Annotated in this window: 51 protein-coding genes and 1 riboswitch (2 of these 52 running past the window's edge); of the genes, 23 read left to right on the top strand and 28 right to left on the bottom strand. The window is 71.1% G+C overall.

Going from position 1 to position 56,785, the window contains the following annotated elements; genetic code table 11:
- Positions 1–202 carry the end of an NADPH:quinone reductase gene (locus QFZ64_RS11520; RefSeq protein WP_307064793.1) on the top strand. The gene continues 776 nt to the left of window position 1, outside the view, so 202 of the gene's 978 nt are visible here — the last part of the coding sequence; its start codon lies off the left edge, out of view; its stop codon occupies positions 200–202.
- Positions 203–225: 23 nt separating this feature from the next.
- On the opposite strand, the gene QFZ64_RS11515 is transcribed toward QFZ64_RS11520, so the two are convergent.
- From QFZ64_RS11515 to QFZ64_RS11475, 9 genes are all read right to left on the bottom strand, one after another.
- Positions 226–1,821 (bottom strand): substrate-binding domain-containing protein, encoded by a 1,596-nt coding sequence (locus QFZ64_RS11515; RefSeq protein ID WP_307064792.1) that lies wholly within the window; start codon positions 1,819–1,821, stop codon positions 226–228.
- Between the two features lie 188 nt (positions 1,822–2,009).
- Complete coding sequence (locus QFZ64_RS11510) at positions 2,010–3,968, bottom strand: histidinol-phosphate transaminase (protein WP_307064791.1); 1,959 nt, start codon at positions 3,966–3,968, stop codon at positions 2,010–2,012.
- Between the two features lie 168 nt (positions 3,969–4,136).
- Positions 4,137–5,324: an aldose epimerase family protein gene (locus tag QFZ64_RS11505; protein WP_307064790.1), complete on the bottom strand. Its 1,188-nt coding sequence runs from the start codon at positions 5,322–5,324 to the stop codon at positions 4,137–4,139.
- 58 nt (positions 5,325–5,382) lie between these two features.
- On the bottom strand, positions 5,383–6,627 hold the full coding sequence (gene mmsB, locus QFZ64_RS11500; protein WP_307064789.1) for a multiple monosaccharide ABC transporter permease: 1,245 nt from the start codon (positions 6,625–6,627) through the stop codon (positions 5,383–5,385).
- Positions 6,624–8,183: a multiple monosaccharide ABC transporter ATP-binding protein gene (mmsA, locus tag QFZ64_RS11495; protein ID WP_307064788.1), complete on the bottom strand. Its 1,560-nt coding sequence runs from the start codon at positions 8,181–8,183 to the stop codon at positions 6,624–6,626. The genes mmsB and mmsA overlap by 4 nt, the downstream gene beginning before the upstream one ends.
- A gap of 42 nt (positions 8,184–8,225) precedes the next feature.
- A complete protein-coding gene (chvE, locus tag QFZ64_RS11490; protein ID WP_307064787.1) occupies positions 8,226–9,338 on the bottom strand; it encodes a multiple monosaccharide ABC transporter substrate-binding protein in 1,113 nt (370 codons plus the stop codon).
- 162 nt (positions 9,339–9,500) lie between these two features.
- Positions 9,501–10,469 (bottom strand): hypothetical protein, encoded by a 969-nt coding sequence (locus QFZ64_RS11485; protein WP_307064786.1) that lies wholly within the window; start codon positions 10,467–10,469, stop codon positions 9,501–9,503.
- A 213-nt stretch (positions 10,470–10,682) separates the two neighbouring features.
- On the bottom strand, positions 10,683–11,708 hold the full coding sequence (locus QFZ64_RS11480; RefSeq protein ID WP_307064785.1) for a zinc-binding dehydrogenase: 1,026 nt from the start codon (positions 11,706–11,708) through the stop codon (positions 10,683–10,685).
- Positions 11,705–12,868, bottom strand: a complete 1,164-nt coding sequence (locus QFZ64_RS11475; RefSeq protein WP_307064784.1) for a mandelate racemase/muconate lactonizing enzyme family protein — start codon at positions 12,866–12,868, stop codon at positions 11,705–11,707. The genes QFZ64_RS11480 and QFZ64_RS11475 overlap by 4 nt, the downstream gene beginning before the upstream one ends.
- A 407-nt stretch (positions 12,869–13,275) precedes the next feature.
- On the opposite strand from QFZ64_RS11475, the gene QFZ64_RS11470 reads away from it, so the two are divergent.
- Positions 13,276–14,226: a hypothetical protein gene (locus tag QFZ64_RS11470; RefSeq protein WP_307064783.1), complete on the top strand. Its 951-nt coding sequence runs from the start codon at positions 13,276–13,278 to the stop codon at positions 14,224–14,226.
- 52 nt (positions 14,227–14,278) lie between these two features.
- Here QFZ64_RS11470 and QFZ64_RS11465 read toward each other — a convergent pair whose 3' ends face one another.
- Positions 14,279–14,728 carry a MarR family winged helix-turn-helix transcriptional regulator gene (locus tag QFZ64_RS11465; protein WP_307064782.1) on the bottom strand — a complete coding sequence of 150 codons (450 nt, stop codon included), beginning with the start codon at positions 14,726–14,728 and terminating at the stop codon, positions 14,279–14,281.
- A gap of 117 nt (positions 14,729–14,845) precedes the next feature.
- Here QFZ64_RS11465 and QFZ64_RS11460 point away from each other — a divergent pair, with 117 nt between their 5' ends.
- Complete coding sequence (locus QFZ64_RS11460) at positions 14,846–15,868, top strand: NADP-dependent oxidoreductase (protein WP_307064781.1); 1,023 nt, start codon at positions 14,846–14,848, stop codon at positions 15,866–15,868.
- A gap of 120 nt (positions 15,869–15,988) precedes the next feature.
- On the top strand, positions 15,989–16,813 hold the full coding sequence (locus tag QFZ64_RS11455; RefSeq protein WP_307064780.1) for an EI24 domain-containing protein: 825 nt from the start codon (positions 15,989–15,991) through the stop codon (positions 16,811–16,813).
- A 104-nt stretch (positions 16,814–16,917) separates the two neighbouring features.
- Here QFZ64_RS11455 and QFZ64_RS11450 read toward each other — a convergent pair whose 3' ends face one another.
- Positions 16,918–17,532 (bottom strand): TetR/AcrR family transcriptional regulator, encoded by a 615-nt coding sequence (locus tag QFZ64_RS11450; protein ID WP_307064779.1) that lies wholly within the window; start codon positions 17,530–17,532, stop codon positions 16,918–16,920.
- Positions 17,533–17,655: 123 nt separating this feature from the next.
- On the opposite strand from QFZ64_RS11450, the gene QFZ64_RS11445 reads away from it, so the two are divergent.
- Entirely contained in the window at positions 17,656–20,217 is a 2,562-nt protein-coding gene (locus tag QFZ64_RS11445; RefSeq protein ID WP_307064778.1) for a beta-glucosidase, read from the top strand.
- Between the two features lie 618 nt (positions 20,218–20,835).
- Here the strand turns inward: QFZ64_RS11445 and QFZ64_RS11440 are convergent.
- From QFZ64_RS11440 to QFZ64_RS11430, 3 genes are all read right to left on the bottom strand, one after another.
- A complete protein-coding gene (locus tag QFZ64_RS11440) occupies positions 20,836–21,426 on the bottom strand; it encodes a hypothetical protein (protein WP_307064777.1) in 591 nt (196 codons plus the stop codon).
- Between the two features lie 137 nt (positions 21,427–21,563).
- The gene (locus QFZ64_RS11435; RefSeq protein ID WP_307064776.1) at positions 21,564–22,547 is read right to left on the bottom strand and encodes an aldose epimerase family protein; all 984 of its coding nucleotides are present in this window, start codon (positions 22,545–22,547) and stop codon (positions 21,564–21,566) included.
- Positions 22,548–22,557: 10 nt separating this feature from the next.
- Entirely contained in the window at positions 22,558–23,493 is a 936-nt protein-coding gene (locus QFZ64_RS11430; protein WP_307064775.1) for an SGNH/GDSL hydrolase family protein, read from the bottom strand.
- 338 nt (positions 23,494–23,831) lie between these two features.
- Here QFZ64_RS11430 and QFZ64_RS11425 point away from each other — a divergent pair, with 338 nt between their 5' ends.
- Entirely contained in the window at positions 23,832–24,326 is a 495-nt protein-coding gene (locus QFZ64_RS11425) for a DUF3145 domain-containing protein (protein ID WP_307064774.1), read from the top strand.
- Positions 24,327–24,474: 148 nt separating this feature from the next.
- On the opposite strand, the gene fabF is transcribed toward QFZ64_RS11425, so the two are convergent.
- The 5 genes from fabF to QFZ64_RS11400 all read right to left on the bottom strand — a co-directional run bounded on the left by fabF (position 24,475) and on the right by QFZ64_RS11400 (position 29,524).
- Positions 24,475–25,746 carry a beta-ketoacyl-ACP synthase II gene (gene fabF / locus QFZ64_RS11420; protein WP_307064773.1) on the bottom strand — a complete coding sequence of 424 codons (1,272 nt, stop codon included), beginning with the start codon at positions 25,744–25,746 and terminating at the stop codon, positions 24,475–24,477.
- A 161-nt stretch (positions 25,747–25,907) separates the two neighbouring features.
- Positions 25,908–26,156: an acyl carrier protein gene (locus QFZ64_RS11415; RefSeq protein ID WP_006137596.1), complete on the bottom strand. Its 249-nt coding sequence runs from the start codon at positions 26,154–26,156 to the stop codon at positions 25,908–25,910.
- Positions 26,157–26,220: 64 nt separating this feature from the next.
- Entirely contained in the window at positions 26,221–27,252 is a 1,032-nt protein-coding gene (locus tag QFZ64_RS11410) for a ketoacyl-ACP synthase III (protein ID WP_307064772.1), read from the bottom strand.
- Positions 27,253–27,263: 11 nt separating this feature from the next.
- A complete protein-coding gene (locus QFZ64_RS11405) occupies positions 27,264–28,211 on the bottom strand; it encodes an ACP S-malonyltransferase (RefSeq protein WP_307064771.1) in 948 nt (315 codons plus the stop codon).
- Positions 28,212–28,300: 89 nt separating this feature from the next.
- Positions 28,301–29,524 carry a PucR family transcriptional regulator gene (locus QFZ64_RS11400; RefSeq protein ID WP_373430588.1) on the bottom strand — a complete coding sequence of 408 codons (1,224 nt, stop codon included), beginning with the start codon at positions 29,522–29,524 and terminating at the stop codon, positions 28,301–28,303.
- Positions 29,525–29,764: 240 nt separating this feature from the next.
- On the opposite strand from QFZ64_RS11400, the gene QFZ64_RS11395 reads away from it, so the two are divergent.
- Positions 29,765–30,415, top strand: coding sequence for a pirin family protein (locus QFZ64_RS11395; RefSeq protein ID WP_307071655.1), 651 nt, complete (start codon positions 29,765–29,767; stop codon positions 30,413–30,415).
- A gap of 33 nt (positions 30,416–30,448) precedes the next feature.
- Here the strand turns inward: QFZ64_RS11395 and QFZ64_RS11390 are convergent, their stop codons facing one another.
- Entirely contained in the window at positions 30,449–30,901 is a 453-nt protein-coding gene (locus tag QFZ64_RS11390) for an Lrp/AsnC family transcriptional regulator (protein ID WP_307064770.1), read from the bottom strand.
- 157 nt (positions 30,902–31,058) lie between these two features.
- On the opposite strand from QFZ64_RS11390, the gene QFZ64_RS11385 reads away from it, so the two are divergent.
- The 5 genes from QFZ64_RS11385 to QFZ64_RS11365 all read left to right on the top strand — a co-directional run bounded on the left by QFZ64_RS11385 (position 31,059) and on the right by QFZ64_RS11365 (position 35,392).
- Entirely contained in the window at positions 31,059–32,099 is a 1,041-nt protein-coding gene (locus QFZ64_RS11385; RefSeq protein ID WP_307064769.1) for a DMT family transporter, read from the top strand.
- Between the two features lie 77 nt (positions 32,100–32,176).
- A complete protein-coding gene (locus QFZ64_RS11380; protein ID WP_307064768.1) occupies positions 32,177–32,728 on the top strand; it encodes a hypothetical protein in 552 nt (183 codons plus the stop codon).
- Between the two features lie 45 nt (positions 32,729–32,773).
- The gene (locus QFZ64_RS11375; RefSeq protein WP_307064767.1) at positions 32,774–34,165 is read left to right on the top strand and encodes a sensor histidine kinase; all 1,392 of its coding nucleotides are present in this window, start codon (positions 32,774–32,776) and stop codon (positions 34,163–34,165) included.
- 49 nt (positions 34,166–34,214) lie between these two features.
- Positions 34,215–34,928 (top strand): response regulator transcription factor, encoded by a 714-nt coding sequence (locus QFZ64_RS11370; RefSeq protein WP_307064766.1) that lies wholly within the window; start codon positions 34,215–34,217, stop codon positions 34,926–34,928.
- A gap of 72 nt (positions 34,929–35,000) precedes the next feature.
- Positions 35,001–35,063, top strand: a riboswitch (guanidine-III (ykkC-III) riboswitch).
- A 14-nt stretch (positions 35,064–35,077) separates the two neighbouring features.
- Complete coding sequence (locus QFZ64_RS11365) at positions 35,078–35,392, top strand: multidrug efflux SMR transporter (RefSeq protein WP_307064765.1); 315 nt, start codon at positions 35,078–35,080, stop codon at positions 35,390–35,392.
- A gap of 18 nt (positions 35,393–35,410) precedes the next feature.
- Here the strand turns inward: QFZ64_RS11365 and QFZ64_RS11360 are convergent, their stop codons facing one another.
- Together QFZ64_RS11360 and QFZ64_RS11355 are read right to left on the bottom strand one after the other, a co-directional pair.
- Positions 35,411–36,256 carry a serine hydrolase gene (locus QFZ64_RS11360; RefSeq protein WP_307064764.1) on the bottom strand — a complete coding sequence of 282 codons (846 nt, stop codon included), beginning with the start codon at positions 36,254–36,256 and terminating at the stop codon, positions 35,411–35,413.
- A 73-nt stretch (positions 36,257–36,329) separates the two neighbouring features.
- Positions 36,330–36,833 carry a GNAT family N-acetyltransferase gene (locus QFZ64_RS11355; protein WP_307064763.1) on the bottom strand — a complete coding sequence of 168 codons (504 nt, stop codon included), beginning with the start codon at positions 36,831–36,833 and terminating at the stop codon, positions 36,330–36,332.
- Between the two features lie 117 nt (positions 36,834–36,950).
- On the opposite strand from QFZ64_RS11355, the gene QFZ64_RS11350 reads away from it, so the two are divergent.
- Positions 36,951–37,574 (top strand): MerR family transcriptional regulator, encoded by a 624-nt coding sequence (locus tag QFZ64_RS11350; RefSeq protein WP_373430587.1) that lies wholly within the window; start codon positions 36,951–36,953, stop codon positions 37,572–37,574.
- Here the strand turns inward: QFZ64_RS11350 and QFZ64_RS11345 are convergent.
- From QFZ64_RS11345 to QFZ64_RS11335, 3 genes are all read right to left on the bottom strand, one after another.
- Positions 37,522–38,403: a DUF4429 domain-containing protein gene (locus QFZ64_RS11345; RefSeq protein ID WP_307071653.1), complete on the bottom strand. Its 882-nt coding sequence runs from the start codon at positions 38,401–38,403 to the stop codon at positions 37,522–37,524. The two genes, QFZ64_RS11350 and QFZ64_RS11345, sit on opposite strands and share 53 nt — an antisense overlap.
- A 57-nt stretch (positions 38,404–38,460) precedes the next feature.
- Positions 38,461–39,690, bottom strand: a complete 1,230-nt coding sequence (locus QFZ64_RS11340; protein WP_307064762.1) for an alpha/beta hydrolase — start codon at positions 39,688–39,690, stop codon at positions 38,461–38,463.
- Positions 39,691–39,840: 150 nt separating this feature from the next.
- Positions 39,841–40,497 (bottom strand): TetR family transcriptional regulator, encoded by a 657-nt coding sequence (locus QFZ64_RS11335; protein ID WP_307064761.1) that lies wholly within the window; start codon positions 40,495–40,497, stop codon positions 39,841–39,843.
- Positions 40,498–40,631: 134 nt separating this feature from the next.
- Between QFZ64_RS11335 and QFZ64_RS11330 the strand changes: the two genes are divergently transcribed.
- Together QFZ64_RS11330 and QFZ64_RS11325 are read left to right on the top strand one after the other, a co-directional pair.
- The gene (locus tag QFZ64_RS11330; RefSeq protein ID WP_307064760.1) at positions 40,632–42,254 is read left to right on the top strand and encodes an MFS transporter; all 1,623 of its coding nucleotides are present in this window, start codon (positions 40,632–40,634) and stop codon (positions 42,252–42,254) included.
- A gap of 330 nt (positions 42,255–42,584) precedes the next feature.
- The gene (locus QFZ64_RS11325) at positions 42,585–42,908 is read left to right on the top strand and encodes a small hydrophobic protein (protein WP_307064759.1); all 324 of its coding nucleotides are present in this window, start codon (positions 42,585–42,587) and stop codon (positions 42,906–42,908) included.
- Positions 42,909–43,111: 203 nt separating this feature from the next.
- Here the strand turns inward: QFZ64_RS11325 and QFZ64_RS11320 are convergent, their stop codons facing one another.
- Both QFZ64_RS11320 and aceE read right to left on the bottom strand, forming a co-directional pair.
- The gene (locus QFZ64_RS11320; RefSeq protein ID WP_307064758.1) at positions 43,112–45,490 is read right to left on the bottom strand and encodes an Orn/Lys/Arg decarboxylase N-terminal domain-containing protein; all 2,379 of its coding nucleotides are present in this window, start codon (positions 45,488–45,490) and stop codon (positions 43,112–43,114) included.
- A gap of 233 nt (positions 45,491–45,723) precedes the next feature.
- A complete protein-coding gene (gene aceE, locus QFZ64_RS11315) occupies positions 45,724–48,471 on the bottom strand; it encodes a pyruvate dehydrogenase (acetyl-transferring), homodimeric type (protein WP_307064757.1) in 2,748 nt (915 codons plus the stop codon).
- A gap of 447 nt (positions 48,472–48,918) precedes the next feature.
- Between aceE and QFZ64_RS11310 the strand changes: the two genes are divergently transcribed.
- The 6 genes from QFZ64_RS11310 to QFZ64_RS11285 all read left to right on the top strand — a co-directional run bounded on the left by QFZ64_RS11310 (position 48,919) and on the right by QFZ64_RS11285 (position 53,750).
- Positions 48,919–49,356, top strand: a complete 438-nt coding sequence (locus QFZ64_RS11310; RefSeq protein WP_307064756.1) for a DUF3052 domain-containing protein — start codon at positions 48,919–48,921, stop codon at positions 49,354–49,356.
- 152 nt (positions 49,357–49,508) lie between these two features.
- Positions 49,509–49,967 (top strand): peroxiredoxin, encoded by a 459-nt coding sequence (locus QFZ64_RS11305; RefSeq protein ID WP_307071652.1) that lies wholly within the window; start codon positions 49,509–49,511, stop codon positions 49,965–49,967.
- A gap of 139 nt (positions 49,968–50,106) precedes the next feature.
- Positions 50,107–50,682: a TerD family protein gene (locus QFZ64_RS11300; RefSeq protein WP_307064755.1), complete on the top strand. Its 576-nt coding sequence runs from the start codon at positions 50,107–50,109 to the stop codon at positions 50,680–50,682.
- Between the two features lie 226 nt (positions 50,683–50,908).
- The gene (locus tag QFZ64_RS11295) at positions 50,909–51,487 is read left to right on the top strand and encodes a TerD family protein (protein ID WP_307064754.1); all 579 of its coding nucleotides are present in this window, start codon (positions 50,909–50,911) and stop codon (positions 51,485–51,487) included.
- Positions 51,488–51,715: 228 nt separating this feature from the next.
- Entirely contained in the window at positions 51,716–52,852 is a 1,137-nt protein-coding gene (locus QFZ64_RS11290; RefSeq protein ID WP_307064753.1) for a DUF475 domain-containing protein, read from the top strand.
- A 151-nt stretch (positions 52,853–53,003) separates the two neighbouring features.
- On the top strand, positions 53,004–53,750 hold the full coding sequence (locus QFZ64_RS11285) for a Tellurium resistance (protein WP_307064752.1): 747 nt from the start codon (positions 53,004–53,006) through the stop codon (positions 53,748–53,750).
- 202 nt (positions 53,751–53,952) lie between these two features.
- Here QFZ64_RS11285 and QFZ64_RS11280 read toward each other — a convergent pair whose 3' ends face one another.
- Positions 53,953–54,774, bottom strand: coding sequence for a TerD family protein (locus QFZ64_RS11280; RefSeq protein WP_307064751.1), 822 nt, complete (start codon positions 54,772–54,774; stop codon positions 53,953–53,955).
- Between the two features lie 220 nt (positions 54,775–54,994).
- Here QFZ64_RS11280 and QFZ64_RS11275 point away from each other — a divergent pair, with 220 nt between their 5' ends.
- Entirely contained in the window at positions 54,995–56,167 is a 1,173-nt protein-coding gene (locus QFZ64_RS11275; protein WP_307064750.1) for an HpcH/HpaI aldolase/citrate lyase family protein, read from the top strand.
- Positions 56,168–56,276: 109 nt separating this feature from the next.
- On the top strand, positions 56,277–56,785 hold the beginning of the coding sequence (locus QFZ64_RS11270) for a phosphoribosyltransferase (RefSeq protein WP_307064749.1). Its footprint extends 2,032 nt past the window's final position; the window shows 509 of its 2,541 coding nt (coding positions 1–509); its start codon is at positions 56,277–56,279; its stop codon lies off the right edge, out of view.

The following is a 56,785-nucleotide window of genomic DNA, read 5'->3' as shown; positions in this document are numbered from 1 at the left end:
CAACGTCACGCTGCGGCTGCTCGGCAGCGACGACTTCCCCGCCGAGGCCAGGCGGCAGGCCGCCCGGGACCTCACGGCCGCCGCCGCGGCGGGCGCCCTCACCACCGGCCCCGTCGAGCGGTACGCCCTGGACGACATCGCACACGCCCACGAGCGCGTCGACGCGGGCGGCGGGGTGAGGGTGCTCGTCGATCTGCCGTAGCCGGTACGGCAGATCGACGAGCGCTACGACGGTCTGCACAGCAGTGGCTTCGACAGTTCCGCGCAGGGGCGGTCGCCGTGGGAGCGGATGATGTCCTGGCCGACCTGCTGGGCGAGGTAGCGCAGGAAGCCGGCCGCGAGGGAGTCGGCGGGCGGCTCGCCGTAGGTGTAGGCGTACTCCGTCTGCCAGTACGGGTACGCGCCCTTCTCGACCCCGTCCAGGGTCGCCGGGAACCCGTCGATCCGCACCTGGACGACGCCCGCGTGCCCGGCGGCGCTGCCCACCTCGCTGTGGCCGAGGGCACCGGGGGTGCGGGCCACCGTGTCGAGCAGGACGTCCGTCCCGCCGACTTCGCAGCGGCCCGGCCGGTCGCGCTCCAGGGCGGTGCAGTCGCTCGTGGTCGTCGCCGGGAGCTTCTGGCCGTCGAGGACCTTCCGTTCGAGCGTGGTGCGCGTGCCGGAGTCGGGGTAGCGGCTGACCAGGTGGATCGGGACGTCCTTGCCGTGCACGTCCTTCCAGTTGGTGATCCTCCCGGCGTAGATGTCCCTGATCTGCGCGAGGGTGAGGTCCTGGACGCCGGTGTCCTTGTTGACGACCAGGGTGAACAGCGAGAGCGCGACGGGGCGGGGCAGCAGCCGGGGGTAGCCGGCCGGCTTGGCGCCGTCGCTGAACGTCAGCCGGTTGCCGAGCCCCTTGCCGTCCGCCCCCTTCACCCCCGCGGCCTTGTCGCCCGCGTCCGCCAGGGCGCGCAGCCCGGGGCCGCTGCCGTTGAAGTCGCTGCCCGCGGTGGACAGGTGCGCGCCGGGGCACGTCCTCGCGTACTGCTTCGCCGCCTCCCTGACCACCGGCGCGAACGCGGTCGAGCCGGAGAGGGTGAGCCGGCCGCTCGCGCAGTCCAGCGGCGCCGCGTGCGCCTCGTCGCCCCGGGAGAAGGTGAGCAGCGACTGCACCGCGCCCACCAGGGTCAGCACGACGAGCAGGGCGATCACGGGACGGGAGGCGAAGGGGTGGTACTCGGTCTTCTTGACGGTCCCCCCGCGCACCCCGCCGACGACGCTCGCGACGACCTCCGGCTCCGGGAACGCCTCGCCCGGCACGCCCCGTTCGCGCTCCAGGACCGCCAGCACCTTGTAGTGGTCGCGCCGGTTCAGCTTCACCTTGGGCAGCTCGATCAGACCGTCGGTGACCCCGAAGCCGGGGACGGTGCCCGGGAGGAGGCCGTGGTGGCCGGTGCTCGGGGTGAAGAAGCCGCGCAACTCGTCCCGGCTGAGCTCGGTCACCACCATGCCGACGACACGACGGCCCCGGCACCGTATGCGGATGCCCATGGGGCCCTCGGCCGGCGCGAGGTAGTCGTCCTCCACGACCGGCGCCCAGCCGCTGTTCTCGATGCGCAGCAGGACGAACGACGGATCACGCAGCGGGGCGCCGTCGGTGCCCTGCATCTGCTGGAGGACTCCGGCGTACGGGGAGGCCGCGGCGTCGCCCGCGGTCGTGTCCATCTGGACGCGGTACCCGAGCCGTTTGCGCCCGGCGAGGACGAACTCCCACAGCGCCGCGCCGACGGGAACCGCGAGGCCGAGCACGGCGAACGCGGACTCCCAGGGAAAGCCGTTCACGGCCGACTCCGGAAAGGCAGGAGGGACGATGGGCGGCCATAGTGACCCCGGAAGATCCCCAAGTGCGAGAGTTGTGCGGGAATCACACGGTGAGTTCATCGTCCGGACGCCCCCAACACCCTTGCGTTCACCGGATGTTGGGAGAAGCGGGGAGAAGAGGCGGGTGCGGCGGGCGGCCCTGGTGGAGGTCAGCCCGCCCGATACATCGCGCCGGCCGGCGGCCGGCCCGCCGCCGCATCGGGTGGCGGGTCCGGCTGCGTACGGCCGCGCACCTGCGCCGCGGTCAGGCCGCCCGCCGCCGGCATGCCCCGGCGGGTCTCCACCGGCGGCACGCCGCCCGCCGGAACGGACCGCGGCCCGGGGGGGCCGGGCTGGGGCGGGATGCCCGGGATACCCGGCATGTTCGGCACACCCGGCATCCCCGGTCCCCCCTGGCTTCCCGGTCCACCCGGGCCGCCCGGCCCTCCCGGCCCTCCCGGCATCCCCGGTGTACCCGGCCCTGCGGGCATGCCCGGTGTGCCCTGCATCCCCTGTACCTCCTGCACGCCCTGCACCGGCTGCATCCCCCAGACTTCCGGTACGCCCTGCGGCTCCGGCGCCCCCGGCAGTGCGGCACCGGGTCCCCACCCCGGGGTGAGCGGCGCGGGCGCCTGGGCGGGCCCCACCTGGGCGGCGGCCGGCGGCGCCGACACCGGGGCGGCCGGTACCCCGCCGTAGACCACCCCCGGCAGCGGCTGCGCCGCCGGAGCCGACGGCGTCCCCAGCCCGGCCGCGGCCACCATCGCCCCCAGCCCCGGAACCGCCGAGGCCGCAGGGGCGGGCGTCGGGGCGGGTGCGGAGGCCGGCGCGGGAGCCGACCCCTGCCCCTGCACCTGCCCAGGCCCCTGCGCCTGCTCCGGCGGCATCGCGGACGCCTGTGCCGCCAGCCCCCGCATCCCCGCCCCGTTCGTCTCGCTCACCAGGCGGTCCACCGCCGCCGTCCCCGAGCTGTAGCCACCGGCACCGGGGGTACCGGGGCCCGCCGCGGACGTCCCGGTGCCGTAGAGGACCTGCTCCATCCCGGCCACCAGCCGGCGCACGTCGACTTCGGGGCGCACCACGAGACGCAGGAAGCGGCTGGAGGAGCCGATCTTGTTGCCGCACTCGCGCACCAGGATGCGGTGCCCGGTGAGCAGCCGGTCGCGCACGACCGTGCCCTCCGCGCCCACCGGCAGCCGTACGAAGAGGAAGTTGCCCTGGGACGGGTACACCGTCAGACCGGGGAGCCGGGCGAGCTGCCGGCCCATGTCCACGCGGTCCTGCCGCACCTGCCGCAGGCTCGCCCCGTACTCCGCGCTGTGCTCCTTCAGCATGAACACCACGTGCTCGGCGAAGGAGTTGAGGTTCCACTTCGGCAGCATCGAGCGGATCCTGCCCGCGAGCGCCGGGTTGGCCACCAGGTATCCGAACCGGATGCCGTGCAGCCCGAAGTTCTTGCCGAGGCTGCGCAGCACGATCACGTTGGGCCGAAGCATCGCGTCCTGGACGGTGCTGGGGTCGCCCTCCACGTCGGCGAACTCCAGGAACGACTCGTCGATCACGATGAGGTCGAGGTCGGCCATCGCGTCCATGAAGTCGACCAGCGCCTGCCGGGGCAGGAAGCCGCCGTCGGGGTTGTTCGGGTTGCAGACGACGGCGACCCGGGACCCGCGCTTGCGCAGGAACTCGGCGTACTGGCCGAGGTCGAGGGCGAAACCGCCGGACTCCTGCAACGGGAACATGTCGACCCGCTTGCCCGTCTCCATCGGCTGGTCGGTCCACCGCCCGAAGGTCGGCACGGGTACCGCGAGCGACTCGGTGACCAGCAGGTGGTCGATCCAGGTGATCAGCTCGGTCGAGCCGTTGCCCATCGCCACGCAGCTCGGCGGGAGCCGGAGCAGTTCGCACAGTTCGGCGGTGATGGTGTCGGCGCTGCTCGGGTAGTACGTGAGGATGTCGCGCAGCCGGCCCGCCAGCTCGTCGAACATGGCGGGGGTGGGGAAGTAGGGGTTGCAGGGGATGCAGAAGTCCACCGGCCCGGGGCCGTCGCCGCCCTCGCGCGTCAGCGCGGCCATCGAGGGGCTGTGCGCCGCGGAGCCGCGGAACAACGAGGTGACGTTGTCGGCCATGGAGCCTTCGAACCTCCGTATGGGAACGGGCCGAGACGGGCCCGTCACGTTTGAGCGGCCCGTGCGGGGGAGCACGGGCCGCTCAGTCATACGGATGCGGTGGCGGCCCCGTTCAACGCCTGCGAGCGGTCGGTCCGGCCCGTCGCAGTGCCCTGCCCGGGGTCCCGCTCACCGCCCCGCGCCGAACGAGTGGATCGTCGTCGTGCGGTACGTCTGCCCCGGCCGCAGCACGGTCGAGGGGAACGACGGCTGGTTGGGGGAGTCCGGGAAGTGCTGGGTCTCCAGGGCGAGCGCGTCGCCCTGGCGGTAGGTGCGCCCGGACGTGCCGACGAGCGTGCCGTCGAGGAAGTTGCCGGAGTAGAACTGCACGCCCGGCTGGTCGGTGGCGATCCTCAGCACGCGCCCGGAGGACGGGTCGCGCAGGGTGGCGACGTGCTCGGGCTCGTCGGTGCCCCCCTTGTCGAAGACCCAGTTGTGGTCGTAGCCCTTGGCGGTGACCTGCTGGGGGTGGCCGTCGCGGAGGTCGCGGCCGATCGCTTTGGCCCGCCGGAAGTCGAAGGGGGTGCCGGCGACCCGCGCCAGCTCGCCGGTGGGGATCAGCCCCGGGTCGGTGGGGGTGTACCTGCTCGCGGCCAGGGTGAGCTCGTGGTCCTCGACGGAACCGCTGCCCTCGCCCGCGAGGTTGTAGTACGTGTGGTTGGTGAGGTTGACGACGGTGGCGCGGTCGGTGGTGGCCTCGTAGTCGATGCGCCAGTCGCCGTGCCGGGTCAGTGTGTACGTGACCGTCACCCGCAGCGTGCCGGGGAAGCCCTCCTCGCCGTCGACACTGGTGTAGTGCAGGCGCAGACCGACGTCCGCGCCCCGGGTGAACGGCTCGACGTCCCAGACACGCTTGTCGAAGCCCTTGGCGCCGCCGTGCAGGGTGTTCTCGCCGTCGTTGACGGAGAGCTGGTACTGCTTGCCGTCGAGGGTGAAGCGGCCCTTGGCGATGCGGTTGCCGTAACGGCCGATGGTCGCGCCGAAGAACGTGGTGCCGGTGACGTAGGCGTCCAGGTTGTCGTAGCCGAGGGAGACGTTGGCGTGCCGGCCGTGCCGGTCGGGGATCTCCAGGGACTGGACGATGCCGCCGTAGCTGAGGACCTTCAGCCGGGTCGCGCCGTTCTCAAGGGACCAGCGGTACACCTTGGTGCCGTCGGCCAGCGTGCCGAAGAGCTCCTTCACGGGCTTCCTGCCTCTCGAGGACGACGCCGAGGACGACGCCCGGTTCGACGCCGAGGCGGTGGCGGTTCCGGCGGCCGCGGCGGTGATGCCCGCGGCGGCGGCGGTCGCGAGGATGGTGCGTCTGCTCATGTCCATGGTGCGACTCCTGCCGATGAAGCGGGCCCCGCCGTACCGACGGGGCCCGCGCCGAGGATTACGAACCGGACTTGCGCTTGTTCCACACGTCGAAGCCGACCGCCGCCAGGAGCACCAGGCCCTTGATGACCTGCTGCCAGTCGGTGCCGATACCGACGAGGTTCATACCGTTGTTCAGCACGCCCAGGACCAGACCACCGATGATGGCGCCGAGGACCGTGCCGACGCCGCCGCTCATCGACGCGCCGCCGATGAACGACGCCGCGATCGCCTCCAGTTCGAAGTTGAGGCCGGCCTTGGGCGAGGCCGCGTTGAAGCGGGCGGCGAAGACGAGACCCGCCAGGGCCGCGAGCATGCCCATGTTCAGGAAGACCAGGAAGACGACCTTCTTGTCCTTCACACCCGACAGCTTGGCCGCGGGCAGGTTGCCACCGATCGCGTAGACGTGCCGGCCGATGATGGCGTTGCGCATCAGATAGCCGAAGCCCACCACCAGCACGCCGAGGATGATCAGCACCACCGGTGCGCCCTTGTAGCTGGCGAGCAGCATGGTGACCACCAGGACGGCGGCGACCAGCGCCACCAGCTTGGTCAGGAACAGGTTGGTGGGCAGGACGTCGAGGGCGAACTCCTGCTGGCGCCTGCGGTCGCGGACCTCCTGGTAGATCACGAAGGCGATGACCACGAGACCCAGCAGGACGGTCAGGTTGTGGTAGTTGGTGTCCGGACCGACCTCGGGCAGGAAGCCGTTGGCGGCCTTCTGCAGTCCGTCGGGGAACGGGCCGAGGGTCTGGCCCTTGAGGACGATCTCGGTCAGACCGCGGAACAGCAGCATCCCGGCGAGGGTGACGATGAACGACGGTATGCCGAGATAGGCGATGAAGAACCCTTGCAGCGAGCCCGCGGCGGCGCCCAGGAGCAGGCACAGCACCACGGCCAGCGGCCAGGGCACGTCGTGCCTGACCATGAGCACGGCCGCCGCCGCGCCCACGAACGCCGTCAGGGAGCCGACCGACAGGTCGATGTGACCGGCGATGATCACCAGCATCATGCCGATCGCGAGGATCAGGATGTAGCTGTTCTGCAGCACCAGGTTGGAGACGTTGCGCGGCAGCAGCAGGTCGCCGCCGGTCCACACCTCGAAGAGGACGACGATCAGGCCGAGCGCGATCAGCATGCCGTACTGGCGCATGTTGCGCCGCATGCCGTCCACGAGCAGCTTCAGCAGGCCGTCGCCCGTGCCCGAGCCGCCCTTGCCCGGCGGCGCGGCCGCCGGGGTCTTCTCGGTGACATCCGTGCTCATCGGGTTACCTCTTTGTCCTTCTCGTCCTTCGTCATCCGGCGCATCAGCTCTTCCTGAGTGGCCTCCGCCCGCGGGACCTCGCCGGTCAGCCGCCCGGCGGCCATGGTGTAGATGCGGTCGCACATGCCGAGCAGTTCGGGCAGCTCGGAGGAGATGAAGACGACCGCCTTGCCCTGGGCCGCCAACTGGTCGATGACCGTGTAGATCTCGTACTTCGCGCCGACGTCGATGCCGCGTGTCGGCTCGTCCAGGATCAGCACGTCCGGACCCGCGAAGATCCACTTGCTGAGGACGACCTTCTGCTGGTTGCCGCCGGACAGCTTGCCCACCGGCTCGAACACGGTCGGTGCCTTGATGTTCATCGACGTGCGGAAGCCCTCGGAGACCTGGCGCTCCCCGTGCTCGTCCACCACGCCCCGCTTGGACACCTTCCGCAGGGCGCTGAGGGTGATGTTGCGGTTGATGGTGTCGATGAGGTTGAGGCCGTAGTGCTTGCGGTCCTCGGTGACGTAGGCGATGCCGTGCGCGACCGCCTCGGGGACGGTCTTGGTACGGATCTCCTTGCCGTCCTTGAACACCGTGCCCGCCGCGTACCGGCCGTAGCTGCGGCCGAAGACGTTCATCGCCAGCTCGGTGCGGCCGGCGCCCATCAGCCCCGCGATGCCGACGATCTCCCCGCGGCGCACGTGCAGGGACACGTCGTCGACGACCTTGCGCTGCTGGTCGATCGGATGGTGCACGGTCCAGCCGCGGATCTCGAAGGCCGGTGCGGCGCCCTCCTCCGGCTCGTGCGGGGTGCGCGGGGGGAAGCGGTGGTCGAGGTCGCGGCCGACCATGCCGCTGATGATCCGGTCCTCGGTGGTCTCCGGGGCCTTCACGTCCAGGGTCTCGATGGAGCGTCCGTCGCGCAGGATGGTCACCGAGTCGGCGACCCTGCGGATCTCGTTGAGCTTGTGGGAGATGATGATCGAGGTGATGCCCTGCTTCTTCAACTCCAGTATGAGTTCGAGGAGTTTGCCGCTGTCCTCGTCGTTCAGCGCCGCCGTCGGCTCGTCCAGGATGAGCAGTTTCACCTTCTTGGAGAGCGCCTTGGCGATCTCCACGAGCTGCTGCTTGCCCACGCCGATGTCGGCGACCCGGGTGTCCGGGTGGTCCGACAGGCCGACGCGGCGCAGCAGTTCGGTGCCGTGCCTGAGCGTCTCGCCCCAGCTGATGAGCCCGCGGGTGGCGTGCTCGTTGCCGAGGAAGATGTTCTCCGAGAGGGAGAGGTAGGGCACCAGCGCCAGTTCCTGGTGGATGATGACGATGCCGCGCTGCTCGCTCGCCCGGATGTCCTTGAAGTGGCAGACCTCTCCTTCGAAGAGGATCTCGCCCTCGTAGCTTCCGTGCGGGTGGACGCCGGAGAGCACCTTCATGAGGGTGGACTTTCCGGCGCCGTTCTCGCCGCAGATGGCGTGGACCTCGCCCTGACGCACCTTCAGGGTGACGTCAGAGAGCGCCTTCACACCGGGAAAGGTCTTGACGATCGAGCGCATTTCCAGGACGGGTCCCGCCATGGTCGTGCCTTTCAATCCGTAGGGATCCGTGGGGACGGGCGGTTACTTCAGTTCGTCCGCGGTGTAGTAGCCGCCGCCGACCAGGACCTTCTCGTAGTTGTTCTTGTCGACGCTCACCGGCTGCAGCAGGTAGGCGGGGACGACCTTGACGCCGTTGTTGTACGACTTGGTGTCGTTGACCTCGGGCTTCTTGTCGTGCAGCGAGTCGTCCACCATGTCCGCGGTGATCTTGGCGAGCTTGCGCGAGTCCTTGTAGATCGTCATCGACTGGTCGCCGGCGATGATCGACTTCACCGAGGCGACCTCGGCGTCCTGGCCGGTGACGACCGGCAGCGGCTTGTCCTTGGAGCCGTAGTCGTCCGACTTCAGCGAGGACAGGATGCCGATGGAGATGCCGTCGTACGGGGAGAGCACCGCGTCGACCCGGCGGTTCTTGTAGCTGGAGGTCAGGATGTCGTCCATGCGCTTCTGCGCGGTGCCGCCGTCCCAGCGCAGGGTGGTCACCTGGTTGAGCGCGGTCTGCTTGGACTGGACGACGAGCTGCTTCTTGTCGATGTACGGCTTGAGCACGCTCATCGCGCCGTTGAAGAAGTACCGGGTGTTGTTGTCGTCGTTGGAGCCGGCGAACAGCTCGATGTTGAACGGGCCCTTCTTCGAACCGTCCTTGAGCCCCAGCTTGTCCAGGATGTAGGTGCCCTGGAGCCGGCCGACCTTCTCGTTGTCGAAGGAGGCGTAGTAGTCGACGTTCTTGGTGCCGAGGATCAGACGGTCGTAGGAGATGACCGGGATGTTCGCGTCGGCGGCCTGCTGGAGCACGTTGTTCAGCGACTTGTTGTCGATCGCCGCGATCACCAGTGCCTTGACGCCCTGCGTGATGAGGTTCTCGATCTGCGAGACCTGCTGGTCCGGGTCGTCCTCGCCGTAGACCAGCTTGGTCTTGTAGCCCTTGGCCTGCATCTCCTTGACGACGTACTTGCCGTCGTAGATCCAGCGCTCGGAGGACTTGGTCGGCATCGCGATGCCGACGGTCCCGCCCTTGGTGTCGTCCTTGCTCTCCTTGCTGCCGCCCTCACTGTCCTGGCCGCACGCGGACAGGGTCAGGGCGAGGGTGGCGACCGAGGCGATTGCGGCTACTGCGGCTCTGCGAGTGGTCATGATGAACATCCTTGACGTCAGGCTCAGTTGGGGCGCGGACCGGTCCTCCGGTGCGAATGTGCGAACAGCGTGCGGCGGAGGGCGGTACAGGTCGGGAACGAGGCGAGTGTGTGGGATTCTGCGCGACTGTGTCGTCTTGTGTGAAGAGATTTTTCGGGAACGTTATGCGCTGGTGTCGAACCGTCGGAGCGAACCCGGCATCCGGGACCCGAGGGGCGCCATGTCGGTGTCCGCGCCGTGGCGCGCGAGCAGGTCCAGCGCGAGCCTGCCGCGGCGCACCCGCTCCTTGGCAGTGGCCAGGGTGACCTCCCGCAACTGGTGTCCGTAGGGGTAGATCCCGGGCGCCTTGGACAGCCCGAACTTCAGATAGATCGGGGCGCCGCGGCGGATCAGCTCGGCCACCTCGTACATCCGTACATAACCGCCCAGATCGTCCGGCGCCTCGATGTACATGTCCATCGGGGCGCCGGAGACCCGGCGGATCTCCGTGAGGTGGTCCAGGGTCAGATCGCTGGGCACGTTGATCGAGTCCGCGCCCAGCCGCTCGTGCACCGCGAACGAGGCGGGGTTGACGGGGCCGATGAGCGCCGACACCTTCAGCGTGGTGTCGGCGGGGATGACGCCCTGCGTGCGCGCCCGGTGCAGCGTCCAGAGCACCCCCTCGTCGGCCACCAGCAGGCACTTCACGCCGAGCTCGGTGGCGCGCACGGCGTCCTCCAGGCAGCCGGCCACCGCGTCGTGACCCCGGGCCCGCAGGCCGCCGCCGCGGGAGTCGGTGCGCACCGAGCCGCCGATGTCCCAGGTGCCGCGCGGCCCGGTGAACAGGCACAGCTCGATGTCGCGCGCGGCGGTGGCCTCGACCATCTCGGTGATCTCGGCGTCGGTCAGCATCCACACGCCGCTGCCCTGGCTGATCCGGTGGATCGGCACGTCGAGCCGCGAGGCCTCCTTCAGGACCACGGCGAGCGCCTCCGGGCCCTCGCAGGAGGGCACCTCGGTGCGCCAGCGGCCGCCGTCCGGGAAGGCGTGCGGCGAGGCATCGGCGGGGGAGAGGGCGGGCGCGGCCAGGCCGAGCGCGGCGAGTGCCCGCTCTCCAGGTCGACGGGCCGCCGTAGGGGAAGGGTCGGTCACGGGGTGTCCTTCATGTGCGTCAGGTGCGTGGCGTTGCGTCTGTGCGTGGCGTGCGGGCGGGGCCGGGGTTGTCCCGGGCTGTCTCAGGGACGGTGTTGCGCGGTGCTTTGTTCGGTATGTCGGACGCGGTTCGTGTCTGCGGTCGGGGTCGTGCGCCGGTACGGAGCCGTCAGGTCGCCCGTACCGGCGCACGGGCGCGGCCGGCTACGGGAGTCACGGCCGCAACAGCACCTTGCCCACCTTCGGGTCCCCGGACCCCACCAGTTCGATGGCGCGGGGGAATTCCTCCAGCGGCAGTTCGTGCGAGACCAGGGGCAGCGGATCGAGCAGACCCGCCGCGAAGACCCGGACCGTATGGGCCCACGCCTCGGGCGGTGCCCCGAACACGGTGTGCACCTCCAGTTGTCGTACGACGAGACCGGTCGGGTCGAGCCCGTCGGCGCCCGGGGCCGGGATACCGGTCAGCACCAGCCGCCCGCCGCGCCGCAGCAGGGCGGCGGCGGTGCGCGCGGCGTCGGCGGAGCCGGCGGTCTCGACGACGACGTCGAAGTCGTCCGGGAGCGGTTCGTCCTTGGTACGGAAGCTGGTGGCGCCGAACTCCCGTGACAGCGACTCGCGGTCGCGGCCGGTGCCCACCACCAGCAGCTCCCCGGGCGAGCCAGCCCGCAGGAACTGCACCGCGAACATGCCGAGCGTGCCGGTGCCGACCACCGCGACCCGTTCGCCCGGCCGCGCGTTCGCCTTGAGCGCGGCGGCGGCGACACAAGCGGCGGGCTCCAGCAGGGCGGCGGCCGTCAGATCCGCGTCGTCGGGCAGGACGTGCAACAACCGGGCGGGCAGGGTCAGGGTGGCGGCCATCGCGCCGGGCTGGGTGAACCCGGTCTCCTCGTACCCGGCGGTGCACAGCGTGGTCTCGCCGGCGTGGCAGCGGTCGCACACCTGGCAGTTGCGGAACCCCTCTCCGACGACCCCGCGGCCTACCAGGGACTCCGGCACCCCGGCCCCGACGCCCGCCACGGTGCCGGACCACTCGTGGCCGGGGGTGAGCGGGTAACGCACGTAGTCTGCGGGCCGGTTGCCCTGGTACACCTCGCGGTCGCTGCCGCAGATGCCGACGGCGTGCACCGCGACCAGGGCCTCGCCGGGGCCGGGGTCCCGCGGGGTGTGCGGGACGAGCCGGTGGGCACCGGGGGCCTCGATGACGACGGCGGTACGGCTTCCGCCCGCTTCGGTGCTCACCGGCCGGCCTTGGGCGCGCGCTTCTCCCAGCCCTCGGCCCACAGGTCGAAGCGGGCCTGCTGCTGCGGGAACTCGGCCGCCGCGTCGACGTCCAGCTCGACGCCGAGGCCGGGCGCGTCGGAGAGGTGGAAGCAGCCGTCCTCCGGGTCCACCTGCGGGGCGCCCTTGACCACCTTCTTGATCTCCGCGTCGGCGAAGTCGTTGAAGTGCTCCAGGATCTTGAAGTTCGGGGAGGTGAAGCCGACCTGGAGGGAGGCGGCGGTGAGCACGGACCCGCCCACGTTGTGCGGCGCGAGCAGCATGTAGTGGGTCTCGGCGGTGGCGGCGAGCTTGCGGGTCTCCCAGATGCCGCCGATGTGGCCGACGTCGGGCTGGAGGATGTCGACGGCCTGGCTGTCGAACAGCTCCCGGAACTCGATCCGGTCGTGGATGCGCTCACCGGTGGCCACGGGGATGTCCACCTTCGCGGCGACCTTCTCCAGCGCCTTGAGGTTCTCCGGCGGCACCGGCTCCTCCAGCCAGGCGGGCTTGAAGGGGGCCATCTCCCTGGCGAGACGGACGGCGGTGGCGGGGGAGAACCGTCCGTGCATCTCCAGCATCAGCTCGGCGTCGGGGCCGATGGCGTCGCGCACGGCCTCGATGAGGGAGACGGCGTAGTTCGTCTGCTGCTGGTCCAGCTCGAAGTGGCCGGTGCCGAACGGGTCGATCTTCAGCGCCCGGTAACCGCGCTCCATCACCCCGCGCGCGGCCTTGTGGTACGCCTCCGGGGTGCGCTCGGTGGTGTACCAGCCGTTGGCGTACGCCTTGACCCTGTCGGTGACCTTGCCGCCCAGCAGCTGCCAGACGGGGACGCCGAGGGCCTTGCCCTTGATGTCCCAGCACGCCATCTCGACGACGGCGATGCCGGACATCACGATCTCGCCCGCGCGGCCGTAGTCGCCGTACTTCATGCGGCGCACGAGGTCCTCGACGGCGAACGGGTCCGAGCCGAGGACGTGGTTCGCCTCGGCCTCGCGGAGGTAGCCGAGCAGCGCGTCGGTGTGGCCCAGCATCCGGGTCTCGCCGACTCCGGTGATCCCCTCGTCGGTGTGCACCTGGACGTAGGTCAGGTTGCGCCACGGCGTCCCGACCACGTGTGTGCTGATTCCGGTGATGCGCACGGCTGTCGCCTCTCGATTCGTCTCGCGGCTTGCTTGTCCGGCCCGCTTGTCCGGCTTGCGTGTCCGGCCCGCTTGTTCGGCTTGTTCGATATTTCGTCATGCGTTCGAAATGCTGGCGTGACAGTAAGGAGGGGGTGGGGGGAGTGTCAATGGGTCGCGCACGATGCGGGCGGGTGGATTTCCCCGGTATGCCGCGCTCGTCGCCCGAGAAGTCCGGGAAACGTGTGCGGATGACGGAGGATCAGGCCACGGACCGGTCGCGAACTGGCCGTTCCCTACACAACTTTCACAGCAGTCACTGGGCAAGCGAGGCGGGGGGAACCTAGTCTTCCGGCGTCATGAACTACTGCACCCCCTGCCGAAGACACCTCAACGGAGCCCTGGCGTGTCCAGGGTGCGGAACACCGGTGGGGTGGTTGGAGGGGGAGATCCCCGTGGAGGCGGGGGAGACGGCCGCGCACAGGGCGCCGGGGCGGGGCCCCGACCCGCGCGCCGGAGTGCCGTTCGCGCAGACCGCCGGCGCGGCGGGGGACGCTGTCGTGCCCGGCGGCCCTGTGCCGTCCCCGGGGCCCGAGGAGCGCGGCTCCCTGGGAGGCGCGGACAGCGGATCCCGGCCCGCCCACCCGGCGGAGCCCGCACGGGGACCCGACGGGGCCGAGGGGACGGAGCTCCCCGAGGGCAATGGGGCGGACGGGACGGGCGGGGCGGACGCGGACGGCAGGGGCGGTGGGGACACCGGTGGCACCGGCCGCATCGGCGGCACCAGTGGTACCGGTGATGCCGATGGCCCCGGTGATGCCGATGACGCGGCCGACGACGAACTCGACGGACAGCCCCCCGGCCGCCGTGACCGTCGTGCCGCCTCCCACCGTCGGCGCCGCCGCCGGGTCCTCCTCATCGGCGCCGGCCTCCTCCTCGCCGCCGGCGGACTGAGCCTTGCCGAACTCGGCACCGAGTCCCCGGGCTCGACCCCGAAGACCGCCGCCACCGGCGACGAGTCCTCCGAGAGCACCGACTCCTCGCCCGGACGACAGGGTGAGGAGTCCGGAGCCCCCGGCTCCGCGAGAGCGGGCGACGGCACGGCGAGCGCGACACCGGGGGCCTCCGCGTCCACGTCCGCCTCGGCCTCGCGCTCCGCGAAGGCGGAGGGCAAGGGATCGACGGCGAGTGCGTCCGAGACGTCGAGGACGGCACCGGCCGCCACGGGGCACGCGCAGACGACGCAGACGTCGGGCGCGGAGAGCCCGGGGGGCGGCGGTCAGGGGAACCCGTCGACCGGGGAGCCGTCGTCGCCGTCGTCGCCGGCCGACCCGTCGCCGTCGGACACCTGCGACCGCTTCCTGTGGTGGTGCACGTAGGAGGACCCCCTCGGTCACCCGGCCGCCCCCTCCCGGGGCTTCCGCGGGGCGCTCAGCCCTCCTCGGTCTCCTCCGGCAGCATGCGGCGCAGGAGGTCCCGCAAGGACACCCGTTCCTCCTCCGAGAGGGCGGCCAGGGGCGCGCGGGCAAAGCGGAGGGACTCGCGCAGGCTCCGGGCCACCCGGCGGCCCTCCTCCGTGGCCGCCGCGAGCTTCACGCGCCGGTCGGCGGGGTCGGGCCGGCGCTCCACCAGCCCCCGGCTCTCCAGCCGGTCCACGATCCCCGTCACGTTCGACGGCTCGCACTTCAGCTTCCGCGCCAGCCGCCGCATCGGCAGCGGCTCCAGCGACAGCAGGCTCAGCAGCCGTGCCTGCGCCCCGGTGAGCGCGTGCTGCGCCGCCGCCTCCTCGTACTCCTCGTGATACCGCGCGACCACCGTGCCGATCAGCTCGACGACCTCCAGCGTCAGCGCGTCCACACGGGGGTTCTTGTGTGCAGCCATGCTCCCGAGGGTACCCGGTTACTTGACATCCTGAAATATTCAGTCCCATTGTTGTTTCAGGTGCTGAATTAAATTCGGCCGACATCGCGCAAGCAAACGCAGGAGAGGCGCCACCCCATGACCGACCACGCATCGCTCCCCGCCACCGGCCGCGAATGGCAGCTGCTCAGCCGCCCCGTCGGCTGGCCGAAGCCCGAGGACTTCGCCCTCGTCGAGGCGGAGGTCGGCCGGCCGGGCGAGGGGCAGGTACTGGTGCGCAACCGCTATCTCTCCGTGGACCCGTACATGCGCGGCCGCATGAGCGCCGCCAAGTCCTACGTCGCCCCCTTCGAGCTCGGCAAGGTCATGCAGGGCGGCGCCGTCGGCGAGGTGATCGCCTCGAACGCCGAGGGCATCGCCGTCGGTGACCACGTCCTGCACTTCTTCGGCTGGCGCGAGTACGCCGTCGCGGACGCGAAGCACGTCGTCACGGTCGACCCGGACGCCGCCCCGCTCTCCGCCTACCTCGGCGTGCTCGGCATGCCCGGCCTCACCGCCTACGCGGGCCTGCTGCGCACCGCCTCCTTCAAGGAGGGCGACGCCGTCTTCGTGTCCGGCGCGGCGGGTGCCGTCGGCAGCCAGGTGGGCCAGATCGCGAAGCTCAAGGGCGCCTCCCGCGTCATCGGCTCGGCCGGCACCGACGAGAAGGTCGAACTCCTCCTCACCGAGTACGGCTTCGACGCCGCCTTCAACTACAAGAAGGCCCCGGTCGCCCAACAGCTCCGCGAGGCCGCCCCGGACGGCATCGACGTCTACTTCGACAACGTCGGCGGCGACCACCTGGAGGCCGCCCTCGGCCGCCTCAACCGCGACGGCCGCATCGCGGTCTGCGGCATGATCTCGGTCTACAACAACACCGAGCCCGCCCCCGGCCCGCGCAACCTCGCCCGCCTCATCCAGACGCGCGGCCGCATCGAGGGCTTCCTCGTCGGCGACCACTACGACCTCCAGCCGCAGTTCGTCCAGGAGGTCGGGCCCTGGGTCCGCGACGGCCGCCTCAAGTACCGCGAGACGGTGGTCGAGGGCGTCGAGAACACCCTCGACGCCTTCCTCGGCGTCCTCCAGGGCGCCAACACCGGCAAGATGATCGTCCAGCTCTGAGGCGCGGTCCGGGACGGTGGGGGCCGGGGTTGGGGGCGGGGGCGGCCCGAGACACGGGCCGGGGGGAGGGGGCGGGGGCGCGACCCCCTGCGCCCACGCTCCGCCCACTACAGTGCAGCCATGCGCGATCTGACCGCAGGATTCCGGCACTTGCTGCGGGGTCACCGCTGGGTGGCCCGGCACGGCAAGGTGTACGGTCTCGGGCTGCTGCCCGGCCTGATCACCCTCGTCCTCTACGCCGCCGCCCTCGTCGCCCTCGCCGTGTGGGGCGACGACTTCGTCGGCTGGGCGACCCCGTTCGCCGACGACTGGTCGAGCCCCTGGCAGGGCCTGTTCCGAGGGTTCCTCACCGCCGTGCTGTTCGCCCTCGCGCTGCTGCTCGCGGTCGTCACCTTCACCGCCGTCACCCTCCTCGTCGGCCAGCCCTTCTACGAGAACCTCTCGGAGCGGGTCGACCGTGACGTCTCCCCGGACGGCACCGCCCCCGAGTCCGACCTCCCGCTCGTCCGGGAGCTGTGGGTGTCGGCCCGGGACGGCCTGCGCATCGTGGTGCGGGCCGGCGTGTGGGGCGTGCTGCTGTTCGCCTGCGGGTTCCTGCCGTTCGTCGGGCAGACGGCCGTCCCGGTGATCGGCTTCTTCGTCACCGGGTTCTTCCTCACCGAGGAGCTCGCCGCGGTCGCCCTCCAGCGCCGCGGGGTCCAACTGCGCGAACGGCTCGCGCTGTTGCGCTCCCGCAAGATGCTGGTGTGGGGCTTCGGGACCCCGCTGGGCCTGGCGTTCCTGGTGCCGGTCGTCGCGGTGTTCCTGATGCCGGGCGCGGTCGCGGGCGCCACGCTGCTGGCCCGCGAACTCCTGGGCGAGGAGACGCGAAACGCAGACCAGTACGCCGAGGACGCCGAGGACGCCGACGGCGATCCGGAAACGGCGGACACGCGGGCGCGCTGAGGCGGGCGGACACGTGGGCGCTCCGAGGCGACTGAGGTGGCTGAGGTGACGGACACGCGGGTGCGCTGAGGCGGGCGGACACGCGGCCCCACGCAGGCGGGGCCTCAGCGCGCTCCCGTGTCCGTGGCCCCCTCCGCCCCCTCGGTGCTTTCCACCGGCCCCGGCAGCTCGCCCAGCAGCGTCACGAAGTCGCGGAACGCCCCCGGCATGTCCACCGCCTCCGGGTCGAGCAGCCACTGGAACTGCAGCCCGTCCATTACCGCCACCAGCAGCGGTGCCACCCGCTCCGGGGGCAGCCCGCCGGGCAGCAGTTCGCCGAACTCCGCGCGCAGGACCGACGCCATGCTCGCGCGGACCTCCTCGTACCGTCCGGTGAAGAAGTCCCGCGCCGGGTGCCCCTCGGTGACGCTCTCGCCGAGCAGCGCGGAGAAGGTCTGGACGACCCCGGGCCGCATCGCGTTGTACTCGACCAGCGAGCCCAGCAGATCCAGCCGCCACCGCTCCCCGGGCACCGAGTCCCACTGGTCGCGCTCCTTGAGCACGGCGACGAGCAGCGCGTCCTTGGTCGGGAAGTAGTGCAGCACCCCCTGCTGGGTCAGCCCCACCCGTTCCGCCACCGCGGCCATGCTCGCGCCCCGGTAACCGCGTTCGGCGATCACTTCGAGGGCCGCCCGGACGATCTCCGCGCGCCGCTCCTCGCCCCTGGCCCTGCTCGTCATGGCGTCACCGTACGGTAATCCGCACCTGCCCCACGTCACGAGAAGGTGACGAAAGCTACCGCATTACTGGTTCCCGGTGCAGCATGGGTGCGTCGAAGCGGTCTTCTACGAGGAGGTGCGGCCGTGGCCGGAACAGCGGACGGAACGGATACGCGGGCACAGGACCGGGCCCGCGACCAGGCCGGAGAGCAGGCGCGCGAACGGGTCGTCGAGGCAGCCCTCGCCCGGCTCGGCCTCGACGACAAGGCACGGCTGCTCGCCGGCCAGGACCGCTGGACGCTTCCCGCGCTGCCGGAGATCGGCCTCGCCTCCCTCGTCATGTCCGACGGCCCGATCGGCGTCCGAGGCGTCCGCTGGACCGCCGACGACCCGTCCGTCGCCCTGCCCTCCCCGACCGCGCTCGCCGCCACCTGGGACCCCCAACTCGCTCGCCGGGCAGGTGTGTTGCTCGCCCAGGAGGCCCGCCGCAAGGGCGTCCACGTGCTGCTCGCGCCCACCGTCAACCTGCACCGCTCCCCGCTCGGCGGCCGCCACTTCGAGGCGTACAGCGAGGACCCGTACCTCACCGGCCGCATCGGCACCGGATACGTCGCCGGCGTGCAGTCCGGCGGCGTCGGCACCACCGTCAAGCACTTCGTGGCCAACGACGCCGAGACCGAGCGCTTCACCGTCGACAACCTGATCGGTGAACGCGCCCTGCGCGAGCTGTACCTGGCCCCCTTCGAGGCGATCGTCGCCGACGCCCGCCCGTGGGGCGTCATGACCGCCTACAACAGCGTCAACGGCATCACGATGAGCGAGCACGCGCCGCTCGTGAACGGCGTCCTGCGCGGCGAGTGGGGCTTCGACGGCGTCAACGTCTCCGACTGGAGCGCCGCCCGCGACACCGTCCGCGCGATCGAGGGCGGCCTCGACATCGCCATGCCGGGACCCGACACCGTCTACGGCGAGGCCCTCGCCCGGGCGGTACGGGACGGCAGGGTCGAGGAGGCCACGGTCGACGCGGCCGTGCGCAACGTGCTGCGCCTCGCCGCCCGGATCGGCATCCTCGACGGCGCGGAACCCGTCGTCGCCGCACCGCCCGCGCACGTCGACGGCCGGGCCCTCGCCCACGAGATCGCCCGTCGCTCCTTCGTCCTCGTCCGCAACGAGCCCGCAGGGAACGCCGGGCCCGCAGGAAACACCGGGCCTGCCGGAAACATCGGGCCTGCCGGAAACGCCGGGAACACAGGGACCCCCGTCCTGCCGCTACGCCCCGACGCCACCGTCGCCCTCATCGGAGCCGCCGCCCGCGACGCCCGCGTCCTGGGCGGCGGCTCCGCCACCGTCTTCCCCGACCGGATCGTCTCCCCGCTGGACGGCCTCACCGCCGCCCTGCCCGGTGGCGCCGTGACGTACGCCCTCGGTGCCGACCCCAACGAGGAACTGTCCATCGCCGACCGCGGGTTCACCCTGCGCGCGGTCTGCCGCGACGCCGCCGGCACGGTCCTCGGCACCGGCCCCGTGCCCAACGGCGACATCAAGTGGACGGACGTCGACCTGCCCGAGGGCGTCACCCACGACAACCTGCACACCGTCGAACTGGCCGGCACCTTCACGCCGCGCGAGTCCGGCACGCACACGTTCGGCATCAAGGGCCTGGGCGCCTTCACGCTCACCGTGGACGGCACGACGTATTTCGACGGCGTCCAGCGCGCCGCCAAGGAGGACCCCTTCGCCGCGTTCTTCGGCGCCCCCGAGCCGCACGCACAGGTGGAGCTGACGGCCGGCGAGAGCATCGAGGTCTCCCTGACGCACGTCGTCGTCGCCCCCGAGGACACGGCCGCCACCTCGGTCCTCTTCGCCCTCGCCCACCAGGAGCCGCAGCGGGACCCCGACGAACTGATCGCCGAGGCCGCGGCGGCGGCGCGGGGCGCGGACACGGCGGTCGTCGTGGTCGCCACCACCGACCGCGTCGAGTCCGAGGGGTTCGACCGCACCGACCTCCGGCTGCCCGGCCGCCAGGACGACCTGGTCCGCGCGGTCGCCGCCGCCAACCCGAACACCGTGGTCGTCGTCAACTCCGGCTCCCCGGTGGAGCTGCCGTGGCGGGACGAGGTCGCCGCGATCCTGCTGAGCTGGTTCCCCGGCCAGGAGGGCGGCGCGGCCCTCGCCGACGTACTCACCGGCGCGACGGAACCGGGCGGCCGGCTCCCCACGACCTGGGGCGCCCTGACCGACGCCCCGGTCACCGAAGTGGTCCCGAACAACGGCCAACTCGCCTACTCTGAAGGCGTGTTCATCGGCTACCGCGCCTGGGAGAAGGAGGCCAGGACGCCCACCTACGCCTTCGGTCACGGCCTCGGCTACACGAACTGGGCGTACGAGTCCGTCGAGGCGGAGGGCACGACCGTGCGAGTCCGCCTGCGCAACACGGGAGAGCGGCCGGGACGCGAGATCGTCCAGATCTACGCAGCCCCGGCCACCGCCGACGGACCCGAGCGACCGGCACGCCGGCTGGCCGGATTCGCGGGGATTTCGGCCGACCCGGGGGAGACGGTGGAAGCCGTGGTGACGCTCCCCACGCGGGCGTTCGAGGTGTGGGACGAGACGGCAGGGGCCTGGGCACGTGTGAAGGGTTCGTACGAGATTGCCGCCGGACGCTCGATCGTGGACCACCGCGTGACGACGGCGATTACCGTCTGACCAAGGGCGCGGGCGCCCTCCCCGAGCAGCCCCGGCCCGGGCCCTGACACCCGGACCGGGGCTCAGCCCTCCCCTTCCGGGGCACGCATGAATTCGACATTCACTCGAGTGTCACGACCTGACCGCTGTCGCTGTACTTGGCCCAAAGCACATCGTGTCCGTCCGTGGACCCTGCCCACAGGGTGGCGGTGCACCCGTCGTTGAAGCGAAGCAATACCTCACTCCTCTGACGCCCTTTGTCGCTGCTCCATGTCCCCTCTCCGTCTTTTTCGCGAACACCATCCCGCGAGCAGCTGAAATATTCCAGCTTTAGTCGACTTGCCGTAAATTGTGCATGCTGCTGCAAATCCAGGACGCCAGACCCTGTCTTCCACGTACGAACAAAGGCGGCGGTCGACGCGAAGCGCCCTTCCGGATATTTCTCGTAATCTGTCGATGCATAACATCCGGACGTAAGCGGGATAACAAAGAGAACAGATGATAGAAAATGGAGAAAGTGACGGTGGCTTCTAGTCGTTCGACTCGGCTGCGACATTTGTTCTCCTTGCTCCTGGAGTTTGCCGTAGTTCACCGGTCAAACCAGTGAACTACGGCAAACTCCACGGCTCAGGTTCGAGCTTAGTTGACGATTACCGTTCGAAAGGTAATCGTCATGTAGTGCGAGGTGCCTGCGTGCCCAAGTGTGACGATCCCATCGTTGTCGTACCTCTGTACGGCGTGATCAGCTGCCGTTCCATAGCCCGTCGCAATGTGGGCAAAGGGTGATATCGTCATGTTGTTGTTGATCGTAATCCGAGCCTGTACCCCGTACGAGTTGGCTCGGAGGATCTTGTACTTCGCCGTGTAAGATCCGAGCACGGCAGTGGAGGCGTTAGTGTCGCCAGTCAGGATCGACCATTGATCACTCAGGAACTGCTTGGCCTTCCCCCTCGCGCTCTTCGAGCCGATCGAGTAGGGCTCAAGGGTTCCTTCGGTTTGACCTTTTGACCATCGCCGCATTATCTCCTTCCGCTGTGCGGCGGTGACGTCGCTGCCCATGACTTGCTTGGCCACTTCACTGTCCTCGCCGTAAGTCGTGGCACCATCGAGATCGCCTGTTGCCCACAGAAATCCAATCTTTCGGAGATCGGCGTTACCGCCACCCAGGACTGCGTCCTGGGGATTGCAGGAGACGAGGATTTGCACTGCGGCACAGGTGCGCTTCTCCATATATCCAGGGGCCGCGATGCCTGGCGGAATGTAAGGAAGATGTGGAGCGGGAGCGACCTCCCCCACCGGCCGTCAGTCAACAACGCACCGAACGGAAGCGGGGAGGGCAGGGGCGGCGGGATCCGAGGAAACGCCCCCTATCGCGCCGCGAACCCGTACGCCGTCTCAGACCGGTACCTCTGCCCCGCGTCCAGCCGCGTGCTGGGGAATTCCGGGCGGTTCGGGGAGTCGGGGTAGTGCTGGGTCTCCAGGGCCACCGCGTCGCCGGGGGCGTACGGGGCCGCGAGGTGGTCGCCGGTGTAGAGCTGGATCCCCGGTTCCGTCGTGTTCACCGTGAGCAGGCGGCCGGATGCCGGGTCGTACAGTTCGGCGACCGGCTCCGCCGTTCCCGTGACTCCCTTGTCGAGCACGAGGTTGTGGTCGTAGCCCGTGCCCACCTTCCGCGCCGAACGGAAGTCGAAGCGCGTCCCGTCCACGGCCGCCTCCTCCCCCGTGGGGATGAGGGCTTTGTCCACCGGCAGGTACCGGCCCGCGGCGACGGACAGTTCGTGGCCCGCGGCGCTCGAGGTCCCGGCAGCAGCGCCCGCCAGGTTCCAGTAGCTGTGGTTCGTCAGGTTCACGACGGTCGGGGCGTCCGTCGACGCCTCGTACGTGATCCGCAGCGTTCCGTCCGCGTCCAGCGTGTACGCCGTGGACACCTCCAGACGGCCCGGGAAGCCCTCCTCGCCGTCCGGTGAGACCCGCGACAGCCGTACGCCGTGTTCGATCTCCTCGACGGCCCACACGCGCTTGTCGAAGCCCTGCTCGCCGCCGTGCAGGGAATTGGGCGCGTTGTTGGCGGCGAGCTCGTACGTCCGGCCGTCGAGCGTGAAGCGGGCGCCCGCGATCCGGTTGGCGTACCGCCCGACCAGCGCCCCGAAGTACGGCGAGGGACAGTCGAGGTAACCGCGCAGCGAGTCGAAGCCCAGCACCACGTTCGTCGTGCGCCCCTCTCGGTCCGGGACCTCGACGGACTGCACGATCCCGCCGTACGACAGCACCCGCACCCGTACCCCGGCCCTTTCGAGCGTGCAGCGGTGCACCTCGGTGCCGTCCGGAAGCGTGCCGAAAAGTTCAGTCATGGAACAAAGGCTAGGTCACGGGGTTCTTCGCCGTGATGGTGCGGTAGGCGATCTCGGCCAGGCGGGCCTGGCCGTCGCGGCTGGGGTGGAACCAGTCCCAGTGGCTGAGCTGGGCGGGTCCGAAGCGGTAGTCGTGCACCGCGTCGCCGTCGAACCGGCAGCGGGTGTTCTTGGCGCACACCTCCTTCAGCACCTTGTTGTACTCCTCCACCCGCTTCTCCACGGTGTCGCGGCGCAGCGTGGCCGCCGGGTCCAGCGTGTCGGCGTCGCCCAGCATCGAGGGGCAGATCCCCAGCTTCCAGATCTGCTTGCCGAGCGCGCTGGTGCGGCCCTGCGCCCACAGCCGCTTGAGGTTCGGCACGCTCGACACGTACACCTGGGTCCTGGGCAGCTTCTTGCGGAGCGTGGCCAGCGCGTCCTTGAACTCGGAGCGGAAGTCGGCCACCGGGGTCATCTGCTTCGTACTGGGGCGGCAGGCGTCGTTGGCCCCGGCCATCACCGTCACCAGCTCCGGCCGGCGCCGCGCGGCCCTGGCCATCTGCGCGGGCACGTCGGCCATCCGGGCGCCGGTCACCGCGTAGTTCCAGCTGTGCTCGGCGGCGTCGGCCCTGCCCAGCAGCCGTACCGCCAGGCTGTCGACGGAGGCGTCGCTGCCGGTGGCCCAGGAGACGGTGGGGCAGTCGGAGAGCACGTTGCAGGCATCGAAGCCGCGGGTGATGGAGTCGCCGACGGCCGCGATCGAGTCGGGGCCGCGGTCCCAGACGGGAGCGTGGGCGGTGGCGGAGGGACGTGGGGCGGTGGTGTCGCCGTCGGAGTCGCAGCCGGCCGCGCCCAGCACGACAGCCACGGCCGCGGCCACCACGCCCGCCGCCCGCGGCCGGTGGCCGGGGCGCTTGCGACGGCTCCGGCCGTGCGGACCCTGGTTCCCCATCCCCTGGTTCCCCATCCCCTGGTTCCCCTCCTTGTCGAGGACTGATCGAGAGCTGATCGCGAGCTGAGCGAGAACTGAGTGGGACCCGGTACGAATCTCGCGTATCTCGTGAATATGTGGCCTCTGTGGTGAACGTGAGCGTCCGGTGATCCGTATGCAGAAGACGGGCATCCGGTCGCGCACGTTCCGTCAGTACCCGCGTCCCGATGGGTGAAACCTCGGGTTTCGCGGGCACTGGGACCGACGGTACGTCACACTCCCGACCCCGTCGCACGGTAGCCTCGCCACGTGGCTGCCCCGGCCACCGCCGTTCCGCAAAGTTACACAAAGCGCCGCTCTGCCCGGAGGTTCAGGTGACGACACGTGGAGTCCTGTACGTGCACTCCGCGCCCCGCGCACTGTGCCCGCACGTCGAGTGGGCGATCGCGGGTGTGCTCGGCACCCGGGTGAGTCTGGACTGGATCCGTCAGCCGGCCTCGCCGGGCATGTGGCGGTCGGAGTTCTCCTGGCGCGGCGAGGCCGGTACCGCCTCCAAGCTCGCGTCGGCGCTGCGGGGATGGCAGTTGCTGCGGTTCGAGGTGACGGCGGAGCCGTGCGCGGCCGCGGAGGGCGAGCGGTACAGCTGCACGCCGGAGCTCGGCATCTTCCACGCGGTCACCGGGATGCACGGCGACATCATGGTTCCGGAGGACCGGCTGCGGGCGGCACTGGTGCGGGCGCAGCGCGGGGAGACGGAGCTGGAGGGGGAACTGGCGAAGCTGCTCGGCAAGCCGTGGGACGACGAGCTGGAGCCGTTCCGTCATGCCGGCGAGGGTGCGCCCGTGCGCTGGCTGCACCAGGTCGTCTGAGCTCGGCGCCCTCCGCCCTCGCCGTCCCTACCCTTCCCGAACCCGGGGGCTCCGTCCCCCGGACCCCCGGACCCCCGGACCCCCGAAAAGAATGCGCAGTTCCCCGCGCCCCCGATCAGGGGCGCGGGGAACTGCGCATTGTGTGACCTCAGACCGACCTGAACGCCAGCACCACGTTGTGGCCGCCGAAGCCGAACGAGTCGTTGAGGGCCGCGATGCGGCCTTCCACCGGCAGCTTGCGGGCCTCGCCGCGGACGATGTCCGCGTTGGCCTCCGCCTCCGGGTCCAGGTTCCGCACGTTGATCGTCGGCGGCGCCACCCGGTGGTACAGCGCGAGCACGCTCGCGACCGACTCGACACCACCGGCACCGCCCAGCAGGTGCCCGGTCATCGACTTCGTGGCCGACACCGCGAAGTGGTCGGCGTCGTCGCCGAACACCTTGCGCAGCGCCTTCAGCTCCGCGATGTCACCGGCCGGCGTCGACGTCGCGTGCGCGTTGACGTGCACGATCTCCGCCGGGTCCAGGTCCGTGCGGTCCAGCAGGTTCTGCAGGGCCTGCGAGATGCCCCGCCCCTCCGGCTCCGGCTGCACGATGTCGTGGGCGTCGGCCGAGATGCCCTGGCCGACCGCCTCCGCGTAGACGCGGGCACCGCGCGCGGCGGCGTGCTCGGCGGACTCCAGGACGATCACGCCCGCGCCCTCGCCGAGGACGAAGCCGTCCCGGCCGGTGTCGAAGGGACGCGAGGCGCCCTGCGGGTCGTCGTTGTTCTTGGACATCGCCATCATGTTGCCGAACGCGGCGATCGGCAGCGGGTGGATGGCGGCCTCCGTACCCCCCGCGACGACCACGTCGGCGCGTCCGGTACGGATCATCTCGATGCCGTAGCCGATGGCCTCCGCGCCCGAGGCGCAGGCCGACACGGGGGTGTGCACACCCGCGCGGGCGCCCACGGCGAGACCGACGTTGGCCGACGGCCCGTTCGGCATCAGCATCGGCACGGTGTGCGGGGAGACCCGGCGTACGCCCTTCTCCTTCAGCACGTCGTACTGGTCGAGGAGGGTCGTCACGCCGCCGATGCCGGAGGCGATGACCGTGCCGAGACGGTCGGGGTCGACCGCGGGATCCTCGCCGGCCTTGCCGGTGAACCCGGCGTCCGCCCACGCCTCCTTGGCCGCGATCAGCGCGAACTGCGCCGAGCGGTCCAGGCGGCGGGCCTGCGGCCTCGGGATCGACTCGGAGGGCTCCACGGCGATCTGCGCGGCGATGCGGACCGCCTGGTCGGCGGCCCAGTCCTGCTCCAGGGGACCGACGCCGGAGCGTCCGGCGATGAGGCCCTCCCAGGTGGAAGTCGCGTCGCCACCCAGCGGTGTGGTTGCGCCGATACCGGTGACGACCACAGTGCGATTGGTCGAGCTCACGGGAATTCTTTCTCCAACGTTACGAGGATGAAGCGGCGCCACCGCCGGGTGGCGGGGCAGCTGGGGCCGTGTGCGGCGGTGGTGCCGCACCTCGTGCGACGGTCACCGCCGGCCGGTGCCGGCGGGGTCCGCCGGACGGCCCCGGCCCAGGCGGATCGGGATCAGGCCTGGTGCTTGAGGATGTAGTCGGCGGCGTCGCGAACCGTCTTCAGGTTCTTGACGTCGTCGTCGGGGATCTTGACGTCGAAGCGCTCCTCGGCGGCGACGACGACCTCGACCATGGACAGCGAGTCGACGTCCAGGTCGTCGGTGAAGGACTTGTCCAGCTCGACGTCCTCGACCGGGATGCCGGCGATCTCGTTCACGATCTCCGCGAGACCCGCGACGATCTCTTCCTGCGTGGCGGCCATGTTGGCGCTCCTTCGGTGTGTATCCAGAGGGTGTGGCGTGGGCCGGAAGATCCCGGCCGGTGCACTAGGGGAGGGTAACGACCGTGGCGGCGTAGACGAGACCCGCCCCGAATCCGATGACGAGCGCGGTGTCGCCGCTCTTCGCCTCGCCGGTCGCCAGGAGCCGCTCCATCGCGAGCGGGATCGAGGCGGCCGAGGTGTTGCCGGTGGTGCGGATGTCGCGGGCGACCGTGACGTGCTCCGGCAGTTTGAGGGTCTTCACCATCGAGTCGATGATCCGCACATTGGCCTGGTGCGGGATGAAGACGTCCAGTTCGTCCGGGCTGATCCCGGCCGCGTCCAGCGCCTGCTGGGCGACCTTCGCCATCTCGAACACGGCCCAGCGGAACACCGCCTGGCCCTCCTGGGTGATCGCCGGGAACTTGATGTTCCCCGCGCTGTCCAGCGGGAGCCGGGAGGCGTCGCCGGTGTGGAAGTCGGTCCACGGCACCGTCTGCTTGATCGTCTCGGCCTTGTCGCCCTCCGAGCCCCACACGGTCGGGCCGATGCCCGGCTCCTTCGCGGGACCGACGACGACCGCGCCGGCGCCGTCACCGAACAGGAAGGCCGTCGAGCGGTCCTCCAGGTCGGTCAGGTCGCTCAGCCGCTCCACGCCGATGACCAGCGCGTACTCCGCGGAACCGTCGACGATCATGCCCTTGGCCAGGGTGAGCCCGTAGCCGAAGCCGGCGCAGCCCGCCGAGATGTCGAACGCGGCGGCCTTGTCCGTGCCCAGCTTGTCGGCGATCTCGGTGGCGATGGCCGGGGTCTGGCTGAAGTGCGAGACGGTGGAGACGACGACGGCGCCGATCTGCTCCGCGTCGATCCCCGCGTCCGCGATCGCCTTGCCGGCCGCCTCGATCGACATGGCGGCGACGGTCTCCTCGTCGTTCGCCCAGTGCCGGCTCTCGATGCCGGACCGGGAGCGGATCCACTCGTCGGACGAGTCGATCTTCTCCAGGATGACCTCGTTGGGCACCACGCGGACGGGGCGGTAGCCGCCGACGCCGAGAATGCGGGCGTGCGGGGCGCCCTTGGCGGGCTTGATCTTCGACATGAGGCTCCTTGTCAGGCACCCGCCGCGTCGGCGGCAGGGACAGCCGCCTCGGCGACGAGCTCACGGGCGGCGGCGAGGTCGTCGGGGGTCTTCAGCGCCAGCGTCTTGACGCCGGGCAGCGCACGCTTGGCCAGACCGGTGAGGGTGCCGCCGGGGCACACCTCGAGCAGCGCGGTCGCGCCCAGCGCCTGGAACGTCTCCATGCACAGGTCCCAGCGCACCGGGTTGGCCACCTGGCCGACCAGCCGCCGGAGCACCTCGGCGCCGGACGTGACGGTCCGGCCGTCCTTGTTGGACACGTACGGGACGGCCGGGTCGGCCGGCGTCAACGCCTCGGCCGCCTTGGCCAGGGTGTCGACGGCCGGGGCCATGTGGTGCGTGTGGAAGGCGCCCGCGACCTTCAGCGGGACCACCCGGCGCACCCCCTCCGGCTTGTCCCCGGCCAGCGCCTCCAACTGCTCCAGCGTGCCGGCGGCGACGATCTGGCCCGCGCCGTTGACGTTGGCCGGGGTCAGCCCCAGCTTCTCCAGGTGCGGGATCGTGGTCTCCGGGTCGCCGCCGAGCAGCGCGGACATCCCGGTCGGGACGACGGCCGAGGCCTCGGCCATGGCCAGACCACGGGTGCGCACCAGCTTCAGGGCGGCGGTGTCGTCGAGGACACCGGCGAGCACGGCGGCCGTGATCTCACCGACGCTGTGCCCCGCGACCGCGCCGGGCGCGAGGACGGCGACGTCGCCGAGGGCCGAGGCGGACAGCAGTCCGGCGGCCACCAGCAGCGGCTGCGCCACCGCGGTGTCACGGATCGCGTCCGCGTCGGCCTCGGTGCCGTAGTGGGCGAGGTCGAGCCCGATCGCGTCCGACCAGGCGGCAACACGGTCGGCGGCACCGGGGAGTTCGAGCCAGGGGGTCAGGAAGCCGGGCGTCTGGGCGCCCTGGCCGGGAGCGACGAGTACGAGCACTCTCACACTCTCTCTTGTGGACGGGCACGGCCGCCCGTGGGGACAAGGACGAAGAACAGCAGGGGGATTTGTGGACCCCCGACAAAAAGCTAGTTCTGGGGATCTCCATCGGCCAGACGCCCCAGGATCAGCGCGATCCGCAAGGTGAAAGCGGAGCGTACATCAGAGGGTGACCAACCGGTGACGTCTGTCACACGTCGGAGCCGGTAGCGCACGGTGTTGGGGTGAACGAACAGCATCCGGGCGGCGCCTTCGAGACTGGACGCCTGCTCCAGATAGACACTGAGAGTTTCCAGCAGCGCGGAGCCGGCCTGCTCGAGCGGTCTGTAGATCTCCTCCACCAACTGCTCGCGTGCGGCGGGGTCTCCGGCCATCGCGCGCTCCGGCAGCAGGTCGTCGGCGAGCACCGGACGCGGGGCGTCCTGCCAGGCCGAACACGCCTTCAGTCCGGCGGCGGCGGCCTGCGCGGACCGGGTCGCGGCCTGCAGGTCCGGCACGATCGGCCCGGCCACCACGGGGCCCGCGGCGAACGGCCCGATCAGCGACCTGGCGACCCGCAGGGGATCGTTGTCGCCCCCGGCGATCACCACCAGCCGGTCCCCGAGCACCCCCGTGAGCACCTGCACCTTGGCGTGCCGGGCGGCCCGCCGGATCGCCTCCACCGTCAGCTCCGAGTCCCCGTCGGGCGCCGTCCCCAGCACCACGCACACATGGTCCGGGGAGTTCCAGCCGAGGGCGGCGGCCCGGCTGACGGCGCCCTCGTCCGCCTCCCCGCTCAGCACGGCGTTGACGACGAGCGATTCGAGCCGGGCGTCCCAGGCGCCGCGCGCCTCCGCGGCCTGGGCGTACACCTGTGCGGTGGCGAAGGCGATCTCGCGGGCGTAGACGAGCAGCGCCTCACGCAGAACGGATTCGTCGCCGGGGGCCGCCACTTCGTCGATGGCGGACTCCATGACCTCGATGGTGGTCCGCACCATCTCCACGGTCTGCCGCAGCGTGATCGCCCGGGTCAGTTCGCGGGGCGCGGTGCCGAACACGTCCGTGGAGATCGCCTGCGGGGTCTCCGGGTGCCGGAACCACTCGGTGAACGCGGCGATACCGGCCTGCGCGACCAGCCCGATCCACGACCGGTTCTCGGCGGGCATCGCCCGGTACCAGGGCAGCGTCTCGTCCATCCGCGCGATCGCCTGCGCGGCGAGCCGCCCGGAGGACTTCTCCAGCCGCCGCAGCGTCGCGGCGTGCGAGAGGGCGGCGGACGCGGAGGGGTCGGAGGAGTCGGAGGATCCGGCGGAGCCGGCTTCGGGTTCGGGCACGGAACAAGACTGCCTCATCGGGACACACGGACGCGGCGCCGGGGTGGCGCGACGGGACGGGGGCGCGTGCCGGGGCCGCGCCCGTGCTGCCCCCGGGGCACGGCGGCCGCGCCCGGCCCGCACCCCTCCTGCCGTTCACGAGGCCGCCGTTGAACCGTGGGCGCTGTCCGCCGAACCGTGGGCGCTGTCGCTGAACGGTGGGCGCTGTCGCCGAGCCGCGGGCGCTACCGTTGAGCCGTGATGGACGTACGCCGTGCCGACACCCGCTACCCCGGCGGAGACGCGTCCGCCGGGATCCGCACCCGGCACGCCTTCTCCTTCGGCCCCCACTACGACCCCGACAACCTCCGCTTCGGCCCCCTCATCGCCTGCAACGAGGAACGCCTCGCCCCCGGCGCCGGTTTCGACGAGCATCCCCACAGCCACACCGAGATCGTCACCTGGGTCGTCGAGGGCGAACTGACCCACCGCGACTCGGCCGGCCACGCCACCGTCATCCGCCCTGGTGACGTCCAGCACCTCAGCGCCGCCGCCGGCGTCCGCCACGTCGAGCGCAACGACGGCCCAGTGCCCCTCACCTTCGTCCAGATGTGGCTGGCCCCGCACACGCCCGGCGGTACCCCGTCCTACGACGTCGTCCCCGGCATCGCCGACTCCACCCCGTACGCCCTGCCCGCCGTCGGCGCGATGCTGCACGTCCGCCGCCTCGCCCCCGGCGCCCGCACGGCAGTGCCCGACGCCCCGTACGTCTATGTCCACGTCGTGCGCGGCCACATCGGTCTGGACGGCGAGCACCTGCACCCGGGCGACGCGGCCCGCCTCACCGGCCCGAAGGACATGGAGACGGTGGCGGAGACAGCGGCGGAAATCCTGCTGTGGGAGATGGCCTGAGACAGGACCCGGCGGCGTGCGCCGGGTTCGTCCTCACGTCGGCCCGATGACCTTCTTGCGCAGATGCCCGTAGACCACCGAGGTCCGTACGTCGGCCAGTTCCGGACGCTTCGTCAGCTTGTCCAGGACCACCGCGTGCAGATGGTCGGTGTCGCGCACGGCCACGTGCACGAGGAAGTCGTCGTTGCCGGTGAGCACGAAGAGCGAGATCACCTCGGGCATCTGCTCCAGGAACGTCTGGAACGCCTCGATCACCGCACGCGTCGGCGGTCGCACCCGGACGGCGATCACCGCCTGGAGCCCGCGGCCGATCGCGGCGAGGTCCGCCTCCGCGTGGAACCCGGTCAGGATGCCGCGTTCGCGCAACGACCGTATGCGCTCCAGACAGGTGGACGGCGCGATGCCGAGGGCCTGGGCCATGTCCCGGTTGGTGCGCCGACCGTCCTCCTGGAGCATGCGCACCAACGCCGAATCTAGTTCGTCCATGCTTGCCTCACTCTGTCTGAAACCGAAGTTAGTTCGGATCGTAACCGGGTCTGCCGTCTGCATGGTTACCTTTCCCTCAAGTCCACTGAGGTTTGTTCGGGCATGCCTGATGAATGGCAGTGACATGTGCGGGGTCCGGAAAGAGGGGAGACTTCGGATGCGGGAACGACGGGCCGATGTCCGGGCGGTCTGCGCGGTGGTGACGGCCGCGCTGTTATGGAGCAGTTCGTACGCGGTGACCAAGCGGGTGCTGGAGGATGTCGGCCCGCTCAGTGCCGGCGCGCTGCGGTTCACCGTGGCGGCGTTGGTCCTGGCCGTGGTGATACGGCTCGGCCGCACTCGCCCGGCCCGCCCGGACGCCCGGCAGCGGCGCCGGCTCCATCTGAGCGGACTCCTCGGCATCACCGTCTACTTCGTCCTGGAGAACGTCGGCGTCGACATGTCGACAGCGTCCGACGCGTCGCTGATCGTGGCCACCTACCCGCTGATGACCATGCTTCTCGAACTGCTCACCCCGCGCGCCCGGATGCCGTGGACGCGGGTGACGGGCGTGCTGCTGGCCACGGTCGGCGCGTTCCTCGTGGTCCGCAACGGCGCCGAGACGGGGGGCGGTTCACGGTGGGTCGGAGACGTCCTGCTCCTGCTCGGCGGCCTGGCCTGGGCCGGATACAACATCCTCGGCAAGCGGGCGAGCGCCGGCCAGAACGCGCTGAGCGTCACCTACTACCAGACACTCGCCGGGGCGGCCGGCTTCCTCCTCGCCTCCCTTCTGGAGGCGCGCGACTGGCACCTGCCGGACGCGACCGCCTCGGCCCTCGTCGTCCACCTGGCCGTGGCCTGTTCGGTCGGCGGCTTCCTGCTCTACAACTACGGCCTGCGCAGGATGCCGTCGAGCGTCGCCGTCAACATCCTCAACCTGGTTCCGGTCTTCGGCGTCGCCGGCGCGGTCGTCCTCAACGGCGAGTCGATCCGCCTGGCCCAGGCGGCGGGTGGGGTCGTCATCATCGCGGGGGTGGCGCTGGGCATGGTGGAACGGGGCGGCCGGACACCGGCGGACCGGGAGGCGACGGTCGGTAGCGTCAGGAACACTGTCGGCGCCGGCGGTATCGGCGCCGGTGGCGGCGGTGCCGGTGGCGATGTGCCGGTCGAGGCGCCGCAGTTGCTGCCGGGCGATGGGATCGATCGTCGTCGGGCGTGAACGGCCCCGTGGATCTCCACCCTGGTTCCACCCGTGGGTTGAAGGAAATCGCGGGGCCGGAGCGGAAGCTCGAAGGCATGACAACCACTGACTGGATCATCGACATCACCCTCGTTCTCATCGTCTTCCGGCAGATGCGCGAGGAGCGGCTCACCGTCCGCACGATCGTGCTGCCGCTGGCCGTCATCGGCTGGGCGGCCACCAACTACCTGCACTCCGTCCCGACCGCCGGCAACGATCTGTGGCTGGCCGGGGCGGGTGCCGGTGTGGGCATACTCTGCGGGTTCTTCGGCGGCCTGCTCACCCGGGTCCGGCACGGTGAGGGGCACGTGTGGATCAAGGCGTCCGTCGGGGCGGCCGCGCTGTGGGTGCTCAGCATGGGCTTCCGGCTGGGCTTCGCGGTGTGGTCCTCCCACGCCTCCGGGCAGTCCCACCTCGCCCACTTCTCCGCCGCGCACGACATCACCAGCGCGCAGGCGTGGGTGGTGGCCCTCATCCTGATGGCGTTCGGCGAGGTCGTCGTCCGCCTGTCTACGATCGTCGTCCGTGGCCGGCTCGCCGTGACGAGGGCCCGGCGCGAGGAGCCGGTCGTCGCCGCAGCGGCGCCGCTCCCCGGCGCACGTGTCTGAAGGCGGCGGATCCGGACCACGGTTCACGGCGAAGGAGCGGGCGGCATGAGCGGCACCACCAGTACATGGCTGAGAGCCGGTCCTCCGGTGCGCGGGAGGACGTCCGGCCGCCGTAAGTCGTTCGGCGCGGTGGTCATGGTGGCGTGCGTGGTGGTCTCCGTGTTCGCCGCTCCGGGGACGGCCGCCAAGGTGGCCGTCGGCCTGCTGGGGGCCGGCGCCGAACTCGGCATCCTGCTGGGTCGCCGGGCGACTCCGGCCCGCGGGGCGGTGCTCGCCGTCGCGTTGACCATAGGTGCCGGTTTCGCCATCACCTTCCTGGCGCCGAGCGGACTCGGCATGGTCCCCCTGCTCATGGGCACCGCGATGCTGCCGGCGTGTATGGAGGAGGGGCCGGTGCGGCAGGCCACCGTCGCGGCGGTGGCAGTCGGGTTCGGAGTGACGATCATGGCGATTTCGCACAGTCCGGCCGGCCTGCTGGCCGGGGCCGGCGTCTGGCTGCTCGCCGAGCGCACGGTGGAGCACGCCGCGCTCCAGGCCGAGCGGGACCGGGCCGTGGCCCTGCTGGCCGAGGTCGAGGCGTCCCGGCAGGCGCAGCAGGAGGCGGCGGCCGTCGAGGAACGCGGTCGGATCGCCCGTGAGATGCACGACGTACTGGCGCACAGCCTCGCCGGACTGTCGGTGCAGTTGCAGGCGGTCCGGGCGATCGCCGTCCGCGAGAACGCGTCGGCGGCGCTGACCGGACCGCTGGACCGAGCGGCCCAACTCGCCCGGGACGGAGTGCAGGAGGCCCGGGCCGCGGTCGGCGCGCTGCGCGCGATGCCGGTGCGGGGCGTGGAACACCTGGAGACGCTGGTCGGCGGGTTCCCCGGCGAGGCGCGGATACGGATCACCGGCCGGCCGGGACCGCTCGCACCGGAGGCGGGACACGCGGTGTACCGGGCGGTGCAGGAGGCGATGACGAACGCCGCGCGCTACGCCACCGGCAGCGCCATCGAGGTGGACGTCGTGGGAGAGGACGAGGAGGTGCGGGTCGCCGTGCGCGACCACGGACTGCCCGCCGGGCGCGGTGCTTCGGGCGTACGGGGGAGTGGGACCGGACTGCGCGGCATGGCGGAACGGATCGAGGCGGTCGGAGGCTCGCTGACCGCCGGACCGGTACCCGGCGGGACGGGCTGGCGCATCGTGGTACGGGTGCCGACCACGCGGGCGTCCGGTGCGGCAACGGGAAGCAGCGGTGCGGAACATGCGTCAGATGCCGGTCCCGCGGTCGGTGCCGGGCATGCGGGTGGTGCGGCGGCGGGGGGCGGTCAGGGACCTGCCTCCGGTACGGCGGACGCCGCCGGGACCGCGTCCGTCCCGGACGTCAGCGGGGCGGACCCCGCCGTGACGGACGGCGCGGACGGCGCCGGCGGTGCGGACGGCAGGATGGGGGCATGAACGGACCGGTCGCCGTCGGGGCGCCCGGCCCCGGCAGGGAGGCGGGCGCATGACGATTCGGGTGCTGGTCGCCGACGACCAGGCGGTGGTGCGGGACGGGGTCGTGCTGTTGCTGTCCTCGGCCGACGGCATCGAGGTGGTCGGCCAGGCCGCGGACGGGCACGGGGCCGTGCGGCTCGCCGCCGAGCTGCGGCCCGACGTCGCCCTGGTCGACCTGCGGATGCCGGGGCTCGACGGCGCCGGGGTGACCGCCGAGGTGCTCGCCGCGGATCTCGGGGTCCGGGTGCTGATCCTCACGACGTACGCCGACGACGACGCGGTGATACCCGCGCTGCGGGCCGGCGCCGCGGGTTATCTGACCAAGGACGTCACCGGCGAGGCGCTGCTGGCCGCGGTCCGCGAGGTGGCCGCCGGCCGCACCGCGCTGGATCCCGCGGTGCAGCGCCGGCTCGTCCAGCTCGTCGTCGAGGAGCCGGCCCCACCTGTGTCCGTCCAGGCTCCCGCCCCCGCTCCGCCGTCCGCCCTTCCCCCCGGGGCCGACGGACTCACCCGCCGGGAGATCGACGTCGTACGCCTCGTGGCGGACGGGCTCAACAACCGCCAGGTGGCCCGCGAGATGGTGGTCGGCGAGGCCACGGTCAAGACGCACCTCAACCACATCCTGTCCAAACTCGCCCTGGAGGACCGGGGCGCGCTGATCGCCTGGGCATGGCGCCACGGACTGGTCACCCCGACCGCCCCGCAGCCCCCACGCCGCCCCTGAGCGACACCCCGGTGTCCCGGCAGGGAGAGCCGTGGGAGGGCGTGCGCAGGCACGGACGTGCGACAGTGGGCCACAGAGCCACGACCGGCTCCTGGACGAGACGCGCCGTACCCAGTCAGGACAAGACGACGCCGGAGGGTGTGGTCGTTGTGGCGTGGGTCGTGCTCGTGGTGTCCGGGGTGCTGGAGGCGGTGTGGGCCACCGCGCTCGACAGGTCGGAGGGGTTCAGCAGGCTGCTGCCGAGTGTCGTCTTCTTCGGCGGGCTCGGGCTGAGCATGAGCGGGCTGGCGTACGCGCTGCGGACCGTGCCCGTGGGGACCGGGTACGCGGTCTGGGTAGGGATCGGGGCGGTGCTCACCGCGAGCTACGCGATGGTCTTCGGCGGTGAGTCCGCCACCCCGGTCAAGCTGCTGCTCCTGGCCGGCATCGTGGGATGCGTGGCCGGACTGAAGGTCGTGCACTGAGCCCGCAGGGGCCGGGCCTCAGCCGCGCAGTTCGCCCAGTACCGCGTCCGTGAACGGGGGCCACGCCTCGACCGCCCACGGGCCGAACGCGCGGTCCGTCAGGGCCACGCACGCGGCGCCCGCCACCGGGTCGATCCACAGGAACGTGCCCGACTGGCCGAAGTGGCCGAAGGTGCGGGGCGAGGAGGAGGCGCCGGTCCAGTGCGGGGACTTGCCGTCGCGGATCTCGAAGCCCAGACCCCAGTCGTTGGGGTTCTGGTGACCGTAGCCCGGCAGGACGCCCTTCGTGCCGGGGTACTGCACCGTCATCGCCTCCGCCACCGTGCGCGGGTCCAGGAGCCGCGGCGACTGCACCTCCGCCGCGAAGCGGACCAGGTCGGCCACGGTCGAGACGCCGTCCTTCGCGGGGGAGCCGGTCAGCGTCGTCGACGTCATGCCCAGCGGCTCCAGCACCGCCTGGCGCGCGTACTCCGCGAACGGCATGTCCGCCGCCTTCGCCACGTGGTCGCCCAGCGCCTCGAAGCCCGCGTTGGAGTACAGCCGGCGCTCCCCGGGCGCGGAGGTCGTGCGGGGCTCGTCGAAGGCGAGGCCGGAGGTGTGGGCGAGGAGATGGCGGACCGTCGCCCCGGGCGGCCCGGCCGGTTCGTCCAGCTCGACGGCGCCCTCCTCGTACGCGACCAGCGCCGCGTACGCCGCGAGCGGCTTGGTCACCGACGCCAGCGGGAAGCGGTGGTCGACCGGGCCGTGCGTGCCGAGCACGGTGCCGTCCGCGCGGACGACGGCCGCCGCGGCGGCCGGCACCGGCCAGGTGTCGATCAGCGTCAGGCTGCGCAAGGAGCTGTGCGGAGAGCTGTGCGAAGACATGCCCACGAGACTATGCGGGGCGCGGGCGCCCTCTCACCGAGGGGCCGCACACCGCCGCGCCCTGCCGCCGGTCTCAGAGCTGCAACCGCATGCTCGGGTCCGGTTTGCGGACGAAGCCGAGGGACGCGTAGAGCGGCTCGGCCGCCGCCGACGCGTTCAGGTCCACCTGCACGGCGCCGGTCTCCCGGAACCAGTCCAGCAGCGCCTCCATGCACGCCCGCGCGTAGCCGCGCCGGCGCACGCCGGGGTCGGTGGCCACGCTGAAGACGTGCCCGACCCGGCCGTGCGGGTTCCCCGACCTGCCTATCCGGTACTCCATCGTCCCGACGACGAGGGCGGCCAGCATGCCGGGGCGCTCGGGGGCGGGGTGGTCCACGACGAAGGCGGCGAAGGCGGCGGAGTCGGCGTCGGGCGCGGCCAGCCGGGCGCGCAGGGTCGGCAGGGACTCCGCCTGCCAGTCCGCGGGCTGCTTCGCGGAACCGGAGGGGGCCGCGGGGTGCACGGAGTCGAGCATGACCTGGCGCAGACGCAGGACTTCCTCCGCGTCCTCGGGTTCGGCACGGCGTACGAGGCTCATGGGCCGCACCGTAGCGGGGGAGGCCGGAGCCCGTCGCCGGGTTTTCCGGCACCGTTCCGCCGCGGCCCGCGTGGGTGACTTGCCTGGAGTGCACTCCAACGTTCTAGCGTGGCCGTCATGACGGTGACGGAGACCCGACGTGAGACCGGACATGAACCCCGACGTGCCACCAGCCCCAGCAGTCCCCACGGTCCCAGCGGTTCCAGTAGTCCCGGGGTCGACAGTTGTGCCGCGCCGCCCGCCTCACCCGCGCTGCCCGCCTCACCCGCGCCGCCCGCCTCGCTCCGGCGGCCCGACGGGCAGGACCAGTACACGATCAGCGAGGTCGTCGCCGTCACCGGCCTGTCGGCGCACACCCTGCGCTGGTACGAGCGGATCGGGCTGATGCCGCACGTGGACCGGTCCCACACCGGGCAGCGCCGGTACAGCAACCGCGACCTGGAATGGCTCACGCTCGTCGGCGCGCTCCGGCTCACGGGCATGCCGGTGGCCGACATGGTGCGGTACGCCGAACTCGTGCGCGAGGGGCCGCACACCTACGGGGAGCGGTACGCGCTCCTGGAGTCGACGCGGCGGGACGTGCTGGCGCGCATCAGGGAGCTGCGGGACACCCTCGCCGTACTGGACCACAAGCTGGCGTTCTACGGGGAGCACGGAGGCCAGTGGGAGGAGGCGCGGTCGGCGTCCCCTACAGCTGCGCCAGCAGCTCCGCCTTCTTCGCCGAGAACTCCTCGTCCGTGACGAGGCCCGCCTCGTGGAGTTCGCCCAGGTGGCGGATGCGGTCGGCGATGTCCGCCGGGTCGCGGCGGTGGGCGCCCGCGAGGACCGGCTCCGGTGCCGGACCGGCCTCCCGGACGGCCGCCAGCACCGCCGCCGCGAACGGCAGCGACTCGTGCACCGGGCCGTAGCCCAGACCGAAGACGACGGCCGCCGGGTCCTGGTCCGGCTGGACGGCGGCAGGCGGCGTGGCCTCCCCGCGCGGCAGCAGCCGGAGATGACCCTCCAGGACCTCGGGCGAGTGCCACTCCACGCCGCTCAGTGAGCCCACCGGATAGCGCTGGTCGCCCGCCTTCCACTTCGCGGAGGAGGCGCCCGTCCAGGACCAGCGGAACGACACCGTCGTGCCGTCGAACGACGCCTTCCCGTCGTACGCCTTGAAGTGCCGGGGCCCCTGCGGCGGGGCCACGAGGTACGCCTCGGCCGGTGCCGCGCGCTGCTCGGGGTCGTCCGGGAGCAGGGCCCGTATCTCGTCCGCGTAGTACTCGGCGAGCGTCTCGCGGTCGGCGGGGAGCACCAGCCGGTAGGGGTCGCACCCCTCCTTGAGCTGGCCCGCGGCCGCGTCCATCAGCGGATCGGCGCCGGGCCTGGGCACCACGCGCAGCACCACGGTGCCGCGCCGGCCCGGCGTCAGTGTCACCCCCGCGATCGCTTCCACGGGGACGTCGCGCGCGCCGAGCGCCTGGAACAGCTTCGGCGTACGAATCCCCCGTTCGAAGCGGATGCGCACGGATTCGGACTCGAATTCCCAAGCGGCGTGAAATCCGGTCAGTACGTCACCCATGCGGCTCATCGTATGCGGCATGCGTCCCTCCGTCGCCTCCCCCGGCAGACCGCAATTCCTGCTTCTCTACGCGCGTCCGGCCGTCGTCGTGCCGGACAAACCCGCCCGGCATCCGTCGTTGTCATGGGCGCACGCCACCGTGTCGTACGCCCCTACGCCGATGCCGGCGAAGTTCCGCAGGCTGTCGGTGCCCGGTACGAAATACCCGGCGTGTCCCTTCGCGCCCCGTGCCGACAGCACCCGGGCGCCGAAGCCGCCGGAGACCGGGTCGGCGCCGTGGCCGAGGCCGCCGAACTCCAGGTAGGGCACGTCCTGGATCCAGTCGTCGGCGTCCCGCATCGCCCAGACCCGGGCCGAGGTGCCGAGCCCGGCGGCGGTCCCGGTCCGCATGCCGGGACTGCCGGCCACCGCGATGTCGGAGACCCGCGCGGGCAGGTGGCGGGCGGCGACCCCGCACACCACCGAGCCGTAACTGTGGCAGTACAGCGCGACGGGGGCCCGGCCGGGCAGCGCCCGCAGCAGGGCGTTGAGCCGGACCGCGCCGGCCGAGGCGCGCATCGCCGTGGCGGCCTCGATGCCGAGGCCGGCGGGCGCGGTGTAGTCGGCCCAGGCGATCACCGCCGTCCGCGTCCCGTTGCCCGCCGTGCGTTCTGCCGTGCGTTCCGCCGCGTACAGCGACTTCGCCATGCCGACGGGGGCGGAGTACGCGCGGTCGGTGCGCTGGAAGGTGAGCAGGTCGGTGTCGACGCCGGGGACGACGAGGGAGACCCGGTCGGCGCGGCTGAGGTCGCCGAAGACCTCGGCGATCCGGCCCGACCCCGCGGGGTCGAACGCGAGGACCTGCCGGCCGGGCCGCAGCAGCGTGTCGAACTGGTGCATGAGGCGGCGCGCCTCCTGATGGCCGAGGGCCGACAGCCGGACGTCGTGCGTCCGTTTCTGTTCGAGAGCGCGCTGGCGGGTGAGCGCGATCCGGTTCGCCGCGTAGCGCAGTTCGACCGGCGCCCCGTTCATGTTGCCCACGGCGAGCGGATAGCGGTGGGCGAGCCCGGAGCGCTGGCCGGCGTCGAGAGAGGAGAAGAACCGGGCGAGCCGGGCGGGCGGCGCGTCGGGGTCCGGCAGTCGGTGCCCGGCCAGCCGGCCGTGCTCCCACGAGGAGATCGAGGACTGCAGCGCCGTGGTGGCCCGGTGACCGCGCACGGCGGTCCAGCCGGTGGTCGCCAGCATCACGAACACCACGGCCAACGCGAGGGTCGCACGCCAGACGTTGAGTTGGGGGGAGGGGTCGAAGGAAGTCACTGGGAGGACACACTAGGAGAACGGGACGGTCTCGCGTCGGCCGAGTGACGCGTCTCACGTTTCCGGTCGGGAATCTGTGGCATACACACGTTCGGTGAGCGGCCGTCAGTCCTCGGGCCGAGCCGGGAGGGCGGGTGGCCGCGGTGTCCCTCACCAACTGCGGGCGAGCGCCGGTCCGATCGCGTCCAGGTGCCGCACGGTCAGCTCCCGCATCGCCGCCACGCTGATGTCGCCGCCCGTGGACCACATCCGCTCCGTGACTCTCATCACACCACCGAAGAGCGCGACCGCGACCCGGGGGCGGGGGTCGGTGTCCGGGTCGACGTCCTCCCGCGCGGCGACGATCCGGGTGATCTGCTCCTCCCACTCGGCCGAGCGCCGCAGGTGGATCGCCAGCAGCGCCGGAGTCTCCCCGATCAACTGGTAGGTCCGCAGATGCAGTTCGACGGGGACCAGCTCCTCGATCGCCTCCCCGATGCGGTCCCAGCCGGCCAGCACCGCCTGCCGCAGCGACTCCACCGGCGCCTCCGCGGCCGGACGCCGGCGGAACTCCGCGAGGAAGTGCGACTCGACCACGTCCTGCACGAAGAAGACGAGATCCTCCTTGCCCGCGAAGTAGCGGAAGAAGGTCCGCTGCGAGACGTCGACGGCCTCGGCGATCTCGTCGACGGTCGTGTGCTCGTAGCCCTGGGTGGTGAACAGCTCCAGCCCCCGGCGCAGCAGCGTGTCGCGCGTGCGCTGCTTCTTCCGTTCACGCAACCCGGGCCGGGGTGCCGTGTCGAGTGCCGTGCTGGATCCCGAGTGCATGGCGGTCGTCGTCCTCTCGTCGCGCCAGGTCAGGGTATCCGCCGCGGATGCGCCGCCTGCCCGTCGCCATCTTGTCAGTTACCGGCATCTGAATCGGTTTGTCACTTGTCAGTGGCTGTCACTAGCCTCACGGCATGACTAGTCAGCCCACCGTCGAGGCGAAGGGGCCCGGCGACAACGGCCCGGACTCGCCGTCCGACTCCGCTCCCGCCACCACCGGTCTGCGCGGCCACCCGTGGCTCACCCTGATATCCGTCGCGATCGGCGTGATGATGGTCGCCCTCGACGGCACCATCGTGGCCATCGCCAACCCCGCGATCGCCAAGGACCTCGACGCCACCCTGGCCGACGTCCAGTGGATCACCAACGCCTACTTCCTCGCCCTCGCGGTCTCCCTGATCACCGCGGGCAAGCTCGGCGACCGGTTCGGGCACCGCCAGACGTTCCTGATCGGCGTGGTCGGCTTCGCCACGTCCTCCGGCGCGATCGGGCTGTCCAGCAGCATCGCGTTCGTCATCGTCTTCCGGGTCCTGCAGGGCCTCTTCGGCGCGCTGCTGATGCCGGCCGCGCTGGGCCTGCTGCGCGCCACCTTCCCGGCCGAGAAGCTGAACATGGCCATCGGCATCTGGGGCATGGTCATCGGCGCCTCCACCGCGGGCGGCCCGATCCTCGGCGGTGTGCTGGTCGAGCACGTCAGCTGGCAGTCGGTGTTCTTCATCAACGTGCCGGTCGGCGCCGTCGCGCTCGTCCTCGGCCTGCTGATCCTCGTCGACCACCGTGCGAAGAACGCGCCGCGCTCCTTCGACGTCCTCGGCATCGTGCTGCTGTCCGCCGCGATGTTCTGCCTGGTCTGGGCACTCATCAAGGCCCCGACCTGGGGCTGGGGCGACGGCCTGACCTGGACCTTCATCGTCGGCTCGCTGATCGGCTTCGCCCTGTTCGCCTTCTGGGAGACCAGGGTCGAGGAACCGCTGATCCCGCTGGCGATGTTCCGGTCGGTGCCGCTTTCGGCCGGTGTCGTCCTGATGGTGCTGATGGCCATCGCGTTCCTCGGCGGTCTGTTCTTCGTCACCTTCTACCTGCAGAACGTGCATGGGATGAGCCCGGTCGACGCCGGTACGCATCTGCTGCCGCTCACCGGCATGATGATCGTCGGCTCGCCGCTGGCCGGCGCGATGATCACCAAGGTCGGCCCGCGCATCCCGCTGGCCGGTGGCATGGCGTGCACCGCGATCGCCATGTTCGGCATGTCACGGCTCGACGCGAACAGCGGCAGCGGCCTCATGTCGCTGTGGTTCGCGCTGCTCGGCCTCGGGCTCGCGCCGGTCATGGTCGGCGCCACCGAGGTCATCGTGGGCAACGCCCCGCTGGAGCTGTCCGGTGTGGCCGGCGGACTCCAGCAGGCCGCGATGCAGATCGGCGGCAGCCTCGGCACGGCCGTGCTGGGCGCCGTGATGGCCTCCAAGGTCGACAACACGTTCGCCGGCAACTGGGCCGACGCCAAGCTCCCGCCGCTCACGCCCGAGCAGCTCGACCAGGCCTCAGGGGCCGTGCAGCAGGGCATCGCGCCCGTGCAGCCGGGCACCCCGGCGGACGTCGCCGCGAGGATCACCGACGTCGCGCACGACACGTTCATCTCCGGGATGAGCCTGGCCTGCCTGGTGGCCGCGGGCGTCGCGGCGGTCGCGGTGCTGGTCGCCCTCCTCACCAAGCGGGGGGACAACGCGGAGGCGGGAGCGGGGGGCGCGCACATCTGACGGGGCGGGGGCCGGGCCGCCGACATCCGACGGGGTTCGGAGGCCGGGCCGCTGCATCCGATGGGGGGCAGGCGGCGTGGTTCGCCTATCCGGGTGATGGGGACGTCGTTCCCTCGCCGGTGGGGCGGGCCGCGCGTCACAGTGGGTCATGTCCTCCGTACGGCCTGTGCGTGGCCGGTGGATCGGAGGACATCGCGGTCCGCGGCCGCGCTGTCGGAGGGGGACGGCGCGGCCGGGGCCGGAAACCCGTGTCGCGGCGGAGGATTGTCCACCCGATCTGGGGTACCCGCATGTCAAGCCCGAACTGACCTACACGTTCTGGGAGTTGATATGGCGGGCTTCGGACACAGCCACAGTCACAGTCATGGTTCGCGTACGTACCCCCGCTCACGGGGCCGGATGGGGTCTCGGAGTGGGCCGGATCGCGCGACGCTCGGGATCGTCGGACTGGTTTGTGCGATCGCCGGATTCTTCGTGCTGGGGATCGTGCTCGGTCCGGTGGCGATGATCTGCGGCTGGCTGGGCATGGGGCGCAGCTGGGCGGGTTCCCGTCCGGTACCGGCGCTCGTCGCCCTGGTACTGGGTGCCATTGACACGCTGCTCGCGATCGTGTGGATCGCGGGGGCGGCCGGGCCGGGGGGTGGGCTGTTCTGACCCCCGGGCGAGAGGAAGAACAGGGCCCTCGGCGACGGCGCGCCGGGGGCCCTGCCCTTTGCTCCGGTTGTTCCGTTCATTCCGACTGCCCGACTGCCCGACTGCCCGACTGCCCGACTTCCCGGCTGTTCCGGGCGAGTGAGGACGACCGGCCCGGTCGGTTCCCGCCCCCGTCCCGTCCCGGCCGCACGTCCGGCCTCCGCTCAACCCACAGGCCTGGTGTCCTCCTCGCCCCGCCGCTGAGCCGGTGTCACCGGGGCGGCGGACCCCTGGTGTCCGTCCGGGCGCAGACACTCGATCAGGTAGTCGCCGGTGTCGGGATCGCGGGTCACCCCGTGGGTCTCGCTGCCGAAGCCGGGGAAGCGACGGTCGAAGCCCTCCAGCGCGCCGAGGTAGCGCAGGAGGGGGCCGTCCTGCGTCCCGACGCCCTCGCCCGGCATGAGGACGGGGATGCCGGGCGGCGTGACCGTGACCATCGCCGCGGCGACCCGGCCCGGCGCGTCCCTCAACCGGATGCGTTCCGTGCCGCCCCGGATCAGGCGCTGGTAGCACTGCTGGGGCGGGGCGACCTGCTCCGGGAGCTGCTGGAAGGCCAGGTCCAGCAGGTCGACCAGACGTGCCCCGCGCAGGTGGTCGTGCATCTCCTGGCACAGGTCGCGCAGGCTGAGCCCCGAGTAGCGCCCCGCGTTCCGGGCGACCAGCGCGGGCAGCACACGGTCCAACGGGGCGCCCTCGTCGTAGAGCTGCTTGAAGTCCATCAGGGCGTCCAGCAGCGTGCCCCACTTGCCCTTGGTGATGCCCATGGAGAACAGCACCAGCGTGGTGTAGCTGTCGGTCTTCTCCACGACGATGCCGCGGGTGGCCAGGTAGGCGGTGAGCACCCGCGCCGGGATGCCCCGGTCGGACATGGCACCGGTCGCGTCGAGTCCCGGGCAGGTCAGGGTGACCTTGATCGGGTCGAGCATGCAGTAACCGTCCGTCAGACCGGGGAAGCCGTGCCAGTCCGCGTCGGGCGCCAGGTGCCAGCAGGAGGGCTCCGTGGTCAGCAGGTCCGCCGGGGCCTCGTCGAACGGCAGCCGTGCCCCGCTCGCCGGATCGGTCACCTCCTCCGGCTGCCACACGCCGAAGAACCAGGGCGGCCGGTCCCCGGCGGCCTCGATCCGCCGCCCGATCCGCACCATCTCCTGACGGAACCGGACCGCCTCGGCCACCGCCTCGTCGAGGAGCCACCGGCCCCGCGGACCCTCCATCATGGCCGTGGCCACGTCCAGCGAGGCGATCATCGGATACGACGGCGACGTCGTGCCGTGCATCATCAGCGTCTCGTTGAACCGCTCGTGCTCCACCGGCGCCCGCGGCGCGGACCGGACGTGCACCATGGCGCCCTGGGACAGCGCCGCCAGCAGCTTGTGGGTGGACTGGGTGGCGAACACCGTCGGCCGGCCGGGCCCGGGGAAGGTCCCCTCGTCCACCGACATCCCGTAACGCCCGGCGTAGAGGGGGTGGAAACGGGCGTAGGCGAACCACGCCTCGTCGAAATGGAGTCGGGGCGTGCTGGGCGCGAACGCCCGGGCGGCCGCCGCCGCGTCGTAACACAGCCCGTCGTACGTGGAGTTGGTGAACACCGCGTACTGGGCGCGCGGGGACACCGCGTCCCGGGTGAGGGAGGCGGCCGCGATCCGCTCCGCCACCGCGTCGGCCGCGATCCCGGCCGGCGGCAGCGGTCCGGCCAGGCCGTAGCCGTTGCGGGTGGGGACCAGGTACACCGGACGGGCCCCGGAGACGACCAGCCCGTGCAGGACCGACTTGTGGCAGTTGCGGTCCACCAGGGCGATCTCGTCGCGGGTCACGCTGAAGTGGCCGACCAGACGGTTGCAGGTGGAGTCGCCGTGCAGGACGAAATAGGTGCGCTCGGAGCCGAAGACCCGCGCGGCATTGCGCTCCGCCTCGCCGATCGGCCCGGTGTGCTCGAACAGTGAGCCGAGCTCCTCCACCGAGATCGACAGGTCGCTGCGCAGCAGCCGTTCCCCGAAGTAGTCGTGGAACGCCCGGCCCACAGGTGACTTGAGGAAGGCGACGCCACCGGAGTGCGCCGGGGTGTGCCACGAGTACTCGTGCGCGTCGTCGAATCGTCGCAGTGCCTTGAAGAATGGCGGGAGCAGCGCCTCCTGATAGGCGCGTGCGGCGGTGGTGACACGCCCCGCGAGGAAGGCAGGGGTGTCCTCCAGCGGCCACACGTAGCCCACCACCGACTGCGACACCCACAGCGGCAGCTCGCGCAGCCCCTCGTCCGCCATGACCAGGAACACCGGAAGATCCTGGAAACGGCGCCCGATCCCGCACAGCACCGAGGCGCCGCCCGGCCCGTCCGCGCCGTCGGGCGGCAGGTCCCAGGCGACCAGCGCGGCGGCGAGACCGGCCTCGGTCCTGAGCACCGCCTCGGCGTCCGGGGCGCTCACCGCCCACCTGACCCGCATGCCGCGCTCCCGGATCGCCTCGGCGATGCGCGCCAGCTGCCCGGCGGTGGCGCCGCGGCCGTCCGGATGCTCCGCCACCGCCACCAGGACCGTGCCGTCGGCCATGCCGCCCCCTTTCGTCCGGCGGCCCCGTGCCGCCCCCGACCAGTGTTCGCGGCCCCCGCCCGCAGAAGCGGCCGACGGCCGGCGTAACCACCCCTTCGGAGTGCGCCCGGGGCCGGGTCGTTGACGCGGGCGGGGGACGCGCCGGGGCCCGGGCGGGCGCCGCAGGACGCGCGGCGGGCCGCCCGCGCGGGGGAGCGCGGGCGGCCCGGCGGTGTGTCGGGTGGCCGAAGGGCCTACGCGTCGCCCCCCGCCACGCCCGGGTCGGCGGCGGAGGCGTCGAGGAGGCGGTAGCGGTCGATGGCCTGCTTCAGCGCCGAGCGGTCCACGCGGCCCTGCTTCGACAGTTCCGTCAGGACCGCCAGGACGACGGACTGCGCGTCGATGTGGAAGAAGCGGCGCGCCGCCCCCCGCGTGTCCGCGAAGCCGAAGCCGTCCGCGCCCAGGGACGTGTACGGCCCCGGCACCCAGCGCGCGATCTGGTCGGGAACCGACCGCATCCAGTCGGAGACGGCCACGAACGGCCCCTGCGCGTCGCTCAGCTTCCGTGTCACCCACGGCACCCGCTGCTCCTCCTCCGGATGCAGCAGGTTGTGCTCCTCGGCCGCCACCGCCTCGCGCCGCAGCTCGTTCCATGAGGTCGCCGACCACACGTCGGCCCGTACGTTCCACTCCTCGGCGAGGATGCGCCGGGCCTCCAGCGCCCACGGCACCGCGACGCCCGAGGCCATGATCTGCGCCGGGATCTCGCCGTCGGAGCCCGTCGCGATGCGGTGCACGCCCTTGAGGATGCCCTCGACGTCCACGTCCGCCGGCTCGGCCGGGTGCCGGATCGGCTCGTTGTAGACGGTGAGGTAGTAGAAGACGTCCTCGCCGTGCGGGTGCTCCTCGCTCGCGCCGTACATCCGGCGCAGCCCGTCCTGCACGATGTGCGCGATCTCGTACCCGTACGCCGGGTCGTAGGCCACGCATCCCGGGTTGGTCGAGGCGAGGAGCTGCGAGTGACCGTCCGCGTGCTGCAGCCCCTCGCCGGTCAGGGTCGTACGGCCGGCGGTCGCGCCCAGGACGAAACCGCGCGCCAGCTGGTCGGCCATCTGCCAGAACTGGTCGCCGGTGCGCTGGAAACCGAACATCGAGTAGAAGACGTAGACCGGGATCAACGGCTCGCCGTGGGTGGCGTAGGCCGAGCCCGCCGCGATCGCCGAGGCCGTGCAGCCGGCCTCCGAGATGCCGTCGTGCAGCATCTGACCGGTGGGCGACTCCTTGTAGGCGAGGAGCAGCTCGCGGTCGACCGACTCGTACTGCTGGCCGAGCGGGTTGTAGATCTTCGCGCTCGGGAAGAACGAGTCCATGCCGAACGTGCGGTACTCGTCCGGCGCGATCAGCACGAACCGCTTGCCGATCTCCTTGTCCCGCATGAGGTCCTTGAGGAGCCGCACAAAGGCCATGGTCGTCGCGATGGACTGCTGGCCGGAGCCCTTCTTCACGGTCGCGTACGTCTTGTCCTCGGGCAGCGGCAGCGGTTTCGCGCGCACGACCCGGGTGGGCACGTAGCCGCCGCACTGCTTGCGGCGGTCGTGCATGTACTGCATCTCCTCCGATTCCCGGCCCGGGTGGTAGTACGGCGGCGGGCCGGACTCCAGCTCCTTGTCGGAGATCGGCAGGTGCAGCCGGTCGCGGAAGCGCTTGAGGTCGTCGACCGTCAGCTTCTTCATCTGGTGCGTGGCGTTGCGGCCCTCGAAGTTGGGGCCCAGCGTCCAGCCCTTGATCGTCTTGGCCAGGATCACGGTGGGCTGGCCCTTGTGCTCCTTGGCCGCCTTGAACGCGGCGTAGATCTTGCGGTGGTCGTGACCGCCGCGGCCCAGGTGCAGGATCTGGTCGTCGGTCATGTTCTCGACCATCGCGCGCAGCCGGTGGTCGTCGCCGAAGAAGTGCTCGCGGATGTACGCGCCGGACTCCGTGGCGTACGTCTGGAACTGTCCGTCCGGCGTCGTGTTCATCCGGTTGACCAGCACGCCGTCGCGGTCCTGGGCCAGCAGCGGGTCCCAGGTGCGGTCCCAGACCAGCTTGATGACGTTCCAGCCGGCGCCCCGGAAGACCGACTCCAGCTCCTGGATGATCTTGCCGTTGCCGCGCACCGGGCCGTCGAGCCGCTGGAGGTTGCAGTTGACCACGAAGGTCAGGTTGTCCAGGTTCTCCCGGGCGGCGATGGAGAGCTGGCCGAGTGACTCCGGCTCGTCCATCTCACCGTCGCCGAGGAACGCCCACACGTGTGACGCGGAGGTGTCCGCGATGCCGCGCGCCTCCATGTAGCGGTTCATCCGCGCCTGGAAGATCGCGCCGAGCGGGCCGAGGCCCATCGACACGGTCGGGAACTCCCAGAAGTCGGGCATGGAGCGCGGGTGCGGGTACGAGGAGAGGCCGTCGGGGTACTTCGACTTCTCCTGCCGGAACCCGTCGAGCTGCGCCTCGCTGAGCCGGTCCAGCAAGTAGGCGCGGGCGTAGATCCCGGGGGAGGCGTGCCCCTGGAAGAAGACCTGGTCGCCGCCGCGCCCGTCGTCCTTGCCGCGGAAGAAGTGGTTGAAGCCCACGTCGTAGAGGGACGCGGAGGAGGCGAAGGTGGCGATGTGGCCGCCGACCCCGATGCCCGGGCGCTGCGCCCGGGAGACCATGACCGCGGCGTTCCACCGGGTGGCGTTGAGGATCTTGCGCTCGATCTCCTCGTTGCCGGGGAAGAACGGCTCGCTCTTGGTGGGGATCGTGTTGACGTAGTCCGTGCTGCGCATCTCGGGCACGGCCACGCGTTTGGCGCGGGCGCGCTCGATCAGCCGGAGCATCAGGTAGCGCGCGCGCTCACGGCCACGCTCGTCGACCGCGGCGTCCAGCGAGTCGAGCCACTCCTGGGTCTCTTCGGGGTCGAAGTCGGGAACCTGACTGGGAAGGCCGCCAATGATGATCGGATTGCGATCGGATGCGGAAGCCACTCTGTTCCTTCGCTCTCTGGAGGCTGTGGGAAGCTGCACAACTGCGCCTTGGGCACCGTTTCCATCGTGTACCTCGGATACGGAAACTTCATCTTTACCGATCGGTAACCGGCACGCGGGGGCAGTCCTGTTGGGGTCGGTCCGGGGCGAGACCACCCCAATCGCAACGATACGCCCGGGGTGTTACGCGTTACGCAAAACCGTTCGAGTCCCGTAGGCTCGAAGGAATCCGAAACGGGTGAACCGGGCAAATCGGTGTGGCGTGGATCACTCCGGGCCGTCTTCCCTTGCCTGGGGTTGCGGCGACACGGCCAGGATCGTCACCGTTTCGGCGGTCCGAACGGCCGGGTACTTGCGCGATCCGTCCCGCCCGTGTGGACTACCGCCAATGCCTCGCGCCCGCGTGAGGCCCGAGACATCTTTCGCAACATGATCAGGAGGCAACCCGTGAGCGCGACCGCGGACCACGCGGAGGAGCGGACGAACCCTGCCGCGAGGCTGGGGTTCCAGCCCGAGCAGGTGGTCCAGGAACTGGGCTTCGACGACGACGTCGACCAGGAGCTCCGCGAGGCCATTCAGGAAGTGATCGGCAGTGAACTCGTCGATGAGGAATACGACGATGTGGCCGACGCCGTGGTGCTGTGGTTCCGAGACGACGACGGCGACCTGACGGATGCGCTGGTGGATGCCACCACGTACATCGAAGAGGGCGGCTCGATCCTGCTGCTGACGCCGAAGACGGGGCGCGACGGCTACGTCGAGCCCAGCGACATCTCCGAGGCCGCGACGACGGCGGGGCTGTCGGCGTCCAAGAGCGTGAGTGTCGGCAAGGACTGGAGCGGCAGCCGGCTGGTGACGCCGAAGGCCGCCAAGTCCAAGCGGTGACCGCACCGCCGTCACTGGACTGAGCAGTGCGTGTGCCCCCCGGTACCTCGAGTGCCGGGGGGCACACGCGTCGGGGGCCCGGCCCCGCCGGAAGATCGCTGCGTAGGGTGGAGAACACCCCGAACAGCCCCATGAAGGGACGCGGCGACATCATGGCCATCCAGGTCGGCGAAAAGGCCCCCGACTTCGCACTCAAGGACAACCACGGCGCAACCGTCCGGCTCTCCGACTTCCGCGGGGAGAAGAACGTCGTCCTGCTCTTCTACCCCTTCGCCTTCACCGGCGTCTGCACCGGCGAACTGTGCGCCCTGCGCGACAACCTGCCGAAGTTCGTGAACGACGACACCCAGCTCCTCGCCGTCTCCAACGACTCCATCCACACCCTGCGCGTCTTCGCGGAGCAGGAGGGCTTCGAGTACCCCCTGCTCTCCGATTTCTGGCCGCACGGCGAGACCTCGCGCGCGTACGGCGTCTTCGCCGAGGACAAGGGCTGCGCCGTCCGGGGGACCTTCGTCATCGACAAGGAGGGCGTCGTGCGCTGGACGGTCGTCAACGCCCTGCCCGACGCCCGGGACCTGAACGAGTACGTGAAGGCGCTCGACAGCCTGTGACCGATCGGGTTCAGCCTCTGCGCGGGGCGGGAACCCGTCACTAGGATCCAAGCGTTGATCCGGTACATGTTGATCCGGTACATCCGGCATATCCGATGCACGACGGGGCTCCCCGCCCCCGAAGACAATGGGAGGACTCGTGGGAGTCAGCCTCAGCAAGGGCGGCAACGTTTCGCTGACCAAGGAGGCCCCTGGCCTGACCGCGGTCATCGTCGGTCTGGGATGGGACGTGCGCACCACCACCGGCACCGACTTCGACCTGGACGCCAGCGCGCTGCTGTTGAACACGGAGGGCAAGGTCGCCAACGACCAGCACTTCATCTTCTTCAACAACCTCAAGAGCCCCGACGGCTCGGTCGAGCACACCGGCGACAACCTCACCGGTGAGGGCGAGGGCGACGACGAGCAGATCAAGGTCGATCTCGCCGGTGTCCCCGCCGAGGTGGACAAGATCGTCTTCCCGGTCTCGATCTACGAGGCCGAGAACCGCCAGCAGTCCTTCGGACAGGTCCGCAACGCGTTCATCCGCGTGGTGAACCAGGCCGGCGGCGCCGAGATCGCCCGCTACGACCTGAGCGAGGACGCCTCCACGGAGACCGCGATGGTCTTCGGCGAGCTGTACCGCAACGGCGCGGAGTGGAAGTTCCGCGCCATCGGACAGGGCTACGCCTCGGGTCTGCGCGGCATCGCCCAGGACTTCGGAGTCAACGTCTGAGGACGGATGGGCGTCGACGTCCGAGGACGACCGGAGCCGGCGTCCGAGGACCGCTGGGGTCGGGTCCGAGGACGACCTGCGCCAACGCCCGGGGCACGAAGTGACAACCGTCCGGCGTCGCACCGTTTGCGTGCGGCGCCGGACGCGCAGTACATCCAGGAAGCAGCGGGAAAAACGGAAACCGGCAGACGGAAACCGGCAAGCGGAAACAACGGGGAGGAACATCATGGGCGTCACGCTCGCCAAGGGAGGCAACGTCTCCCTCTCCAAGGCGGCACCGAACCTCACCCAGGTGTTGATCGGGCTCGGCTGGGACGCGCGCTCGACCACCGGGGCCCCCTTCGACCTGGACGCCAGCGCCCTGCTGTGCGGCGCCGACAACCGGGTCATGGGCGACGAGTGGTTCGTGTTCTACAACCAGCTCAAGAGCCCCGACGGCTCGGTCGAGCACACCGGCGACAACCTCACCGGTGAGGGCGAGGGCGACGACGAGTCGCTGCTGATCGACCTCTCCAAGGTGCCGGCGCAGTGCGAGAAGATCGTCTTCCCGGTCTCGATCCACCTGGCCGACGAACGCGGCCAGACCTTCGGCCAGGTCAGCAACGCCTTCATCCGTGTCGTCAACCAGGCCGACGGCCAGGAGCTGGCCCGCTACGACCTGAGCGAGGACGCCTCCACGGAGACGGCCATGATCTTCGGCGAGGTCTACCGCTACGGCGGCGAGTGGAAGTTCCGCGCCGTCGGCCAGGGCTACGCCTCGGGTCTGCGCGGCATCGCCCTCGACTTCGGCGTCAACGTCTCCTAGGGCCTGACGCGGTTCCCGACGGACACGAGGGGCATGAGGGGCGCAAGGGTGTACGGCGCGCGCGAGGGGCATCAGGGACACCGAAACACCGCAGTTTCCGGGGAGTGCGACGGAGCCCGCACGGCCGGCCGGAGGAGGAGCACTCTAGACTCCGTGGTCAACGTTCAGTAAAGCCGACTACGGCGCGGGGGAGACCCGTACACAACACGAGTCACGATTGGGTAGCCAGTGCTTCTGAAAACCTTCGGCTGGTCGTTCGCGATCACCGCTCTCGGCCTGGTGGCGGCCGTTCTCTACAACGGATGGACCGGGTTCGGGATCGTCGCCATCCTGGCGATCCTGGAGATCTCGCTCTCCTTCGACAACGCGGTCGTCAACGCCGGCGTGCTGAAGAAGATGAGTCCGTTCTGGCAGAAGATCTTCCTCACCGTCGGCGTGCTGATCGCCGTCTTCGGCATGCGGCTCATCTTCCCCGTCGTGATCGTCGCCGTCACCGCGAAACTGAACCCGTGGGACGCGGTCGATCTCGCGTTCTCCGACAAGGACCGCTATCAGCAGCTGGTCACCGACGCGCACCCGGCGATCGCCGCGTTCGGTGGCATGTTCCTGCTGATGATCTTCCTCGACTTCATCTTCGAGGACCGGGACATCAAGTGGCTCGCCTGGCTGGAGCGGCCGCTGGCCAAGCTCGGCAAGGTCGACATGCTCGCGGTCTGCATCTCGCTGATCTGCCTGCTCATCGCCTCCATGACGGTCGCCGCCCACGCCCACCAGCACGGCGGCGTCCACGCCGACAAGGGGCAGACGGTCCTGCTGGCCGGCATCGCGGGGCTGATCACGTACATGATCGTCGGCGGGCTCTCGGGGTACTTCGAGGACCGCCTGGAGGAGGAAGAGGAGCGCGAGCAGGAAGAGGAGTCGGACCGGCGGACCGGCGGGAAGAAGCCGGCGGTGCTTCTGGCGGGCCAGGCCGCGTTCTTCATGTTCCTCTACCTCGAGGTCCTGGACGCGTCCTTCTCCTTCGACGGTGTGATCGGCGCCTTCGCCATCACCAACGACATCGTGATGATGGCGCTCGGCCTCGGCATCGGCGCGATGTACGTCCGGTCGCTCACCGTCTACCTGGTCCGCCAGGGCACTCTCGACGACTACGTCTACCTCGAGCACGGCGCGCACTACGCGATCGGCGCCCTGGCCGTCATCCTCATCGTCACCATCCAGTACGAGATCAACGAGGTCATCACCGGCCTCGTCGGCGTCGTGCTGATCGCCTGGTCCTTCTGGTCCTCGGTCCGCCGCAACCGGGCGCTCGCCGCGGAGGGCGGCGGGAGCACGGCGAAGGACGAGGTGTCCTCCGGCGTCTGACCGCAACGGTTTCCCCGCGGGGCGGGCCCGGTCGTGCGCCGGGCCCGCCCCGTGTGCTTCCGCCGGTACGACGGCGGGGGTGTGACGCGGCGCCCCGTGAGGAACGCTTCGTCTGTATGTCCGGTGTACGTGTCACGCGTGGGGGCGGGTAATGGGGTTCTTCGACGGTCTGCTGGGCGCCCGGGCGGCCCAGTTCGACTCCGGCAGCTCGGCCAGCAACTCCATCGAGTTGAACAAGCGGCACCACACGGTCTCGCTGACCAAGCAGGGCGCGGCCAGCGGGCACCTGCGGGTCAACCTGTCCTGGCGGATGCGTACCTCCGACATCGGCGCCCCCCAGCGCGGCAGCCTGCTGCGGCACCCGATGCGGCTGTTCACCCCCGAGGTGGTGCAGGCGCACACCATGAGCATGGTCAACGTCGACCTCGACCTGGGGTGCCTGTACGAGCTGAAGGACGGCTCCAAGGGCGTGGTGCAGCCGCTCGGCGGCTTCTTCGGCGAACTCAACGCACCGCCGTACGTGAAGCTGAGCGGGGACGACCGGTTCGGCTCGGGGTCCGGCGAGGACATCTACATCAACCTCGACCACCGGGACGACATCAAACGGCTGCTGATCTTCGTCTACATCTACGACCAGACGCCGGCGTTCGACCGTACGCACGCGGTGGTGACGCTCTACCCGAGCAACGGGCCGCGGGTCGAGATCGGCCTCGACGAGCGGCACCCGCAGGCGCGGTCGTGTGCGGTGGTGCTCATCGAGAACGTGAAGGACGAACTGATCGTCCGCCGTGAGGTGAGGTTCGTCTACGGCTTCCAGGCGGAACTGGACCGGCTCTTCGGCTGGGGCCTGCAGTGGGGCCGCGGCTACAAGTCACGGGCCGACCGGGGGGCGATGTAGGGGTTCCCCCTCCTTCTCTCCGCCCCTAGGGCCTGTTGCGAAAGTCCCGCCTGCCCCGCGACGCCATGCACGCACTCTCGCCGCACCGGGCCCGGACCCAAGTACATCCAGTACGAGGGACTGGGCCCGGCACGCCGAGAGCACGCACCTGACACCGCAGGACCCGCCCTCCGGGCGGACGACGGGACTTTTGCAACAGGCCCTAGCGGCCGATGAACTGCGGGCCCTGCGGCGGGAGCTGGAAGTCGGGGTCCGGTGCCGCCGTGACAGGCGCGGGGTGGCCGTACGCCGGTGCCGGCGCACCCGCCGTCTGCGGCTGGGGGTAACCGTACGCGGGCTGCGCCACCGGCTCCGCCGGGGCCGCCGGCGGATACCCGTACGACGACTGCTGCTGCGGCATCCCCGCCGACTGCTGCGCGGCCATCGCCGGCTGCTCCGGCGGCAACGGCACCGCCGCCGCCTCCGGCCGGGCCGCCTGCTCGGAGTCGTCCACCGAGATGCCGAAGTCGTTCGCCAGGCCCTTCAGCCCGTTCGAGTAGCCCTCCCCGAGCGCCCGGAACTTCCAGGCGTCCCCCCGCCGGTACAGCTCCCCGCAGATCAGCGCCGTCTCCTGCCCGGTCTCCGGCTTGATCTCGAAGTACGCCAGCGGCTCGCCGCCCGCCTCGTCGGCGTCGTACAGCACGATGCACAGGGCCCGCACCTGCTCGAACGGGACGTCGTCCGCCGACGCCACCAGCAGCACGCGCCCGACGTCGCCCTCGACGCCCACCAGATCCGTCTGGATCGTGTCGGTCATCCCCTCGGGCTCGCGCCGCTTGCCCAGCAGCCGGACCGCCCCCGAAGGATGCCGGGGCTGGTTGTAGAAGACGAAGTCCTCGTCGGAGCGCACCCGTCCGTCGGGGCCGAGCAGCAGCGCGGAGGCGTCCACCTCGGGGGCGCCCTGTGCGGGCGCCCAGCGCAGTACGGCCCGTACCGCCGTCGCCTCCAGCGGGACGTTCGACCCCTTCAGCATCGCGTGCGTCATGCGGTCATCCTGCCTTCTCGGTCCTGCGCACGACAACGCGGGGGCAGGGGTTCGCAGGGTTCCCCACCCGGTCCACGGGATACCCGTCCAGATGGCGTGCGCACCCCTGACACGGCGAGGTCACCCGGACTTCACATCATGGGGGAACCGCCGACACACGTCCGTACGTACTATTACCGGCCACTTGTTTTCCGGCCGATCGGCACCACGGGGGAGTCTCATGCGTCATTTCGGGCACATCGCTCCGGAGCAGCGCCGTCACCTGTTCCACCGGGAACCCGTCGAGTTCACCGCCGACTCCCCGGCCCGGCTGCTCTCCACGGCCCTCGGCGCCACGCTCTACAGCCCCGCGACCCGTCCGCGGCTCGCCGAGGACGTCGTCAAACAGGCCGCGCGCGGGGTCGTCTCCATGGTGTTGTGCCTGGAGGACTCCATCGACGACGCCGACGTCATGGACGCCGAGGCCAACCTCGTCCGCCAGTTCGCGGACCTGGACGCGCTCCCGGGCTCCGCCCCCAGCCTCCCGCTCCTGTTCATCCGGGTCCGCACACCCCAGCAGATACCGGATCTGGTGCGGCGGCTCGGCCCGGGCGCCCGGCTGCTGTCCGGTTTCGTACTGCCCAAGTTCACCGAGGAACGCGGCATCCCGTTCCTGGAGGGGCTGGCCGAGGCCGAGGCGGCGAGCGGACGGCGACTGTTCGCCATGCCGGTGCTGGAGTCCCCCGAGCTGCTCCACCTGGAGACCCGGGCCACCACGCTCGACGGCATCTTCCGCACCGTCGACAAGTACCGTGACCGGGTCCTCGCGCTGCGCCTCGGCGTCACCGACTTCTGCTCCGCCTACGGGCTGCGCCGGGCCCCCGACATGACCGCGTACGACGTCCAGGTCGTCGCCTCCGTCATCGCCGACGTCGTCAACGTGCTGGGCCGCGCCGACGGCACCGGGTTCACCGTGACCGGACCGGTGTGGGAGTACTTCCGGGTGCAGGAACGTATGTTCAAGCCGCTGTTGCGGCAGAGCCCCTTCCAGGAGGGCCGGGCCGTGGAACTGCGCCAGGCGCTGCTGGAGAACCGGATGGACGGGCTGCTCCGCGAGATCTCCCTCGACCGCGCCAACGGACTGCTCGGCAAGACCTGTATCCATCCCTCCCACGTGGCGCCCGTGCACGCGCTGTCGGTCGTCAGTCACGAGGAGTACAGCGACGCACAGGACATCCTGCGGCCGGAACGCGGCGGCGGGGGTGTGCTCAGGTCCGCGTACACCAACAAGATGAACGAGGTGAAGCCGCACCGGGCCTGGGCCGAGCGGACGCTGTTGCGGGCGGAGGCGTTCGGGGTGGCGGGCGAGGACGTGGGCTTCGTGGAGCTCCTGGCGGCGGGGCTGCACGGCTGAGAGAGGAGCGTCCGTCGACGATCGGCGCTCCGACTACTGGCGACAGACGACAGACGATGACACACGACTGACGACAGACGACAGACGACAGACGACAGACAAGGAAATGATGAGCGACGACAGCGGCAGAGGCGGCGACGGCGGCGTGGTGTGGTCCGGAGCGTGGGTGGCCGAGCGGCTCGGGGTCGAGCTCGCCGGTGACGACGGCCTGGGCGAGCTGCTCGGGCTCGCGCTGCGCCGCAACCCGAAGCGGGCGCATCTGCTGGTGTCCCACGTCCTCGGCAAGCACGTGCCGCAGCGCCCGTCCGTCGTGCACGGGCACGGCCACGCGCTGGGGCGGCGGGTGCGGGAGCTGCTGGGGGAGGAGGCGGCGGGGGCGGCCGTCGTGCTCGGCTACGCCGAGACCGCCACCGGGCTGGGGCACTGTGTCGCGGACGGGCTCGGGGGCGCGCCGTACCTGCACTCCACGCGTCGGCCGGTCGCGGGGGTCGCGCCGGCGGGTGGCTTCGAGGAGTCCCACTCGCACGCCACCTCGCACCTGCTGCTGCCGGCCGACCCGGGACTGCTGGCGGGCGACGGGCCGCTGGTGCTGGTCGACGACGAGTTCTCGACGGGCAA

The sequence above is a fragment of the Streptomyces sp. B3I8 genome, from assembly GCF_030816915.1.
Taxonomy (GTDB): domain Bacteria; phylum Actinomycetota; class Actinomycetes; order Streptomycetales; family Streptomycetaceae; genus Streptomyces.
This window is presented reverse-complemented; position numbering and strand designations above follow the sequence as displayed.

Excerpts from the sequence above, each read along its gene's own strand:
- QFZ64_RS11355 (WP_307064763.1), bottom strand. The coding sequence starts at position 36,833 with ATGAGCCTCGTACGCCGTGCCGAACCCGAGGACGCGGAGGAAGTCCTG.
- QFZ64_RS11375 (WP_307064767.1), top strand. The coding sequence starts at position 32,774 with ATGAGCGGCACCACCAGTACATGGCTGAGAGCCGGTCCTCCGGTGCGC.
- QFZ64_RS11415 (WP_006137596.1), bottom strand. The coding sequence starts at position 26,156 with ATGGCCGCCACGCAGGAAGAGATCGTCGCGGGTCTCGCGGAGATCGTG.
- QFZ64_RS11410 (WP_307064772.1), bottom strand. The coding sequence starts at position 27,252 with ATGTCGAAGATCAAGCCCGCCAAGGGCGCCCCGCACGCCCGCATTCTC.
- QFZ64_RS11465 (WP_307064782.1), bottom strand. The coding sequence starts at position 14,728 with ATGGCTGCACACAAGAACCCCCGTGTGGACGCGCTGACGCTGGAGGTC.
- chvE (WP_307064787.1), bottom strand. The coding sequence starts at position 9,338 with ATGACCACTCGCAGAGCCGCAGTAGCCGCAATCGCCTCGGTCGCCACC.
- QFZ64_RS11305 (WP_307071652.1), top strand. The coding sequence starts at position 49,509 with ATGGCCATCCAGGTCGGCGAAAAGGCCCCCGACTTCGCACTCAAGGAC.
- QFZ64_RS11440 (WP_307064777.1), bottom strand. The coding sequence starts at position 21,426 with ATGGAGAAGCGCACCTGTGCCGCAGTGCAAATCCTCGTCTCCTGCAAT.
- mmsA (WP_307064788.1), bottom strand. The coding sequence starts at position 8,183 with ATGGCGGGACCCGTCCTGGAAATGCGCTCGATCGTCAAGACCTTTCCC.
- QFZ64_RS11330 (WP_307064760.1), top strand. The coding sequence starts at position 40,632 with ATGACTAGTCAGCCCACCGTCGAGGCGAAGGGGCCCGGCGACAACGGC.
- QFZ64_RS11455 (WP_307064780.1), top strand. The coding sequence starts at position 15,989 with ATGCGCGATCTGACCGCAGGATTCCGGCACTTGCTGCGGGGTCACCGC.
- QFZ64_RS11275 (WP_307064750.1), top strand. The coding sequence starts at position 54,995 with ATGCGTCATTTCGGGCACATCGCTCCGGAGCAGCGCCGTCACCTGTTC.
- QFZ64_RS11285 (WP_307064752.1), top strand. The coding sequence starts at position 53,004 with ATGGGGTTCTTCGACGGTCTGCTGGGCGCCCGGGCGGCCCAGTTCGAC.
- QFZ64_RS11460 (WP_307064781.1), top strand. The coding sequence starts at position 14,846 with ATGACCGACCACGCATCGCTCCCCGCCACCGGCCGCGAATGGCAGCTG.
- QFZ64_RS11345 (WP_307071653.1), bottom strand. The coding sequence starts at position 38,403 with ATGAGCCGCATGGGTGACGTACTGACCGGATTTCACGCCGCTTGGGAA.
- QFZ64_RS11385 (WP_307064769.1), top strand. The coding sequence starts at position 31,059 with ATGCGGGAACGACGGGCCGATGTCCGGGCGGTCTGCGCGGTGGTGACG.
- QFZ64_RS11370 (WP_307064766.1), top strand. The coding sequence starts at position 34,215 with ATGACGATTCGGGTGCTGGTCGCCGACGACCAGGCGGTGGTGCGGGAC.
- QFZ64_RS11435 (WP_307064776.1), bottom strand. The coding sequence starts at position 22,547 with ATGACTGAACTTTTCGGCACGCTTCCGGACGGCACCGAGGTGCACCGC.
- QFZ64_RS11280 (WP_307064751.1), bottom strand. The coding sequence starts at position 54,774 with ATGACGCACGCGATGCTGAAGGGGTCGAACGTCCCGCTGGAGGCGACG.
- QFZ64_RS11450 (WP_307064779.1), bottom strand. The coding sequence starts at position 17,532 with ATGACGAGCAGGGCCAGGGGCGAGGAGCGGCGCGCGGAGATCGTCCGG.
- QFZ64_RS11430 (WP_307064775.1), bottom strand. The coding sequence starts at position 23,493 with ATGGGGAACCAGGGGATGGGGAACCAGGGTCCGCACGGCCGGAGCCGT.
- QFZ64_RS11335 (WP_307064761.1), bottom strand. The coding sequence starts at position 40,497 with ATGCACTCGGGATCCAGCACGGCACTCGACACGGCACCCCGGCCCGGG.
- QFZ64_RS11295 (WP_307064754.1), top strand. The coding sequence starts at position 50,909 with ATGGGCGTCACGCTCGCCAAGGGAGGCAACGTCTCCCTCTCCAAGGCG.
- QFZ64_RS11395 (WP_307071655.1), top strand. The coding sequence starts at position 29,765 with ATGGACGTACGCCGTGCCGACACCCGCTACCCCGGCGGAGACGCGTCC.
- QFZ64_RS11350 (WP_373430587.1), top strand. The coding sequence starts at position 36,951 with ATGACGGTGACGGAGACCCGACGTGAGACCGGACATGAACCCCGACGT.
- QFZ64_RS11360 (WP_307064764.1), bottom strand. The coding sequence starts at position 36,256 with ATGTCTTCGCACAGCTCTCCGCACAGCTCCTTGCGCAGCCTGACGCTG.
- QFZ64_RS11380 (WP_307064768.1), top strand. The coding sequence starts at position 32,177 with ATGACAACCACTGACTGGATCATCGACATCACCCTCGTTCTCATCGTC.
- QFZ64_RS11320 (WP_307064758.1), bottom strand. The coding sequence starts at position 45,490 with ATGGCCGACGGCACGGTCCTGGTGGCGGTGGCGGAGCATCCGGACGGC.
- QFZ64_RS11325 (WP_307064759.1), top strand. The coding sequence starts at position 42,585 with ATGGCGGGCTTCGGACACAGCCACAGTCACAGTCATGGTTCGCGTACG.
- mmsB (WP_307064789.1), bottom strand. The coding sequence starts at position 6,627 with ATGAGCACGGATGTCACCGAGAAGACCCCGGCGGCCGCGCCGCCGGGC.
- QFZ64_RS11510 (WP_307064791.1), bottom strand. The coding sequence starts at position 3,968 with ATGGCCGACAACGTCACCTCGTTGTTCCGCGGCTCCGCGGCGCACAGC.
- QFZ64_RS11390 (WP_307064770.1), bottom strand. The coding sequence starts at position 30,901 with ATGGACGAACTAGATTCGGCGTTGGTGCGCATGCTCCAGGAGGACGGT.
- QFZ64_RS11505 (WP_307064790.1), bottom strand. The coding sequence starts at position 5,324 with ATGGACATGAGCAGACGCACCATCCTCGCGACCGCCGCCGCCGCGGGC.